Annotated in this window: 44 protein-coding genes and 1 tRNA gene (2 of these 45 running past the window's edge); 14 read left to right on the forward strand and 31 right to left on the reverse strand. The window is 46.3% G+C overall.

What is annotated here, in order from left to right:
• A protein-coding gene (ileS, locus tag AZI87_RS09955) for an isoleucine--tRNA ligase (protein ID WP_063206385.1) crosses the window boundary here: on the reverse strand, positions 1–2,072 show its 5' portion. Its footprint begins 1,105 nt before the window's first position; the window shows 2,072 of its 3,177 coding nt (coding positions 1–2,072); it begins with the start codon at positions 2,070–2,072; its stop codon lies off the left edge, out of view.
• A gap of 361 nt (positions 2,073–2,433) precedes the next feature.
• Here ileS and AZI87_RS09960 point away from each other — a divergent pair, with 361 nt between their 5' ends.
• A complete protein-coding gene (locus AZI87_RS09960) occupies positions 2,434–3,966 on the forward strand; it encodes a methyl-accepting chemotaxis protein (RefSeq protein ID WP_063206386.1) in 1,533 nt (510 codons plus the stop codon).
• Positions 3,967–4,019: 53 nt separating this feature from the next.
• On the opposite strand, the gene AZI87_RS09965 is transcribed toward AZI87_RS09960, so the two are convergent.
• The 4 genes from AZI87_RS09965 to AZI87_RS18285 all read right to left on the reverse strand — a co-directional run bounded on the left by AZI87_RS09965 (position 4,020) and on the right by AZI87_RS18285 (position 8,399).
• Complete coding sequence (locus AZI87_RS09965) at positions 4,020–4,616, reverse strand: redoxin domain-containing protein (RefSeq protein ID WP_063206387.1); 597 nt, start codon at positions 4,614–4,616, stop codon at positions 4,020–4,022.
• The gene (locus AZI87_RS09970) at positions 4,616–6,622 is read right to left on the reverse strand and encodes a protein-disulfide reductase DsbD family protein (RefSeq protein ID WP_063206388.1); all 2,007 of its coding nucleotides are present in this window, start codon (positions 6,620–6,622) and stop codon (positions 4,616–4,618) included. Before AZI87_RS09970 ends, AZI87_RS09965 begins: the two co-directional genes overlap by 1 nt.
• A gap of 146 nt (positions 6,623–6,768) precedes the next feature.
• Positions 6,769–8,040, reverse strand: a complete 1,272-nt coding sequence (locus tag AZI87_RS09975) for a hypothetical protein (protein WP_063206389.1) — start codon at positions 8,038–8,040, stop codon at positions 6,769–6,771.
• 14 nt (positions 8,041–8,054) lie between these two features.
• Entirely contained in the window at positions 8,055–8,399 is a 345-nt protein-coding gene (locus tag AZI87_RS18285) for a KH domain-containing protein (protein WP_063206390.1), read from the reverse strand.
• A gap of 264 nt (positions 8,400–8,663) precedes the next feature.
• On the opposite strand from AZI87_RS18285, the gene AZI87_RS09985 reads away from it, so the two are divergent.
• Positions 8,664–9,731 carry a lactonase family protein gene (locus AZI87_RS09985; protein ID WP_063206391.1) on the forward strand — a complete coding sequence of 356 codons (1,068 nt, stop codon included), beginning with the start codon at positions 8,664–8,666 and terminating at the stop codon, positions 9,729–9,731.
• A 541-nt stretch (positions 9,732–10,272) separates the two neighbouring features.
• Complete coding sequence (locus AZI87_RS09990) at positions 10,273–15,624, forward strand: hypothetical protein (protein WP_172795511.1); 5,352 nt, start codon at positions 10,273–10,275, stop codon at positions 15,622–15,624.
• Between the two features lie 42 nt (positions 15,625–15,666).
• On the opposite strand, the gene AZI87_RS09995 is transcribed toward AZI87_RS09990, so the two are convergent.
• The 4 genes from AZI87_RS09995 to gcvT all read right to left on the reverse strand — a co-directional run bounded on the left by AZI87_RS09995 (position 15,667) and on the right by gcvT (position 17,918).
• Positions 15,667–15,969: a hypothetical protein gene (locus AZI87_RS09995; protein WP_063206393.1), complete on the reverse strand. Its 303-nt coding sequence runs from the start codon at positions 15,967–15,969 to the stop codon at positions 15,667–15,669.
• A 329-nt stretch (positions 15,970–16,298) separates the two neighbouring features.
• Positions 16,299–16,381: transfer RNA gene (locus AZI87_RS10000), tRNA-Leu, on the reverse strand.
• A gap of 54 nt (positions 16,382–16,435) precedes the next feature.
• Entirely contained in the window at positions 16,436–16,825 is a 390-nt protein-coding gene (gene gcvH, locus AZI87_RS10005) for a glycine cleavage system protein GcvH (RefSeq protein ID WP_063206394.1), read from the reverse strand.
• Between the two features lie 10 nt (positions 16,826–16,835).
• The gene (gene gcvT / locus AZI87_RS10010; RefSeq protein WP_063206395.1) at positions 16,836–17,918 is read right to left on the reverse strand and encodes a glycine cleavage system aminomethyltransferase GcvT; all 1,083 of its coding nucleotides are present in this window, start codon (positions 17,916–17,918) and stop codon (positions 16,836–16,838) included.
• A 75-nt stretch (positions 17,919–17,993) separates the two neighbouring features.
• Between gcvT and AZI87_RS10015 the strand changes: the two genes are divergently transcribed.
• From AZI87_RS10015 to AZI87_RS10025, 3 genes are all read left to right on the forward strand, one after another.
• Positions 17,994–18,494, forward strand: a complete 501-nt coding sequence (locus tag AZI87_RS10015; protein WP_063206655.1) for a tRNA (adenine(22)-N(1))-methyltransferase TrmK — start codon at positions 17,994–17,996, stop codon at positions 18,492–18,494.
• Positions 18,495–18,583: 89 nt separating this feature from the next.
• Positions 18,584–19,060: a DUF4423 domain-containing protein gene (locus AZI87_RS10020; protein ID WP_063206396.1), complete on the forward strand. Its 477-nt coding sequence runs from the start codon at positions 18,584–18,586 to the stop codon at positions 19,058–19,060.
• Positions 19,061–19,193: 133 nt separating this feature from the next.
• A complete protein-coding gene (locus AZI87_RS10025) occupies positions 19,194–20,135 on the forward strand; it encodes a M12 family metallopeptidase (RefSeq protein ID WP_063206397.1) in 942 nt (313 codons plus the stop codon).
• Here the strand turns inward: AZI87_RS10025 and AZI87_RS10030 are convergent.
• The 12 genes from AZI87_RS10030 to AZI87_RS10085 form a co-directional block, all read right to left on the reverse strand.
• The gene (locus AZI87_RS10030; RefSeq protein ID WP_063206398.1) at positions 20,132–20,395 is read right to left on the reverse strand and encodes a YheU family protein; all 264 of its coding nucleotides are present in this window, start codon (positions 20,393–20,395) and stop codon (positions 20,132–20,134) included. The two genes, AZI87_RS10025 and AZI87_RS10030, sit on opposite strands and share 4 nt — an antisense overlap.
• A gap of 7 nt (positions 20,396–20,402) precedes the next feature.
• A complete protein-coding gene (locus AZI87_RS10035; RefSeq protein ID WP_063206399.1) occupies positions 20,403–23,594 on the reverse strand; it encodes a hemagglutinin in 3,192 nt (1,063 codons plus the stop codon).
• 133 nt (positions 23,595–23,727) lie between these two features.
• Positions 23,728–24,747, reverse strand: a complete 1,020-nt coding sequence (locus AZI87_RS10040) for a small ribosomal subunit Rsm22 family protein (protein WP_063206400.1) — start codon at positions 24,745–24,747, stop codon at positions 23,728–23,730.
• Positions 24,748–24,756: 9 nt separating this feature from the next.
• On the reverse strand, positions 24,757–25,743 hold the full coding sequence (locus AZI87_RS10045) for a glycosyltransferase family 9 protein (protein WP_063206401.1): 987 nt from the start codon (positions 25,741–25,743) through the stop codon (positions 24,757–24,759).
• A 3-nt stretch (positions 25,744–25,746) separates the two neighbouring features.
• On the reverse strand, positions 25,747–28,620 hold the full coding sequence (gene gcvP, locus AZI87_RS10050; protein ID WP_063206402.1) for an aminomethyl-transferring glycine dehydrogenase: 2,874 nt from the start codon (positions 28,618–28,620) through the stop codon (positions 25,747–25,749).
• Between the two features lie 101 nt (positions 28,621–28,721).
• Positions 28,722–29,906: an MFS transporter gene (locus tag AZI87_RS10055; RefSeq protein ID WP_063206403.1), complete on the reverse strand. Its 1,185-nt coding sequence runs from the start codon at positions 29,904–29,906 to the stop codon at positions 28,722–28,724.
• A 36-nt stretch (positions 29,907–29,942) separates the two neighbouring features.
• Complete coding sequence (locus AZI87_RS10060; protein WP_063206404.1) at positions 29,943–30,689, reverse strand: hypothetical protein; 747 nt, start codon at positions 30,687–30,689, stop codon at positions 29,943–29,945.
• A 66-nt stretch (positions 30,690–30,755) separates the two neighbouring features.
• A complete protein-coding gene (locus AZI87_RS10065) occupies positions 30,756–31,535 on the reverse strand; it encodes a hypothetical protein (RefSeq protein ID WP_063206405.1) in 780 nt (259 codons plus the stop codon).
• A 204-nt stretch (positions 31,536–31,739) separates the two neighbouring features.
• The gene (locus AZI87_RS10070; RefSeq protein WP_253696639.1) at positions 31,740–32,207 is read right to left on the reverse strand and encodes an actin-binding protein; all 468 of its coding nucleotides are present in this window, start codon (positions 32,205–32,207) and stop codon (positions 31,740–31,742) included.
• Between the two features lie 63 nt (positions 32,208–32,270).
• A complete protein-coding gene (locus AZI87_RS10075; protein ID WP_063206407.1) occupies positions 32,271–32,594 on the reverse strand; it encodes a DUF4286 family protein in 324 nt (107 codons plus the stop codon).
• A 10-nt stretch (positions 32,595–32,604) separates the two neighbouring features.
• The gene (locus AZI87_RS10080) at positions 32,605–33,942 is read right to left on the reverse strand and encodes a TldD/PmbA family protein (protein ID WP_063206408.1); all 1,338 of its coding nucleotides are present in this window, start codon (positions 33,940–33,942) and stop codon (positions 32,605–32,607) included.
• A gap of 11 nt (positions 33,943–33,953) precedes the next feature.
• Positions 33,954–35,378: a TldD/PmbA family protein gene (locus AZI87_RS10085; RefSeq protein WP_063206409.1), complete on the reverse strand. Its 1,425-nt coding sequence runs from the start codon at positions 35,376–35,378 to the stop codon at positions 33,954–33,956.
• A gap of 218 nt (positions 35,379–35,596) precedes the next feature.
• Here AZI87_RS10085 and AZI87_RS10090 point away from each other — a divergent pair, with 218 nt between their 5' ends.
• The 4 genes from AZI87_RS10090 to AZI87_RS10105 all read left to right on the forward strand — a co-directional run bounded on the left by AZI87_RS10090 (position 35,597) and on the right by AZI87_RS10105 (position 41,279).
• Positions 35,597–35,836: a hypothetical protein gene (locus AZI87_RS10090; protein WP_155722528.1), complete on the forward strand. Its 240-nt coding sequence runs from the start codon at positions 35,597–35,599 to the stop codon at positions 35,834–35,836.
• Positions 35,837–35,848: 12 nt separating this feature from the next.
• Positions 35,849–37,063, forward strand: a complete 1,215-nt coding sequence (gene epmA, locus AZI87_RS10095; protein ID WP_253696641.1) for an EF-P lysine aminoacylase EpmA — start codon at positions 35,849–35,851, stop codon at positions 37,061–37,063.
• Positions 37,064–37,200: 137 nt separating this feature from the next.
• Positions 37,201–40,794 carry a tail fiber domain-containing protein gene (locus AZI87_RS10100; protein WP_063206411.1) on the forward strand — a complete coding sequence of 1,198 codons (3,594 nt, stop codon included), beginning with the start codon at positions 37,201–37,203 and terminating at the stop codon, positions 40,792–40,794.
• A gap of 179 nt (positions 40,795–40,973) precedes the next feature.
• A complete protein-coding gene (locus AZI87_RS10105; protein WP_063206412.1) occupies positions 40,974–41,279 on the forward strand; it encodes a hypothetical protein in 306 nt (101 codons plus the stop codon).
• 37 nt (positions 41,280–41,316) lie between these two features.
• Here AZI87_RS10105 and AZI87_RS10110 read toward each other — a convergent pair whose 3' ends face one another.
• The 6 genes from AZI87_RS10110 to AZI87_RS10135 all read right to left on the reverse strand — a co-directional run bounded on the left by AZI87_RS10110 (position 41,317) and on the right by AZI87_RS10135 (position 46,828).
• The gene (locus tag AZI87_RS10110; protein WP_063206413.1) at positions 41,317–41,607 is read right to left on the reverse strand and encodes an HU family DNA-binding protein; all 291 of its coding nucleotides are present in this window, start codon (positions 41,605–41,607) and stop codon (positions 41,317–41,319) included.
• A gap of 95 nt (positions 41,608–41,702) precedes the next feature.
• Complete coding sequence (locus tag AZI87_RS10115; protein WP_063206414.1) at positions 41,703–42,962, reverse strand: glycosyltransferase family 4 protein; 1,260 nt, start codon at positions 42,960–42,962, stop codon at positions 41,703–41,705.
• A gap of 4 nt (positions 42,963–42,966) precedes the next feature.
• Positions 42,967–44,082, reverse strand: coding sequence for a hypothetical protein (locus tag AZI87_RS10120; RefSeq protein ID WP_063206415.1), 1,116 nt, complete (start codon positions 44,080–44,082; stop codon positions 42,967–42,969).
• Positions 44,070–44,531, reverse strand: coding sequence for an 8-oxo-dGTP diphosphatase MutT (gene mutT / locus AZI87_RS10125; protein WP_063206416.1), 462 nt, complete (start codon positions 44,529–44,531; stop codon positions 44,070–44,072). Before mutT ends, AZI87_RS10120 begins: the two co-directional genes overlap by 13 nt.
• Positions 44,518–45,501 carry a quinone-dependent dihydroorotate dehydrogenase gene (locus AZI87_RS10130; RefSeq protein WP_063206417.1) on the reverse strand — a complete coding sequence of 328 codons (984 nt, stop codon included), beginning with the start codon at positions 45,499–45,501 and terminating at the stop codon, positions 44,518–44,520. The genes mutT and AZI87_RS10130 overlap by 14 nt, the downstream gene beginning before the upstream one ends.
• Before the next feature lie 52 nt (positions 45,502–45,553).
• On the reverse strand, positions 45,554–46,828 hold the full coding sequence (locus AZI87_RS10135) for a Glu/Leu/Phe/Val family dehydrogenase (protein WP_063206418.1): 1,275 nt from the start codon (positions 46,826–46,828) through the stop codon (positions 45,554–45,556).
• A gap of 111 nt (positions 46,829–46,939) precedes the next feature.
• Here AZI87_RS10135 and AZI87_RS10140 point away from each other — a divergent pair, with 111 nt between their 5' ends.
• Positions 46,940–48,643 carry an alpha/beta hydrolase gene (locus AZI87_RS10140; protein ID WP_253696643.1) on the forward strand — a complete coding sequence of 568 codons (1,704 nt, stop codon included), beginning with the start codon at positions 46,940–46,942 and terminating at the stop codon, positions 48,641–48,643.
• A 60-nt stretch (positions 48,644–48,703) separates the two neighbouring features.
• Here AZI87_RS10140 and AZI87_RS10145 read toward each other — a convergent pair whose 3' ends face one another.
• On the reverse strand, positions 48,704–49,948 hold the full coding sequence (locus AZI87_RS10145; RefSeq protein WP_063206419.1) for an NAD(P)/FAD-dependent oxidoreductase: 1,245 nt from the start codon (positions 49,946–49,948) through the stop codon (positions 48,704–48,706).
• A gap of 86 nt (positions 49,949–50,034) precedes the next feature.
• Positions 50,035–50,958, reverse strand: coding sequence for an alpha-ketoglutarate-dependent dioxygenase AlkB (locus tag AZI87_RS10150; protein WP_063206420.1), 924 nt, complete (start codon positions 50,956–50,958; stop codon positions 50,035–50,037).
• Positions 50,959–51,062: 104 nt separating this feature from the next.
• On the opposite strand from AZI87_RS10150, the gene rfaE1 reads away from it, so the two are divergent.
• Genes rfaE1 through AZI87_RS10165 form a run of 3 tightly spaced genes read left to right on the forward strand, consistent with a single transcriptional unit; the run spans position 51,063 to position 54,100 of the window.
• Entirely contained in the window at positions 51,063–52,091 is a 1,029-nt protein-coding gene (rfaE1, locus tag AZI87_RS10155) for a D-glycero-beta-D-manno-heptose-7-phosphate kinase (RefSeq protein WP_063206421.1), read from the forward strand.
• Between the two features lie 55 nt (positions 52,092–52,146).
• Positions 52,147–53,673, forward strand: coding sequence for a phospholipase D family protein (locus AZI87_RS10160; RefSeq protein ID WP_172795512.1), 1,527 nt, complete (start codon positions 52,147–52,149; stop codon positions 53,671–53,673).
• A gap of 49 nt (positions 53,674–53,722) precedes the next feature.
• Complete coding sequence (locus tag AZI87_RS10165) at positions 53,723–54,100, forward strand: DOPA 4,5-dioxygenase family protein (RefSeq protein WP_063206423.1); 378 nt, start codon at positions 53,723–53,725, stop codon at positions 54,098–54,100.
• Here the strand turns inward: AZI87_RS10165 and AZI87_RS10170 are convergent.
• Positions 54,093–55,667 carry an exonuclease domain-containing protein gene (locus tag AZI87_RS10170; RefSeq protein WP_063206424.1) on the reverse strand — a complete coding sequence of 525 codons (1,575 nt, stop codon included), beginning with the start codon at positions 55,665–55,667 and terminating at the stop codon, positions 54,093–54,095. The two genes, AZI87_RS10165 and AZI87_RS10170, sit on opposite strands and share 8 nt — an antisense overlap.
• A protein-coding gene (locus AZI87_RS10175) for an ATP-dependent DNA helicase (RefSeq protein WP_063206425.1) crosses the window boundary here: on the reverse strand, positions 55,664–57,671 show its 3' portion. The gene runs 359 nt beyond the window's last position; only the last 2,008 of its 2,367 coding nucleotides appear in the window; its start codon lies off the right edge, out of view; the stop codon is at positions 55,664–55,666. The genes AZI87_RS10170 and AZI87_RS10175 overlap by 4 nt, the downstream gene beginning before the upstream one ends.

Consider the following 57,671-nt stretch of genomic DNA (forward strand, 5'->3'; position numbering starts at 1 on the left):
TGATCCAGAATGTTCGGAGATTTTTTCGCGTCACCTTTGGGTACGAAACCGTCGATGTTTGCGTAGTTCGCAAAGAACGAATACGAGTTCCACCATCTCAAAAGGATTTTACGAACGACATCGTAAACACCTTTTTCAGAGAACTTAAGCTCTTGGGCTTTCACTACCGGAGAATCGATCAAATACAAGCGAAGTGCGTCGGCACCATGCTGATTCAATACTTCCATTGGATCAGGATAGTTACGAAGGCTCTTCGACATTTTGCGACCGTCTTCAGCCAAAACAAGCCCGTTCACCACGACATTTTGGAACGGAGCTTGGTTGAACAATGCAGTTCCGATGACGGACAATGTGTAGAACCAACCACGAGTTTGATCCAAACCTTCCGCGATGAATTGCGCCGGGAAGGCTTTTTTGAACTCTTCCACATTCGCGTTCGGGAAACCCCACTGAGCGTAAGGCATAGAACCAGATTCAAACCAGCAATCCAAAACACCATCCACACGCTTCAACGGAGATTTTCCTGTTGGAGAAGGGATTTCGATTTCGTCCACGAATTCGATGTGAAGATCGTTTACTTTTTTGCCGGATAATTTTTCAAGTTGTTCACGAGAACCGACACAGATCACTTCACCTTCTTTGTTTCTCCAAAGAGGCAGTGGAGTTCCCCAGAAACGGTTGCGTGAAATCGCCCAGTCACGAGCATTTTCTAACCAGTTTCCGAAGCGACCATCACGAAGGTGGTCTGGAACCCACGACGTGTTTTTATTGTTCGCAACAAGGTTCTCTTTGATTTTCTCTACAGCCACAAACCAAGAGGACACCGCACGGTAGATCAGTGGAGTGTCGGAACGATAGCAGTAAGGGTAACTATGTTGAATCGTGTCTTGTTTGAAAAGGTTCCCGCGTTTTTTAAGATCGGCGATGATGTCTTTATCAGCCTCTTTCACGCGTTTACCCGCGTAGTCGGGCACTTCGCTAGTGAACATACCGTCGTCATCGACAGGATTCACTAAAGGGATGCCTGCTTTAGAGCATGCATAGTAGTCCTCTTCACCGAATGCCGGAGCCATGTGAACCACACCAGTACCGCTGTCCGTTGTTACGTGGTCTGAAGAGATAATACGGAAAGCCCCTTTATCTGCGCGATCGCCGAAGTAAGGGAATAAAGGTTCGTAAGTTAAATCGACAAGGTCTTTACCCTTCATCATTTGCAAAACTTCAACTTCTTCATCCGGTTTTTTGAAAACAGAAGGTAGAAGGGCCTGCGCCAAGATCAATTTGCGACCCGAAGACTTTTCTTGAACTTTGACGTAGTCGATATCCAGACCCACGGCCAATGCCAGGTTCGAAGGCAAGGTCCAAGGAGTCGTCGTCCAAGCCATGACGGCTGTATCCGGTTGATTGATAAGTTTAAACATCACCGTGATCGCAGGGTCTTGAACCATTTTATAGTTCTGATTGGCTTCGAAGTTTGAAAGCGAAGTCGAGATTCCTACAGAGTAAGGAACGACTTTGTAGCCTTCATAGATCAAACCTTTTTCGAAAAGCTGTTGGAACACCCACCAAACGCTCTCCATGAAGGAAACATCCATCGTGAAGTAAGGATTTTCCATATCCACCCAACGACCCACACGGCGAACGGTGGTTTTCCATTCTTCAGAATATCTTTTCACGATACCGCGGCAGGCGTTGTTGTAATTGGCAACACCCATTTTGAAAACATCTTTGCGGCTTTCGATTTTGTGAGCTTTGTTGATTTCATACTCAACGGGAAGACCGTGACAGTCCCAACCAAAACGACGAGGAACAGTGTAGCCTTTCATCGTCCAGTAACGAGGAACCACGTCTTTCAAGACACCCGCAAGCAAGTGTCCGTAGTGAGGAAGACCCGTTGCAAACGGAGGACCGTCGTAAAAGCTGTAAGTCTTTTTTCCTTTTGGATCTAAAGACTTCGCGAAAATCTTTTCCTGATCCCAGAAATCTAAAATGGACTCTTCCTGCTTCGAAAGATTCACATCGGGTTTTACAGAATTATAAGGGGCTGTACGAGTGGTGTTTGCGTTTGTCATAGGTCCTCAATATCTATCAGGTTTCCGCTTTAGATGCATCTTTTTCGGGCCTTAGCGGGACTTCCATCCCAAGACAACAGCGCAACGCATTAAGACAATGCTTTCGCGGGCTTTTTCTTATTCTCGAGTTCTCGGAGGTCCGAGCGTTCAAGGAAGTCCGTCTGAGGTGAATGGATTCGCTTAAGCTCGTGCGAAATTGAGTCAGATAAAAAACGAGTTCTAGGGAATAATATGAGCACTCATTTTTGAGTGTCTCAAGCTGGTCCAAGTTCCACCGAAATTAGGGCAATCATGATGCTCGTCATCTTGTTCCATGGTCCATCCACATTACGCTGAAATAGTTGTGGTATCGGAGGAACGCATGAAACTCGCAACTAAAGTGGTCTGTATCGTGGGATTAGCGGCGACATTAGCCACGATCACATCCACGCGAATTGCATGGAAGGAAATCGAAGAACAAGGTCAGAGCGATCTGTTGTCGAGAAGTCAGGCCATTTTAAATCAACTCGAAGGAACTCGTGATTACGTCGCCCAACAGGGGGGCCTCGCTGAATTAATGGCACAAAATGCCTTACGGTATCCAGATGGGAACATCCCCAAAGACGTCAAAACTCAGATTCTAAAACGTGTACCGATTTTTGCGGCGATGAAGGTCGGACAAGATCAGGCTGTCAGAACAGGCTATCAATTCAGGGTTTTTTCTCCAGAGCCACGCAATGCCGAAAATAAAGCAAATGCAAAAGAGCAAGTTATCTTCGATCGCTTTCAGCACGATAAGGATCTTAAAGAGATCGTGACTTCTGATGACGACAAAATCGTCGTCTATCGTCCGGTTCGCTTGAGCGAGCAGCAAGGGTGTTTATTGTGCCACGGAAATCCCTCGCAAAGCCCATTTAAAAATGGAAAAGATGTTCTGGGGCTTCCCATGGAAAACTGGGAAGATGGACGCCTTCATGGTGTTTTCGCGATCACCTCCAGTATGGAAGCTACACACGCGGCAAGCCAGGCTTCCGTAAAAGACATCATTCGTATAGCTTTGATCGGTCTGTTCGCCAGTGTGGCTATTGCGTGGTGGATTTTAAGAAAACCGATGGGTACTTTGAGAAATGCTGTCAGTTCCATTAAAAACTCCAGCTCTCAACTGACATCGGCAAGTCATGAAATTTCCAACGCCTCTCAAAACCTAAGTGCTTCGACGACTCAGGCGGCCGCAGCGCTCGAGGAAACCTCAGCATCGATAGAGGAAATCACTAGCATGGTCAAACGCAATACCGACAATGCGAGTACGGCCAAAGAAATTTCTTTGCATGCCATGCACACCGCAAAACTAGGTGAAGGTCAAATTCAGACGCTGATTGAATCCATGAAACAAGTGGCCGACTCCGCAAAAAAAGTTAATGAAATCACCGCAGTGATTGACGATATTGCGTTTCAGACAAATCTTTTGGCTCTCAATGCCGCAGTCGAAGCCGCTCGCGCCGGTGAGCATGGACGAGGATTTGCGGTTGTCGCGGATGCCGTGCGAGCGTTAGCACAAAAATCAGCGGTCTCTGCCAAAGAGATTTCTGATTTAATTCGTCTGAGCACAGAACAAATCGATAATAGCTATAACTTTGCGGTTCAAAGCGGCGATACATTACATGCCATTGTTCAAGAAGCGGAGAAAGTATCAACGTTGAATAACGAAATCGCGCAAGCCAGTACAGAGCAGAATGCGGGAATCGAGCAGATCAGTAAAGCAGTGCATGAACTGGATAAGGTGACTCAAAGTAATGCGGCATCCTCGGAAGAGGCCGCGGCGGCTTCTGTCGAACTTTCCCAACAGTCAGACTATTTGGATGAAATGGTTGCCAGTGTGGAAACGGTGGTCGATGGGAATAAAAAAGCCAGTTAATTGAAGACGAAAAAAAGCGGCTGTTCTTTTTTCAAAGACAGCCGCATTTTAAATTAATATTTCACGCTGCAACCGTAAGGTTTGCTTGTCTCTTTCGCGATCTTTTCGCCTTTTTCAGCGCTCGCCACGGCACGAACGATGTAGTTTTCCGACGAAGCAATCGTTTTAGGATCTGCGGAATCATTGCTGTCGATCGCGCCATTATAGCGAAGAACACCTTGAGGATCGATCAGGTACATGTGCGGAGTTGTTTTTGCTCCGTAAGCTTTTCCCATAACTCCTTTTTCATCAAGAAGAATAGCCGAAGCTTTGGAGCCCTCCTTCTGAGCATTCTTCACCGCATCTGTCGCAGCCAAGTGACCTTGTTTGCCTGGAGCTGAAGAAATCACGGACAACCACACGATGTTTTTAGCTGTCATGTCACCTTGGATTTTTTGCATGTTCTTGCTGTCATAGTGTTTACGCACGTAAGGGCAGTCTTTGTTATACCACTCAAGAACAACATACTTCCCTTTGTAATCAGCAAGCTTGTGAGTTTTTCCTGTGGCATCGACAACAGAAAAATCAGGAGCGGGACTACCGATTTTGGCTTCGGCCATAGCCAAAGAACTTGCACATGTAACCAGTAACATTGCGAACAGTTTTTTCATTACTTTGTCTCCTTGTTAAAAAGTTCTAAGATAATTCCTTTGGTTAAAATCTCGGGTAAAAGCAGAGGTCTGTTGGAGCCCGCCGCGTAGTACACATAAAGCGGCAGAGAGTTGCGACCGTATCCGGCTAAGGCCTCAGTGATAGCCGGGTTCTTGTCGGTCCAGTCCGCTTGGTAAAGTTGTACAGAGTTCGCCGTAAAAGCGCTTTGAACTTCCGAGGTGTGCAGAACCAGTTTCTTATTCACCTGGCAGGTGATGCACCAAGCAGCCGTGAAGTCGATAAAGACGGCTTTTCCTGCGGCGATATCTTGCGCGACAGATTCCTTGCTAAAAGTTTTCCAGGAGTCGCTTTGAGAAACCTTGGAAACAGTGATCGATTCGTGTGGCATCAAAGCCAAAACTAGGAATGAAAGCAAAAAGCCAAGCAATAAAAGAACTTGCTTCCATCTTTCATTATGAACTTGGCGGGAACCCCAGATCCACAGAGCGATGATTAAATAAATTCCTAATAAAAAGAGTAAGCTGGCAATAGTCACTTGATGTGACAAGACCCAAAGCAACCACAGCACTGTCGCAAAAAGTGGAAAAGCTAAAAACTCTTTGAGTTTTTCCATCCACGCGCCCGGCTTTGGCAGATATTGAACGGTCTTCGGGAAATAAGCCAAAACCAAGAATGGAAAAGCCATTCCCAAACCTAAGCCAGCAAAGACAAGCAAAGTATTTATGGCGGGCATGGCCAGTGAAGCTCCCAGAGCTGCGCCCATGAAAGGGGCCGTGCATGGAGTTGCAACCAATGTCGCTAGCACTCCAGTTAAGAAAGACCCCGCACGATCCGAAGATGTCTTCTTTGCACCTAGATATGTTAGCGACTGACCGATTTCAAAAGTCCCCAAAAAATTAAGTCCCAGCCAGAAGAACAAAATAGAGATTCCAGCGGCGACAGTGGGGGATTGTAACTGGAAACCCCAGCCGATTTGTTCTCCACCGGCGCGCAATAGCATCAATATTCCGCCCAGTGCTAAGAAGGACATCATGACGCCCAAAGTGTAATAAAGACCTGAGGTTCGCAGGCTTTGCGCATTTTTCTCTGGACCTAAGAAGCTCAACACTTTGATGGAAAGTACGGGAAACACACAGGGCATGAAGTTTAAAATGAACCCACCCACCAGGGCCCAAAGCAGAACAAAAACCAAAGAAGTCGGCGCGGTTTTCTGCAAAGAAATTTCGTATCCTTGCTTTTGACCTTCGGTATTTTCAGTCACTAGAAGAAAACGAGCTCCTTCGAAATCCGTTTTTGAAGTATCTTGCAAAGCGAGATCAATTTCAAAGTTATGATCCTCAGGTGTGAGCACAGGAACGGTCGCTTTAAAACTTTCCCCGTCTTCTGGAAAGACCTCGAGGTTTTTCAGAGCAGTTTGCGCGGGAAGGTTAAGGACGGTTTTTAAAGTTGCGCCCTCTATTTTTCGAGGGACCCAGGAAAAGGACGAAGGAGCCGGTGTAGGAAAAGAGAATTTTGAGAAGGTCTCCGCCGGAGGACCTCGTTGAGAAGAATAAGGAATTTCTGTTTTCAGCTCAGTAAAGTAAGGGACGCACTCGATTCTACAGATAAGAAATTCTAAGCGGAGCGACGCCTGAACAGGGTTTGGCTTTGTCTCCGGCTCAAGATCGAAAGCAAAAAGAGCTTCCTCGGAATAACCGAAGTTTATCAAACCTTCCACGGGAATACGTTCTGGCAGAGGCCAATGCTCTTTTGTAATCCTGGCATTCGTAAAGTTCCAAGTCCATTTTGGCGCGGCACCTGAATCACCCGAATTTTTCCAGTAAATATGCCAATGGTCTTGGATTTTAAAATGAATCCCCAAAGAGGGCTTTTGGTCTTCATTCCAAGATGTATGGGACGAAATAAGTTTAACTTCTCCTTGAGGAAACGAAAAAGAATCCACTGCAAAAGAAGCACACGAAAACGCCGTAACGAAGACTGTAAGAAGCCGTGAAAGAAAATGCATCCTTTAGTTATAGGAAAAATTCTATGCAACGCCAACATTACTGCGTTTAGCTGGCCGTATTAAATGCGATGCGGGAAGGAACTGTTTAAAATCAAATAAGAAGCCGACGGACGCATCCCTCAGTATCTTGTCAACAACAGGACCTCTTAGAAGTACAGTCGTAAGAAATCCAGTTCTTGGATAGTCTCTTGGGCTGAAATTAATTTTAAAGTATCCAATAGATCGAACAGATCATTCTTGTTCAAAAAATCTTCTGTATCCCGCAAATGTATTGCGGGTTTAAATCTCCCGCTGGAAACTCGATTAAGAAGGGCCGTTTCCAAATTTATTTGTGCCGTTAATAGGGGACTGAACTTTGCCTGTTCTTTACGATATTTCAGCAGTTGATCGGCAATGTCATATTTTCCTTCTAGAACGTGTTGTGCAAGCTGGGCTTTTTCGAAAAGTGAATGCATGCGGCTGGCCGGTAGATATCGCCTCTGACTTTTAAAAGTTGAAATGTCATTGGAATGAAAATTTTTTGAAAGCTTCAGCAGCATTTGGGCAGTGCAGATCCCGCGGCGCCATTCGATTTTCTGCGAAACTGTTCCCATTTTTATAAAGGAAGAAAAGGACTTCGTTAAAGAACCTGCTCTAAAATAAAGGAGCCCCAACGCCTGATAAAGCTGAGCGACTTCGATCAGACACGATTTATTATAAGTGAAGCAGTAAAGAAGAGCCCCGCGAAAGAGTTCTTCGGCGTCTTTATATTTCGCTTGGTGATAGTGAAGATGTCCCTGAAGAAGTTGGTATCGAACTTTGGATAAACTAAAAACTGGCACGGATAGAAAAGATGAAGAAATCTTTCGAAGATGTTGCTGCGTTTTTTCGATGTCGCCTTGAAAATATTCAGTCAAAGCCATCTCGATTTTCAGCTCGAAGCTGAGGTTTTCACCAAGAAAGTGATCCTTATTGAGTTGCAACTGATCCCAAGCGGCTTTGAGATAGGCTTTGCCGGCGCGCAAACTTCCGAGGTTTAAAAAACTCCTTCCAACAGCTTTGTGAAGCAAAAGCGCCTGATGTGTCGGCAGGTCCACATTTTTAAAGTGTTTGAGAATCTTAAGATAATTTCGCCAGTCTTCATCACAGTGATTTTTTTGCATATAAGGATCTGACAATAATACTTCTAAAGCTTTGTTCGCGGGACTGATCCGCAAGCGGTTCTTGTTTTGAATTAGCTGTGTAGTATCCGTCTGCAGCAGTTCAGCCAAATCCTTAAGCTGTTCTTTTTTTATTTTTTTAGAAGACTTGTTAACCCAGCGCTGAACCGTTTTTGTCGAGATCTTCAAATGCTTTGCAATAGCCGCATGGGAAAGCTTTTGCTCCCTTATCAGCTGAAGAAAGATGTCGTGATGAAGTATGTAGGACTCCGTGCTCATAGAACCCGGCTCTTTTATTTACTGTCGAAGGGATAATAAGGCACTTCCACGATGCTTCTAAAACCATTCCTGCCGGAAAGCGATGCTACCAGAGTTCTTAAAGCTCCGATATTTTTCCCTTGAGCTCCGATGATTTTTCCGATGGATTTTTGTGAACAGTTAACTTTGAATATCGTCGTTTTTTCGCCGTGAGTGATTTCAACGGACACATCGTTTTCGCCCGACATAAAGACCAATATTGTCGTCAGAATGTCCCGAATGCGCACGCTGACTTCAGCGCGAGACAAAGTCGCTTCACCAGCGTTTTCCACAACAATATTTACATCCATGGGGTCATACTTCTTTTTAATAACCTGCATTGTAATCCCTTTTTGACAAAGTCGGCTCACAGTATCGAGTGTCAGAAGGCACGGCTCAACTGGACACTTTGGACATTCCTGAAATTCTGTTTTGGCTTTCGGCGAAAAAAAGAAACAGCGGTGTAAATTCGGCAGCAGCCGAAACTGCGGCAGAACGTGCCGCCGATTTTTCGGCAGTTCTTTCCTCATCTCGATGAGTTTCGACTTAAGACCTAGTTTCGGTGGACCCCTGCTTGCATTCTTTGAAGACCATAGGGAGAACACATGAAACACCTACTTTCAAAAACATTGATATTGATATTCACGATTCTTATTTTTGCCGGTTGCAGCGGTGGCGGAAGCGGACAGAAAATTGTCGGACGCGATCAGTTTGTATACGTATTGAGCCGCGGCGATAGCAAGATTTATCAGTATCATCTTTCCAAGGACGGTGAGCTTTCACCATTGTCAGCTCCCACAATCAACACTGGAACTATGCCTTCTTTCATGATCATGGACAGTTCACAGCAGTATTTATATGTCGCAGATGAATACGATAATACTATTTCCCAATTTAAAATTGGTACGGATGGTGTGTTGACGGAGATCGCATCAGCCATCGCAACCGAGGATACTCCTGTTCATCTTGCATTAAGTCCCGACGCGAAATTTCTGTATGCTTCAAGTATGACCGAACCGAACATCACGCGCTTTTCGATCAGCGATGATGGGACTTTGAGTTTGAGCGGTTTCATTCCATACGCAGATTCATCTTTAGGAATTCATGTTTCTCCGTCAGGGGAATATGTATACGTCATCAGTCACTACAACGATTCTATTGCCCAGTTTCGTTGGCAGGCTGATGGAAGTTTTCAACCCTTGAGTCCGGCTTCGGTTCAAGCAGAAAGCTGCCCATCGGGTCCCGTCGGCGTAACTGCCTTGAAGCAAGGATCTTTTTTGTATGCAGCAAGTTGCTGGACGGATTTAGTGGAATCTTTTGCAATAGAGGCTGATGGCACCCTGACTAAGAAAGCCACCGTCTCCACGGGAGTCGCTCCTCAGGGACTGCTGATTTCAGGAAGTCAGATGTTCGTTGCAAATTCAGGAAGCAGCGATATTTCGTTGTATTCCATTCAGCAGGATGGATCCTTGATTCACCAATCACCCACGTCGGTCGCCGCCGGAATAGCTCCCGTCGGTATGACAGTGGATGCTGCGAATACTTTTGCCTATGTTCTTGATTCCGCTACCGATCAGATCATGCGCTACAAACTTTCTATCTATGGGTTGGTCAAGGACGACGCATTTTCAATAGCGACGGGCGGGTATCCTGTACAAATTTTGATGAAGTGACTCGATATTGATCATTCATGGAACGGTAAGGAACACTCTATTGCCAAGTCGAGTTTGTTGCTCGCGGTGACCGAATTTCTTTCGTTCAGATGAAATAGAAATATGAGTGGGAACTCACTCTTTAAAAAAGCTAGATCCTTGGTTTTCCGAGGGAAAATTTTAAGTTTATAATACTCTTACATGAGTGTTTGTTTACGGACCTCGCGAAATCAAACGAATGGCCTTGAGAGGATTTTCTCACATTGTCGCTGTCTCAGGATAAGAACTGAGCGATATTCGCAGAACATAATACCCCTAACGGGACTTTAACACTTCGTGAGGAATTCCCGATAAATAAAGAGTCATGTTCTGGGTTTACACGCAGGAAGTCCTGCTTTCATCTATTCTTGAACGTTGCCGCTGGGTCGGGAATTTGTTTGTCGCAGTCATTGCTGCGACAATTTTGTCGTCTTGTACGCTTGATACTCAATTGATAAGTGGCAAATCTCTCGAATTTTTCTCGGTAACTAGTGAAAGTGAAGGCCGTATAAATGGAAGCAACATGGCGGCAACTCCATTCAAAGGAAGCTGCGTTCCTGGTTCTAAAGTTACGATTACAGAAGCCACGGCAATACTAAATCATGAATTCACATGTGATAACACCGGTTCTTGGTCGCGATCTTTGGACCTTTCGGTGTTACCTGCAAACTATATTGGGGAACTTGTTTTTACGATGATTGCGCCCACGGGGCAGTCCTTTGAACAGAAGTATCCAGTAGAAAAAGATGTCGTGCCTCCAACCGTCACGATAGATGCGCCAGTTGCCGTGACGCCAATGAATGAAGGTTCTTATCCGATCACGGGAAATTGTTCTGAAAATGGAAAAACAGTGACGCTGATCGCGGGAACAATTTCCACAACAACGGTCTGTACTGCGGGAGCCTACTCTGCGAATTTAGATGTATCATCGGTCTTGAGTTCACCTATTTCAATTTCAGCGTCGCTAGTCGATGCGGCGGGTAATGTTGGAAATGCTTCGGCTTCAGCATCTCGCACCGGTGCTCCTCCTGTTATCACGTCTTTTGCGCTAAATAATGGGAATACAGTAACAACCAATAACGTTGTGACTGTCGATATGTCCGTCACTGATGTGACAGAAATGTATCTTACCGAAGTCGCTGGCTGTGCATCGGGTGGAAGTTGGGTTTCATATTCCGCAACTGCGTCTTGGACTTTGCCGGCTCTGAATGCGACGAACACATTGTATGCGAAATTTAGAAATGCTTCGGGCGAAACCCTATGTGTTTCTGACAGCATTGTTCACGATTCTACGTCCCCAACGATTACGATTGATTCTCCGGCAGCAAATAGCTATGTGAATATCGCCAATGTTTCGGCCTTCACCATCAGCGGAAGTTGTTCTGAATTAAATCGTTCCATCACAATTACAGGCCCAAGCGGATACACCGCGACCACGACTTGTTTGGGAACTTCGTATTCTGCGATTTTAGATTTAACGGCGCTTCCTCAGGGGAACTTCATTCTTTCAGCTTCTTTGTCAGATGAAGCGGGAAATTCGGGTTCTGCGAATTCTGCCAACTATATTAAAGATACGGCTGCACCGGCGGCGGGAACAATCACAATCAATAGCGGTCAAGCGGGTACAACGAATCTCAATGTGACGTTAACTGTCTCGAATGTCGCTGGCACATCGGAATATTACATCACGAATGCTGCTGACTGTAGTTCTGGAGGAGTCTGGGAAAGTTATGTGGCATCAAAGGCCTGGGTCTTACCAACAGCCAATGCCACGAACACTGTTCGCATGAAACGCCGGGATACGGCTGGAAATGAGTCGAGCTGTACGTCCGACTCTATCGTTCATACGAGCTCGGTGCCTAGCTTGTCCTTAGCGTCACCGACGGCGGGTTCATATATCGGCTTGATGAACGCGGCCTCGTTCACGGTCTCTGGAGCCTGTTCAGAAGAAGGTATCGCAGTGACATTGACAGCGAATGGAGTCACGCAAACATCACCTCCGCTTTGTACAGGAGGCTCTTGGACAAAAACTTTAAATCTTTCTTCAGGAACTTATGGGCAGGGCAATGTGACTGTCGTCGCCAACCACGCTCGTATGACGGGTGTCGCGGCTCCCTCGGTAACAGTTGTTTTTGTTAAAGACACGGTAGCACCGACGGCAACGATGGCCATCAATAACGGTGATGCCTACACAAATAACTTAGCTGCGACGCTGAACCTTTCAATGGCGGGTGGTGCGACAGAAATGTACATTACCAACAACGCGCTTTGCCTGACTGGAGGCACTTGGGAGCCGTTTGCTGTTACGAAATCTTGGACGCTTCCTACAGCGAACGACAACAACTGGATTTACTATAAAGCTCGCGATGCGGCTGGTAACGAGACGAATTGTTTGTCGGATACGATTATCCACGACACCGTCATTCCTTCTCTCGCAGTTACCATGGCAGTTGGTACGTATATTAATGGTGTCAACCAAACGGCTTTCGAAATTACTGGGACTTGTTCTGAATACGGTCGACCGATCACTCTTTCTTTGGCAGGAGAACCAAGTATCACCGGAACAACAACATGTGCCGGCGGCTTTTGGTCAATGACAGTAAATGCTAGCGGTATTGCAGATAATACTTCGTCGACCTATTCATTCAGTTTCGTTCATACTCGCCCGAGCGGAAATATGATAACGGCCTTTGGCCATTTCTATAAGGATACGGTTCCTCCTGGCAATGCGACACTGACGAATGCTCCTTCCGGAACGAATGCAAATAGTGCCCTGAACGTGACGGTGGGTGGAGCGGGCGTGAATCTATTTAAATATTTCCTGATCCGTCCAGGAGAAACAAATTCGTGTTCGGCACCTACGAGCTACTTGGGAAGCGATAACTTCCTGTCTTCGACGATTTCAGACCGAATCCTGGTGAATGGTGATTACAAACTTTGTGTTTGGGGTCGCGATACAGCGGGTAATTGGTCTCCGGCACATACGGAAGCTTCATGGACTCGGGATGCTTTGACCGCCGTGATTACAGGAGCGCCCACAGGAGTTTCATCAGCAACTTCTGTCAATATCACGGTTTCAGGAACAAGCGTTACGCAGTATAAGAAGGCATTTATCACATCAGGCACTTGTGCGACGGCGACTTACAGTGGGCAAGTTCCAGTGGGAACTGCGATCACTGACAATATCAGTGCGATTCCGAATGGTCCTGTCACTTTATGTGTGATTGGTTCAGATACTTTCGGTACTTGGCAGTCAGAAACGGCGGCGACAGAAGTTACTTGGATTAAAGATGCTATTTCAACAGTGCAGATTACTTCTGCCTCGCAGAATAGAGTGAACGAAGGTGACAGCGGCCAAAATATCACCTTCACCATCAATCCTGTTAAAAACTATGACGTCATCGTTTACTACAAAGTTACTGGAGATGCGTTAAATTCAACTCATCATAATTTGAGTTCGGGTTCCGTGACGATTCCTGCGAATACGGCTTCAGCTACAATCACGGCGAACTTTCCAGACAATGCACTCGTAGAAGGCGAAAAAGTTCTGAACGTGCACATCACTCGTACTTCGACGATTGCGGCAATCCTTGGTATTAACTATCAAGCACAGTACTTCATTGCGGATGATGAAAAGAATTTGAAAGTGACGGCGGTTGCACTGAACCAAAGACACTCTTGCGCGATTTTATCGGATGGATTTATTCGTTGTTGGGGATACAACTCCTCTCAGGCCCTAGGGACGGGAGACGGCAATTTCCGAGACAGAGCCGCCCTTGTCACTGTTGCTGGGAATCCTACATTCGCTAGTATCTCTACAGGACACGAACATACTTGCGCTATAACGACGTCGGGTGTGCTGTATTGCTGGGGAACTAACACGGTCAAACAGCTTGGCGACGGCACTAGTACGAATCGTTCAAGTCCTGTAATAGCAGACTCTCCCAATCTGTATTTGATGATAAGCACAGGCAATCGACATACGTGTGGTATTACTATCAACAACAAACTTCGTTGCTGGGGCTCAAATAGCTACGGCGAAATCGGAAAAGGCACGACGAGCCCTATACCTTCAGACCCTGTCGAAGTTGATGGAGCTACAGACTATAAATATGTATCCGTGGGTGCCGATGGTTCCTGCGCAGTGACTTCCACTCATAAATTGCGTTGCTGGGGAAATAACGGAAATGGCGCATTACCAACGGGTGGCAGCTTCAATACCCCGCAAGATGTCGACTCCACCACGGATTATTCCATGGTGGCGGTCGGATCGTCACACTCGTGCGCAGTGACTATGACGGGCCAATTGAAATGTTGGGGTGGCGCTAATTCATGGGGGCAGATTGGCGACGGTACAAATATAGCAAAATCTAGTCCTACCAACGTGGATTCTTCTGAAACTTTCGTCTCTGTTGCTGTGAATACGGATACAAATGCGACTTCGCGTGGAACAACGTGTGCGCTCACCACAGGAAAAGTCCTATATTGCTTCGGATTTAATGATGCTGGTCAGGTCGCTGATGGAACTTCAGGGAATTCTCGCAGGTCACCGACTCTTAGTGACGGCGGAATGTTGTATGATAAAATTGCTTTGGGCGCGGGGCGTGTCTGCGGAATTCCAACGTCAGGCTATTTACGCTGCTGGGGAAATTTTGGTTTCGATTCCGGTGCCAGTCAGCAGTACAACTCCTTCGGTGCGGGTCACAACATCGGCTTCTTCTCTCGTTGGGGAGAATTTTTCAAAGACTTTAACTTTGATACCGTGTCCTTCGGAGGAGGCGGGCATCATGATACGGTTGCCTGCGGTATCAGCAATAAAAAACTTTATTGTTGGGGTACTACCGAGGTGATGGGTGATGGAACAACAGCCACGGTACGTCGACCGGCGCCAGTTTTAATTGATGCAGATACAAATTACGTTCAGGTGGCTTCTCGTCATAGCTCTGACCATTGTGCCATTACGGAAAGTGGCGATTTGAAATGTTGGGGTCGAAATCATTATGGTGAACTTGGTTCCTCTTCGGTGCCATCAACTGGCTCCGCTCCGCGAGTGAACGTCCCAACACTGGTAGATCCTGGCTACAAATATGTTCATGTCAGTATGGAAAACCATGGAACTTGCGGAGTCACGACAACCGGAGATTTACGTTGCGCCGGTTTTAACGGCTCGGGACAACTAGGTGATGGAACGATTACCGCTGTAGCGGCGTTCAAAACTATCGATGCGCCTACGAAATATAAAACAGTGGAACGCGGCTTTAATCATACTTGCGGCATCACTACGACGGGCATGTTGAAATGCTGGGGTACTAACACCAACGGACACTTAGGAATTGGCAATACAACAAACAATCCTAATCCGACAGAAGTGGATCCGGGAGTCACTTATAAATCAATCTCATTGGGTTCTACCTACACTTGCGGTGTAACGACGGCTGGCAAGCTGAAGTGTTGGGGCGGCAGTGGAGACGTCGGGAACGGAAGTTCTGGAAACGTAGTGAATCCTTATCTGATTGATGGAGCTAATGACTATTTATCCGTCTATTCAGGCGCGGATTTTGCGTGCGGAATCTTAACTAGCAACGCGGTTAAATGCTGGTCTGTGCATATGCCCACCGTCGGTTTGGCACAACCTCCCTTTGGTAATACCGTGCTCAACCAACTTAATGCTACGCTCATTGATTCTGGGATGGGCTATTCTAAAATTCTCACAGCCGGTGATATGTTCTGTGGACTAACTCTTGGAAAACAGTACCGCTGTCATGGTTTCGTCGAAGGCGCTGTGGGCGGTGATGTTGATACATCTGTCTCAGTATCCAACGTAAATTCAAACTTCGTTTATCAGCCTATCTATTTGCACAAAATGTTCTACTAAAAGAAAAGAGCGACCTCTCAGCCGCTCTTTTATCAATGCTACTTAATTACATTTATTAACGTCAGCAGTTCCTGAACACTCTTCTTTGCAGCGGTAAAGAGTTTCATTGCGATTTTGATCGCACTTAATATTTCCAATAGCAACTGCACATGAGGCTGCATCCATTCCCGATCCGGGAGGACAAACATCAGTCGCGATACTTCGGCAATCCGGAGTCGAAGCCATATAGCGAAGAACAAAATCACAGCGTTCACGTGACGTCTTGAAAAAATCAGGCACTTTCACTTGAGCCAACGCAGAACCAGCAACAACCATCAATCCCACAAACAAAACAGAAATTTTCATAGAAGCTCCTTAAGTCACTTCTTAAAAAGTAACGAATCAAAGGGAACAAAACAAATCATCTTTAGTCGATTAAAAATAAGAAAATCGATTGGACCCCAAAAACCAGGAGCACAAAAAAAACAAGCGACCCCGAAGGGGAGCGAAAAGAATCCCTCTTAGATCGGAGGATGGCCCCGCGAGGTTGTGCCCGCGGTAAAACGATCCCGTGGATCGTTTTATTGCGGAGCATGGAGGAAGGTGAGCCGCGAAGGCGGTTCACCGCCCGAGAGGCCCGAAGCGGTGGCCCCGAAAATAAAAAAACCAACCCTCTGGGTTGGTTTTCTTATTTTTGGTGCCCCGCGAGGGACTTGAACCCCCACGCTTGCGCACTAGATCCTAAGTCTAGCGTGTCTGCCAATTTCACCAGCGGGGCAACACCGTAATTTGAAACAAAGAGATAGCGCATTTCCGCGCTATCTTGCAAGAACTATTTCTCGCTGATCAATTTTTTGTAGTCAGGAGCTCTCATAAGGTTTGCTAGTTCTTTTTCAGTATCCATTTCGATACGAACCAACCAGCCTTCGTTCACTGGATCGTCATTCAAAACTGACGGATCATCAGATAAAGCCGTGTTAACTTCGATTACAGTGCCTGAAACAGGGGCATAAAGGTCGCTGACAGCCTTAACGGACTCGATAACGCCGAAAGTTTGACCTTGAGTGATTTTTTGACCTTCTTCTGGAAGCTCAACGTAAACCACTTCACCCAATTGGTCTTGAGCGAATTCAGTGATACCGACAGTCACGATGTTCTCGTCAACTTGAGCCCACTCGTGTTCTTTTGTGTAATAGTAGTCTTCAGGGATGTGAAATGCCATTTTCGGCTCCTTATTTCTGAACAAAAGGTGTCTTACAAACCACCGCTTTAGTTTTACGGCCGCGAATATCTAGAAGAAACTCAGTTCCTTCTTTTGCAAAAGCTACGTCGATGTAGGCGATACCGATAGGTTCATCCAAAGTCGGAGAATGTGTACCACTAGTTACCTTGCCGATTTCTTTGTTGTCAAAAGAAAATAGGCTGTAACCCTGACGAGGGATGCCCTTCTCAAGCATCTTAAATCCCACAAGATTTCTTTGTAGGCCGGCCTCTTTTTTACCCACGATAATCGCTTTGCCGATAAAGTCTTTTTTAGCTGGCTTAATAACCCAGCCTAAACCCGCCTCGTATGGATTCGTCGTGTCATCAATCTCATGACCATACAAAGAGTACTTCATTTCAGTACGAAGAGTGTCACGAGCACCCAAACCAATAGGTTGAGCTCCCAAGTCTTTACCTTCATTCAAAAGATGATTCCAAAGGGCGCCTGTGCCTGCCGCTTCAACAAAAACCTCGCAGCCTTTTTCACCCGTGTAGCCCGTTGTTGCGACCATGATTTTGAAATTTTGGAATTGGCCGGATTTCAAAGTGAAAGGCTTCATTTCACTGACTTTAAATCCGAAAACGCGATCGCAAAGCTCCAAAGCTTTTGGACCTTGAATCGCGATCTGACCCCACATATCGCTTTCATCAGTGATGTCAGCGCCTTTATTATTCTTCGTCATCCAAGCGAAGTCTTTGTCTTTGTTGGAGGCATTTACACAGACCAAGTAATCTTCGTTTTTCTTCAAGCAATAAACGATAATGTCATCAACCAAGCCGCCTTGATCATTCGGAAGAAGAGAATATTGCGCTTCTCCGTCATTCAATTTTGCGACATCATTCGTTGTCAGCCACTCGAGAGTTTCTAAAGCTTTCGGTCCCTTCACGCGAACTTCGCCCATGTGAGACACATCGAAAAGACCTACGTTCTTACGAACATTGTCGTGCTCTTCACGAAGGCCAGAATATTGAACAGGCATATACCAGCCTGCGAAGTCGACCATACGGCCGCCCGAATTTACGTGGATATCTGCTAATGGAGTCTTTTTCATAGCCCGGGAGTTTCCTTTTCCCTTGGCAGACAGTCAATGATATCTAGAGCGTCGATGTACAAATTGCCTCTCCGCATGCAGCTTATTTTTGATCAGCTTCTTCCTGGACAACCTGTCTGGGACTTTTGCTGCGATCACGGCATTTTGGGAATCAGCGCCTATCGCAGCGGATTGTTTCCGGAAGTCTATTTCGTTGATCAAGTCGCACATATCATGGATCAATTGCGCGCTCGCTTCAGTGAAAAGCATTTTGACGAGCTGTCTACGAGCCGGGCTGAGTTCTTTACTTCCGCAGGTGAGGACTTAGACACGGTGCTTAAAGGCAATGTGGTCATAGCTGGCGTCGGCACGCACACTATTTTTAAAATCTTGAACTCACTTCATCAGAAAGATCTTTTGCAAGCGCAGCGAGTGATTCTGTGTCCGCAAAATTACGAAGATAAATTGATTGGTTTTCTCTCCGAAATCCCGAATTTTCAGTACGAATTCTGTAATGAACATTACGAATTTGTCGAACGCGGACGCGCCCGTAAACTGTTGATTTTACATAAAAAATCCGTAATGGAGTCCGTGTAATTGACGCAGCCGGAATGGCTTTATTAAATGTCTGTAAGGCTGTGAACAACTTATTGATTATTAGGAGTCCTGCACATAATTGTGTCCTCATGCAGGACGTAAATAAAAACTCGGATTTCCGACAATTCTTAGAAGATGAACTGGCTCGCCGTAGCCAAAACTATCCTCGTTACTCTCTCCGCGCGTTCGCGCGCCATTTGGAAGTGGACTCGTCATTCTTGTCCAAAATTCTAAATGGAAAAAGAACAGTAACTATCAGAACAATTCGCATGTTCGGGGAGCGTTTAAACCTTACTCCAGACGAGCTTCAACGTTTTGGTGAAGTTTCTCGTGAAAAGAAGATGAAGCGCAAGCTTGAGCGTCTTCTGGAGAAAATGCCTACTGAAGAGCGTGAGCAATCAACAATCTCTATCACTGTTGATGAAAACCGCTTGCCAGAAGCAAAAGAGAAAATCAAAAACTTCCGCAAAGAACTTGCTCAGTTTCTTGATGCGGGCGTAGCGCAAGGAAAGACATATCAAATTTCCGTATCGCTATTTCCTGTTTCAGGATTCAGCAACGACTAATTGCTTTCATCTTCAACCCTTAACAATTTAAAACACGACTTTAAAAAACACCGGCTCACGACACCGGTGTTTTTTTATTTTGACCTCTATACAAAAATTCTCAAGGCTTAGATATACTTTAAGGTGGTCGGCATTGAGCAATCGCTTCTTAATCTCTCTTCTAATTTTTATTCTTGTTCTAGGCGCCTATTTATTTTCAAGGCGCGACGATGCCATTCGCGAACAAAATGCACCGCCTTCGGAACAGCAAGTTTTGAACAAAGAAGAAAATCTTCAGTCTTTAGTGAATGACTCGTCGGCTCCTGCAGTTTCGACACAAAATCCGAATGAAAATATTCCTGGAAGTGAAAGACAAGTCGAAGCTTTGCCAGTAACTCCGTCGCAAAAAACTCCGGCCGAACTGGGTGCAGTTCGCTATCGTCTTGAAGAGGGTATGGCTGTCGCGGACGGTGATATCATTTTAGGTCAGGTAGAGGCGGGGGCCCCAACGACGGGATTGACAAAGCCACTAGAGTTGCAACTTTGGGATTCGGCGGAAATTCCTATTTACATTCAGCCTGATTTAGAAAATCCACAGCGTGTGCGCGAAGCTTTACTGTTTTTTGCAAACACACCCATTCGATTTGTGGACTACACAGATCAAGAAGATGTTTTGGTTTTCCAAACGGGGACGAAAGATTGCAAAAGCTATTTGGGAAAAATCGGTGGAAAACAACCCGTATGGTTAGCTCCGAATTGCGCTCCCGCAGAAATAGCCCACGAGATTATGCATGCTCTGGGATTCATTCATGAACAGAACCGCACAGACCGCGAGTCTTTTGTGCAAGTTCTTAAAGAAAATGTCGAAGATGGGTATCTGATAAACTTTGAAATTTTTCCTTCAAGCCTTATGAAGGTGTCAGGCCTAGCGGCGTTTGATTACAACTCGTTGATGCTTTATCCGAGCGACACTTTTGCAAAGCCAGGGACGTCGCAGACGCTAGTATCGAAAGATCCGGGACGCCAGATTGCGCCTTTAAGAAATCTTTCTCAGTCAGATATTCAAAGACTTTATCAGGCTTACGGAAATCGTTAGGACTTTTGCAGTTTTTGCCAATCGCGAGTGTTCATCAGCCCTACAGATTCGGTGTTGGGATCAAAAACAATTTTCACGTCGCCTTTGTCGATCTGTTTTCTAATTTGATTGAATTTGGTTTCGAACGCGACTTCTTCACGGCCGTAATCAGTGCCTTCACGCTGAATGAAGTTTTCAATAATTCCGCGCAAAGCCTCATCGCTGATAGCTTCTTTAGGAACTTCGAGAGGCGGACGTGATTCGTTTTCTTCGTAGGACATGCAAACACTATTGCACATCAAAGATCGGATTTGGAACCATTAATTTTGGATAAGGCACGACGTTGTTAAGACGAGTGTCATATCTAAACACCAGATTTCCCACCGCAAATAAAGCATAAGGAGAGATTACCGAACCGCGGAATTCTCCATAGTAACGGCTGTGCACATTGTGGGCGTTCACACGCAGATGATCAAAGACAGTAGATACACGGAAAGAATTGATTGTCGAGGCTCCCAATTTTGAAGGTTGTTCCCCCCAATAACCGGCCCACGTCCAACTGTAATTTGAATAATTAGTCATTTGGTAGGCGCCATTCACGCGGCACATACTTTCATAAGCGCGAACCATGTCCACTAACGTATTGGTTGCAGGACGATAAACGTTTCTAACATTAGGAACATAATCGTAGTTTGAAACCGTGCCGGTCCAATTGTTGAAAATTTCCTTGGCCATCGCACACTTCCATGGATCTACGGAAGCGTCGCAAGCTGTGTAATTTCCGTTCGATACATAGTGAGTGTCTAGATAGATGGCATGTTCGGGACGAAGAGGGCACGTCATATATTCCCAAGCGCCCGCATCTTCATTGCTTTTCACTGAAGCCACGGTGCCACCGGCATCGCGCAGGCCTGAAGGGTTCACGTCGTTCACAATTTTTCGGGCGTCGTTTGCGGCGTTATTGGAATTCCTAATATGGGCGAGGTCGTAAAGTCCAATCCCCATGTGTAAGTTGCGAGAAGAAGTAATTTGTAAAGTCGGAGAAGCCGCTCCGCCGACATAATTGATTGCGGTGCCACGATTTGTTTCGATAAAGACATTGCCTGCGACATAGATTGAACAGCCCACATCGTCAGTTTGAATGTCCGGATTTTTTAAGTACAAGGTTCCACTGATGATAATACTGCCGTAGCAAACAATTGTTCCATTGTTTCTAACGAATTCGCCATAGCCATAGTCGTGTATTTCTAAACCACTTAATCCCGGTTTCGAGTTAGGACCTTTATAGACAAATTCCGTGTCACTTGCAGACAGGGAAGCATCCAACGCTAATATCTCTGCGTCGGATGGAGCGCGGATTTTCACGGCACTTTTCAAGGTGATGCCGCCATTTACCGGAGGCATGGCCGCCATCACCGTCGGAGCAGCGGCTACCTTTACAAAACCATCTGTGTCCGTTAGCAACGTGCCTTGCGCATCGGCCTCGGGCTCATAGTAGTTCCAAGGATTTAAGAGGAAGCTGCGAAGATTCACGGCAGGCCCGTTCGGATTTCCTGAAGTTTGTTTGATGAAGTTTTTATCTGTGACAGTGATGTCAGGCATGTACAGTGAGCCTGTCACCGTGAAGCCGATAACATTGTTGTCTGCGTGATACATGTGGGAAGAGTTGATTCTTGCAAATCCCAAAATGTTATTCGCATTACTGTAATTGGCTTGGGAAATTCCAAAATCCATCACGATATCCGCCTGAATATTCGCATGACACAAAATACAAGAAAGAGGTCTTGAGACCGCGAGTGCCGGATACATGCTCATCACGTAGTTATCAACATGCACTCCGAAAGATTTTGATACTGTCGTGATACCATCACCAACAGTTAAAGTGATTAACGTCGTATCGGTCGAAGAAGCGTGAGCCGATCCCATTTGTAATGACAGAGTTCCGCTCGTACCGCTCACCGAACAGCTTGCTACGGAAACGTAATATCCATCGGCAGTGGTTGCAGAACATGTCAGAGATTGCGGATCAGGAAAACCCGCCCCGCCCGGGTTGGCCGTGAAATTTAGATCAAAAATCGCGTTGGCAAAACATTTGTTCCCGCATTTTTCAGCGACAGTGCCATTTGTGCCCGGCCAAGCTGTGATTTGGGGAAGTTCGTCGACAAAGTTCACGGTGACAGCGACATCGGCCTCAATAACGTGTCCCGTTGGAAGAACCTGATCGGTGAATTGCACTTTGATGTTGCAAGGACCACCATTGTGATCGGTGGATCCATTTTTATTAAAATAGTGAGCCGTAGGCGCATACGTTAACGCTCCGGTGGCGGAATCAATGGAAACACTGCCATAGTCAGCGCATTTTGGTGCTGCGGCTGTCCCTAAGGAATAAACACCTGCGCCTTCTTCGTCAGAACTCACGCTTGAATCATCAAACAATTCCGTCGCAGAACTATTTCTATCCAACGCAACCGTGGCCGGGACAGTCAGGCTTGGCGTCGTCGTATCCAATGTGAAGCTGACGGTGTTGCTTTGATTTATATTTCCCGCTTCATCGCGAACCCACATCGTCAAAGTGTGAGCTCCCTCGGCACCAGTGACTGGAACATAATTATTCCCAGCCGTGCAATTTATCCAAAGTGCATCGGAAAAATCGGGAACGCTCGCACCATCTTGAGTGAAAGCCACTTGAAAATAGACGTCGGGAACTTGGTTCGTATCATCGCAAGAAGCGACGTCTACGATGGCGGGGCTGTCTTGGATCGCGTAGGGTAAACTGATCGTTGGCGTTGAGGGTTCCGTTTCATCAAAGACGTAAGGTAAAGGATAGGGATAGCAGTAAGTGTTACCGGCAGCATCTTCTGCAAGAACACTCCAAGAATAAGGCCCTTCGACGGTGAGTGCGTTTCCTAATGGAAAATGAAAGGCACCGGTGACGCTGTCGGCTTGGGTGTCGGCAAGCTTATCGCCAGAGCACGTGATAGAATTATAAAGAGTCACGATCGCTTTAGGCTCTGTTTGACCGTCAATAATAGGGCGAGGATTGGGACTGACATTGGCGGGAAGAATATTGACGGTTCCAGTTACGGGGATGGAGTTGTCATAATAAACTTCAAAGTCGTCGGAGCTGAAAGACTTTTTACCTCTTTCGTCCAGAGCGGCACCTTCAGGAAGATTTAAAACTACACGTCCTTCAGCGGTCGGGGTCATTTCAACTAAATACGAAAACATGTCTAGCTGAGTGATGCTAACAATGGTGGCATTTTCAGTTTTAAATTCAGTATCGACGATCTTTGTCGGCGGACGGTTGAATTGCACCTTCACCTTTATCGACGAGTTATTAGTATAGTAAGAAGGGCTTGTAGATTTTAAAGTAGGTACTAAATCAGGATGATTGATATCGGCCTTGATGCACCCTGAAAGGATCGCACAAAGTGATAGGCATAGAGTTATGAATGTTACCTCAACGTTCCGAATATTCATAAGTTTCCTGATATGAATACTTATCGGTCTTTTGAGAGCAGTTTTTAATTAAAATCCGGTGAAGAAAGGGCTAGGTGTTTCACTCTGATATATGTTCCGCGAAGGCCCACTTCAGAGTGAAAATAGGCATCTTTCAGTCGAGAACTTCAACTTCTTTTGAAACGCGCAGTTCGTTTGAGACCTTCTGCGCCTCTGTGGGATTTTTAATAAGGACCCCGCGAGGGATTTCTTGCTGAATTTTAAGCTTGTGCATCCACGCTAGAAACTCACGCTCAGGACCTCGGCAAATCATCTGACGATCTTTGCCTTTTTCTTCTAAACGGTCGCCAACAACGCGAGCGGCCGCCAACACTTCGGGGCGTGTTTTTCTGATTAATAAATAGCTCATGGTCAACGTGCGGTTTTTCATTGGAAGCTGTTCTTCCATTTTTAAAAACCACTCAGGAGCTTGAAAATGAACGCGGTCGTGACACCAGTCATGTTTTGATTGAGTCAAGAGCGGACAAGGTCCTTCATGCGTGCAAGGCGCCCAGACATGATAGCCGTTTTCTAAAAGCTTCTGACGAAGTTGTAATAGCTTTCGACCATCTTGTTGCGTTGAAGGTTCTACCAACATCAAGGCTTCGCACTGATAAGCCCAATCCGGAATATCTGAAAGCTCAGTCAAAGAATAAGAAAAGACCGCCAAAGTTTTTTTAGGATCTTTTAATCGGGGAGCACTGAAGGTGCGCTGCCATTCTTCGGCTTTGAATTGAGGGAAGTAAGTCTCGATAAGTTTCTGAGGTTCACTCGCGCGCTCAACAAGTTGAAATTGCAGAGCATGTTTTTGTGAAATACTTAAAGAGGCCGTCGCAAGTCCCGCGCCGAAATCAACAACACGCTCTAGACCGGCAAAGAAATTTCTTCTATCCGCCTCTTCGATAATACCGGCAAGACGAGTCGAGTTCAGAGGCAAGTAATAACAAAGATAAGCCACTTGCGCCCAGGATTCATGCCAAGGAGTGACATCATCAGGTTTATGAATGAAATAGTCGGATAAAGCCAGAACGCATTTTGCGAGGGCTTTAGAGTCCTGCAAAGACAATTTATAGCTCGCTAAAGCTTTGGAAATAGATTCTTCAAATGAAGCGGGAAATGTAAACTGTCTTTGCATGCAGATATTTTAAAGCGAAGACAAAGCTTTTAGCAAATCTTCGACAGAAATCTCGTCCATGCAGCGAGGATTGACGTTATCCTGATCCTGACTGTGAGGCATAAAGATGCGAACATGAGGGCCTCTAGCAGCCCAACGGCGAGGATGTTGAACGCGAACTGGACTGTAAATACCTAAAACGTTGGCCCCTAAAGAGGCTGCCATGTGCGCAACGCCCGTACTGGGAACTACAACGGCTTTTGAATTTTTTAAAACTGTAAAAAGCTCTGTCGCTTTCAGTTGATTCTGTAAGGATAAAACTTGTGTGTCGCCGGCGAAGCGTTCTTTAATTTCTTTCAGCCAAGGCTCATCGGCCGCGGTACCCGTCAGAACGATTTGATAGTTCTTCTTTGCTTCGACAATGAACTCGATGTACTTCGCAATCGGCCAATTTAAAGCCGAACCTGCCATGCCCGGATGAACGACAACGTATTTCCCAGAGATCAATCCATGTTTGGCTAACAGCTCTGGATTCATGGGTGCCACAAGCTTTAATTCGGGAGTTTTCTCTTGCGTGATTTCTTCATTCACGCGAAAGGCGTGCAGAAGCAGGTCCAAGTTGTAATCTGATTCGTGCTGCACAGCTTGGCTGCGGCGTTGGCGCAGACCACGATTTAAAAATAAGAAACTATGCCACTGCGATTTAACACCGGCACGCACCGGAACATTTTCAGCCCAAAGCGCATAGCTGACCCACCACGGGGCCTGAAAGCTGACGGCGACGTCGGGCTTAAAATCTTTTAGAAATGAACGTAAGGACTGGAGGGACGTCTTCCAATCATCTTTGGAAAGCTCAAGGTACTTTCTTTTGGGATCTGCATTGTCAGGTACAAAACCTAGGCCTTTTGAAATCACCCATTGAACATCGCGGTCTTTTAAAAAAGAAACCTGATCAACACACATGGTGCAGATCAGGTCGCCAATTTTATCAAGTCGGATAAGAAGAACCTTTTTCACTTCTTAAGTGTATTCTTCCACAGAAGGGCAAGAGCAAATTAAGTTTCTGTCACCGTACGCATTATCCACGCGTCCAACAACAGGCCAGAACTTGTTCGTGCGCAACCACTCAACAGGGTATACGGCTTCTTCGCGAGTATAAGGATGATTCCATTCAGGCTTCATCAACATCTGCGCTGTGTGCGGAGCATTTTTAAGAGCATTGTTTTCTTTGTCCATCTTGCCTGTTTCAATCGCCGTGATCTCCTTGCGGATAGTCACCATGGATTCAATGAAACGATCTAATTCTTTTTTAGATTCAGATTCTGTCGGCTCGATCATCAAAGTTCCCGCAACCGGGAAGCTCATTGTCGGAGCATGGAAACCAAAGTCCATCAAACGTTTTGCAACGTCTGTCACGTCAACGCCCGAAGTTTTCTTAATCTCGCGCACGTCCACGATACATTCGTGAGCCACAAGACCGTTTTTACCTTTGTAAAGAACAGGGAAGTGAGCTTCCAATTTCTTCGCGATGTAGTTTGCACTCAAGATACTTACTAAAGTGGCTTTGCGAAGACCTTCGGCTCCCATCATTGTGATGTAAGCCCAAGAAATCGGAAGAATGCTGGCGCTGCCCCAAGGAGCGGACGTCGTTGCACTGATGCCAGTTTTAGGACCCGCTTCAGGAACCAAAGAGTGTGTCGGCAAGAAATCTTTCAAGTGAGCCGCAACACCGATAGGACCTACACCCGGACCGCCACCACCGTGAGGGATCGAGAATGTTTTATGCAAGTTCATGTGAGAAACGTCAGGACCAAACACACCGGGACGGCACATGCCCACAAGAGCATTCATGTTGGCACCATCCATGTAAACCTGTCCGCCGTTGTCGTGAACGATTTTGCAAATCTCAACAATACCTTCTTCAAACACTCCGTGAGTCGAAGGGTATGTGATCATAAGAGCGGCCAAGTTGTCGCGGTGTTGTTCCGCTTTCGCTTTTAGATCGCTGACATCAACGTTCCCTTGATCGTCACACGCCACCACCACGACTTGCATATTCACAAGAGCCGCAGACGCTGGATTTGTTCCGTGCGCAGAAGAAGGAATCAAGCAGATGTTACGGTGACCTTGACCACGAGACTGGTGGTACTTGCGAATCACCAAAAGACCTGCGTATTCACCTTGAGAACCCGCGTTCGGTTGCAAGCTCACGGCTGCAAAACCGGTGATGTCGCAAAGTTTTTTCTCGAGGTCATGAATCATCTCGATCAAGCCCGCTGCTTGCGCTGTGGGCGCAAACGGGTGAAGTTTGCTGATTTCAGGCCATGAAACCGGCACAAGCTCTGTCGTCGCATTCAACTTCATCGTGCAAGATCCCAATGGAATCATCGAGTGAGTCAATGTGATGTCTTTGTTTTGCAAGTGATGGATGTAACGAAGCATCTCTGTTTCACTGTGATGAGAGTGGAACACAGGATGGGTCATGTAAGTTGAAGTGCGCGTAAGTTTCGCTGGCACTTCCACATCTTTCATCGCTTCATCGATAGATAGAGCCGAGAAAGGAGCGGTATTGCCACCATTGAAAGCGGCCCAGATCATCTCAACATCTTCTAAAGAAGTTGTTTCGTTCAAAGAAATACCAAGCTTGCCGTTACCGAAGTTACGGAAGTTCATCTGCATTTTTTCAGCTTGAGCAATAATCGCAGCTGCTTTGTCTGTCGTCACCGTCACGGTGTCGAAGAACGCATTTTTAGAAACGTTCAAACCCAATTTGTTCAAACCTTCAGCCAAGATGCCAGTCAGGCGCTGAACACGAAGAGCGATTTTTTTAAGACCTTCTGGTCCGTGGTAAACCGCATACATGGAAGCCATGTTCGCAAGCAACACTTGCGCTGTACAAATATTCGAAGTCGCTTTTTCACGACGGATGTGCTGTTCACGAGTTTGCAAAGCCAAACGCAAAGCCATTTTACCTTGAGAGTCTACGCTGACACCCACAAGACGACCTGGCATCAAACGCTTGTAAGCATCTTTTGTCGCCAAGAACCCTGCGTGAGGTCCACCGAATCCAAGTGGTACACCAAAGCGTTGTGAGTTACCTACAACCATGTCAGCGCCCCACTCACCCGGAGGAGTTAACAAAGTCATCGCCAATAAATCAACCGATGCTGTGACGAGAGCGCCATGGTCTTTGTACTTTTTAGCAAGATCTGTGTAGTCTTCAACCACACCGCTTGTATTTGGATACTGGAAGAACACGCCGAAAACAGGTTTTGCGAAATCATATTTCGCTGGATCCATCACGATCATCTCAAAGCCCAGAGGCTCTGCGCGTGTGCCCATAACTTCGATCACATGAGGGTGCATCTCAGGTGATACGATGAAAGCATTTGCTTTGTTTTTGCAAAGAGAGTGCGCCATGAACATCGCTTCGGCCGCGGCTGTTCCTTCATCAAGCAAAGAGGCGTTTGAAATTTCCATGCCGGAAAGATCGCTGATCATAGTTTGGAAATTCAAAAGAGCTTCCAAGCGACCTTGAGAGATTTCTGGTTGATAAGGAGTGTACGCCGTATACCACACTGGGTTTTCAAAGATGTTTCTTTGAATCACTGTCGGTGTGATTGTGTCGTGATAGCCCATGCCGATGTAATTTTTGAAAACTTTGTTTTTTGAAACCATTTGTTTCAAATGATTCAAAAGACCGTATTCAGAAATTCCCGGACCCACATCAGCGTAATTGTGCTGAGTGCGAATCTGTTGAGGAATAACTTTGTCAGCCATTTGATCCAAAGAATTAAAACCTAAAGTTTTAAGCATCTCGTGGATGTCTGAATCAGTGGGACCAATGTGACGGGGAATAAATTCGTTCTTAGAAGAAAGATCGGCAATTTTCATGTGCACCTCTATAACGCCGTCGAGACTAGCACAGCCCCCCTTAGGAATGAACGATTTGTAAGGGGAGCACTGGGGCTAATGCAAGGCGAAATGGGTGTATTTTACGCTAGTTTTGCCGAAGCCGCTCGTCTTTTCTGACCTCTCTGGAAAAGCAGGGTCGCACCTAAGCAAAAACCCAGACCGCCCAAGGAAACGGCAGGCCATCGGCCTAAGCTCCACAGCAGAGAACCAATATACGAGCCTAGAGCTCCGCCGACGAAATAGCTAAAGATGTAAATGGAGCTTAAACGTGAGCGAGCTTCAGCCGAGACTTCGAACATGCGAGTTTGGTTTGAAATATGGGCGACTTGAATACCCAAATCCAGAATAAGAACGCCTAGGATAACACCGACAACGGCCGTGGATGAAACAGCTAAAATCGCAAATGCCGCCATCGCGCAGTAAAGACCCAGGCGGATGGTTGCCGCGGGGCCTTTTTTATCGGCATAGCGTCCTGCTAAAGGCGCAGCAAAGGCGCCGATCATTCCCAAAGCACCAAAAAGACCGATGGTTTGCGGCGTGTATCTGAAAGGCTCGCCTTCAAGCAAGAATGTCAAAGTGGTCCAAAAAGCTGAAAACGATCCAAAAAGAATCGCACCCATCAAGGCCGCTTCGCGAACTGTCGCATGCGTTTTTACTAAATCCCAAGTGGAAGAAAGCAGTGCTTTGTAAGTGCCGTGGAAGTGAGACTCTGCCGCAGGTAAAGCCCATTGAGTGATGATGGCTAAGATCAGGTTCACCGAGCCTGCGAAAATGAAAACCATCTTCCAACCAAAGTTTTCTGCAACAAAGCCCGCTAAAGTTCGCGCCATCAGCGAGCCAATTAAAATTCCTGATAGCACAATGCCGACGATACGTCCGCGCTCTTCAGGTTTTGCTAGATTTGCTGAAAACGAGATTAACACTGTCGCCGAGACATTGAAAAATCCCATGATGAAACTAAGAATACCCAAAGTTAAAATATTGGGGCTGACGGCTAAAGAGATCGCAAAAAGTCCCGCCACCATCATACTTGCTTGCATCAGACGACGACGTTCGACCATGTCGCCTAAAGGAACAAGAAACAAAATTCCCAAAGCGTACCCGATCAGGGTGAAGGCTGGAACCATTGAGACAGATTTCTCACTGACCGCGAATTCACGCGCTAACATTCCTAGTAAAGGTTGATTGTAGTAGAGGTTGCTGACGACAAGAGCGCAAGCAACGAACATGAATGATACTTGAAATCGAGAAAGACCTTGGCCCATCTCTTGGTGTTAATCCATATTCAGAAGAAGAACAAGCTAGATTCCCAATTCAGAATGACATTCGGAAATGACTTGCTTACGAGATTTTAAACCTCGTTCGCAGGAGCGCGTAAGTTCACGCAGAATTTTCAACTTTTCGTTATCCTGTTTCGCTGTTTCAATGCGATCTGAAAACGAAGTCGCCTCTTTAAGGACGGCAGTTTGAAGCTGCACTGCCAACGCGAGTTTTTGTGTAGCCGTCTCTGCATTGGCCGCTTCAATTTGCGAAAGAACATTACGGAAAGAAACGGGAAAAAGAGCCGAAAGCAAGCCGACTTCTTCTAGCTTCACTCGGAAAATAGGATCGGTAAAGGCGCGGGCGCCTTCGTTTTTATAGTAATGTACTAAGTACTGTGTGCGTTCATTCGTCAAACGCTCGCGATCCATGTAAGAAGGATTGCAAAGCACAGAACAAATCTCGGGCATATTTTTTTGCGCGACCGAAGAAGCTAATTCGTCAAAAAGATTTAACTCTGTCACATAGTTATGACCAATGTGAGTGAGTTCTCGTAGGTTGGGATTCACATCGGTATTTTTGCCTTCGCCCTCTAAGGGCAATGCCGGCATCATGGTCGCTTTGGCGACAGGCATTTTTTTAGACGACTTCAACGGCTCGGGGCGTGTGGCTTTACTCAGTTGATCAATGGCTAAGTAAGACAAAGCCGTAACGCTAAGAAGGGCGCAGGTGATCGCACCTAATACAAAGAACAAAACATATTTTAAAAGCCGTTTTACAAAGCGCATGGCATCTTGAACCTAACAGAACGGACGGGAGCTGTCAGCACAGACCACGACCTGCGTAGAGACTTTTTAGCTGGCAAAGACTTTCGAACAGCGCGGAAAGAATTTCTCCTCCGGCGAAAGGCGGTTCTTTTTAAAGTATTCAAACATGTCCTTGAAATAATCGTTGTAAAAAGGGTCCATCAAGCCGCCCGGCTTTGTGTTGTACTCCCAAGCGCTAGGGCCGATCTTATTGGCTTCAGTCACAAACATACGAAGCTTACCGTCTGTTGAGTAACCTTGAAACTTTTTAAACCATTCTTCAAGAGGCACGGGTCTGCCAATGAAGTTATCGACGGCATACCATCCCGCATGATCGCTGGCTTTCGCTATTGTGGTGACATGAAATTGCCAGTCAATCGTTCCCGTACGCATAGGCCCGACAACAAAAACTTTTTTGATAGAGTCTTTCGCAACACCATGACGAAGCAGTTCTAAGTGCGCATAGAGCGCGCGACCAAAACAAAATCCCACGATGCCGTTTGGATCATATTTTTTGCCTGCGCTGAAACCAGTGACTTCATTGCGATTAATTTTTTGAATGATACTTTGCGCTTGTTCTGAACTAATCCCATTCACACGATGTTTGGTGGTGGGCTTAAAGTTATTGATTTCTTCGATAAGGCGTCGGTTGTTTTCGGCAATATCCTGACCACTATAAAGCTCTTGACCGCGCATGGAATAAAGGTTGGCACGGACATCCATTTCATTCCAGCTAGCCGCCTGAGCACGGGTCGCATATGCCAAAGCAAACGCAATAGCGCAAAGATATAAGCCCTGTTTTTTAAGTCCCAAAGCCGCTTGTTTCATATGAATTCCCTAATACCCCAAATCAAAGCAATTCCTTTGCCGCAGGGAAGGGAGAAGAGCTGAAATTTAGGGGATTTAGAGGGGAAAGGGAGGCTAAGCTTTAAGCACAGGGACCATCTTCGGCGCCATTAAAAGGGTTTGGACCAATAAAAAAAGGAAGGCTTTCGGCCTTCCTTTTTCATCTTAGAATTCGCTAAAAAACGATTAAGCTTTTTTAGTCGTTTTCTTTGTTGTCTTGCGAGCAGCTGGTTTAGAAGCGGCTTTTTTAGTAGTCGCTTTTGCGGCTTTCTTCGTTGTTTTTTTCGAAGAAGATTTTTTCATCGTTTTGTTGAAAAGAGATTTTTCAAGCTTTGCTTTTTGAGCAACGGCTTTCTTTTTGTAAGCCGCGATGTTTTTTTCCAAATCATCGGCAGACTTTTTCAATTTCGCGATTGTTGTGTTCACTTCTTTTTCGATTTTCGCTTCTGAAGTGCTCAATACTTTCACGATCTCTTGATACTTCTTCCAAGCAAGTTCGATTTGCTCTTCTTTCTTTTGATCGAAAGTTTTTTTAAGCTCAGACTCTTTCTTTTTGATTTCGTCGTTCAGCTTTTGGAAGTTTTCTAGAAGGTTTTGAACGCCTTTGTTAGCAGAGATATTTTCCAAAATTTTTTGAAATGAAGCTGTAGCCACCAGAGTCTCCTTTGTTAAGACCTAACATACACCTCGAAGGGGCGAATTAAAAGCCCCTTGGGACTATTTTGACGTAAAATTAATAGTTTCTAACCAAACTTCGCGTTGAGCAGAAAACTGCCCTGGGAATTTCTCAAGACCCTTTTCGCGGGCTTTCATGGCGTATTCAGTCATGTAAACCTTCATCGCTTCTTCGTCTTTCATCGAATAGATGATCTTGATGTCTTTGCTGGAAGCTTCCAAATTTCCGCCCTTGCGTAGACATAGTTCGGCCCCCACAAAGCCTGGTAGCGCCAACATCTCTGGAATGTGTTCGTTTTTAAGCCAGTCTACGTACTCAGAATACACTTCGTGACGAACCATCACGTGAACAAGGTATTTAACCATCGAATAACCCCTACAAGGTGAATTTGAAGTCCTTGATTAGCATACCGGGAACCTTTTTTCCACCGAAAGCACGGCTTTCATAGGTCGAAACCATCGGATCGACAGCCTGGAAGTCGGTCACGGCCAAAAGATTTTCCCCTAAACAATCATAAAGGCTTTCATCAAAACGCAAATCCGCGATCGGAGCCACGATTTCGCCGTTTTCCACCCAGAAACACGCATAACGAGTCATGCCCGTAATTCGAGCATTCATTCTATCTGACCAGTTTAAGTAGTGAAGGTTGGAAAGGTAAAGGCCCGTGCCTAGTTCTTTTAAGATGTCTTGCTCTTTTAAAGAGCCCGGCAAAATCTCCATCGCACGTGGATATTCCCCGCCATCAGCTCCATTGGCTTCTACCGAATATTCTTTCGCCGAACGCGTGCTGGTCATAAAGCTTTGCAACTGACCTTGATGAATCACGTTCAAAGTTTCCGGAGCCAACTCTCCCAAGCCGTTAAATCGGTGAGTCAACCCCATGCCGAAGTTTTCACGTACGGAAAAGAGCGAAGATAAAGACTTCTCTTTATCCGCTAGTTTTTGCAAGGCGCTGTTACCTTGTTTGTAAGCCGAGAAGCTCAAAGCCCCCCAAGAAAACATCGAAGCCATTTCAGCCACGGCGCCTGGAGCAAGGTAAGTACGATAAGCCCCCGGAGCCAAAGTTTTCTTCGGACGATCCATCAGGCTGAGCTGATTTTTACTTTGCGCTAGATTTGCTTCAAATTCCTTCTGATTCCAATGAGTGCCAGCGTAGACTGACTTCACGGCTTTTTCGCCCAGGTAAAGCGAATAATCCATAAAGAAGTTTTCGGTCGCAAACCAATGACTTTGGCCTTTTGAGTTTTTGTTGGCAGAAATCAAAGGACCCGCACAGTAAAGACCCGCAAGGTCCACACCCGCAGCTGGTGCCGTGATAGCAGCAACAACAGCTTCTTCAGCCAGCAAGGCGCCTTTGAAAGTACTGTCGCTGACTCCATTATTCTTCAAAGGCACTTGATAAGGATCTTCGGGAAGAAGCGCGCACTCTTTGCGAGCTTCCGCCAACCATTGATCCGCGCGTTTTTTATCCTCGGTTTCATCACCGGTGATCGAGAAACTAAAAGAAGCCGTCTTGCCATCTTTTTGCAGAAGCAGACTTAAAGTTCTTTGTTCAACTGTCGTGTTTTGGCGAACCTTGCTTCCGTTAAAGCGAATGAAAACGGATTCCTCGGCGTGAAGATTTACGTTCGCTTCTTCTCCGGCTTGCAGGTTTCCAAGAATATAATCCGCGACGGTGTTGAAGGATTTTTTTGTGATTTCAGTAAAATTCATAAACAACCTTCCTAAGCGCCAAACACTTCAACGTTAGAGAACAAGCAATACGGAGTCGTGTGACCCACGCGAATCACTTGATTTGGTTCACCCTTACCGCAGAACGGAGATCCGTAAGTTTCCCGGTTTTCACTGACGGCTTTTAAACCATTCCAGAACTTCACGGTCGTGCCGCGATAATTTGGATTTTTCAACGTCTTCGTGATCTTTCCGTTTTCAATTAATTTGGCGTACTCGCAACCGAATTGGAATTTGTTGCGATAGTCATCAATCGACCAAGACTTATTGGCCATCATGAAAACGCCGCGTTCGATGGACGCAATCATATCTTGAAACTTGGTCGTTCCAGGTTCTAAGTTGATATTCGCCATACGATCAATCGGCGCACGATTCCAAGAAGAAGAGCGGAAGTTCGCAACCCCTGGAAGATTCAAACGTGCTTGAGATTCCAAACCACCCAATCCACGAACAAGCACGCCGTCTTTGATCAAGAATTCTTTCGTTGCTTTCAAACCAGAATCGTCGAAGGCATAGGAAGCCATCGCATCCGCAATCGTCGGATCGAAAGTCACGTTCATTAGTTTTGAACCGTACTGAAGGTTTCCGAAGTCTTCAGGCTTTACGAAGCTCCAACCAGCATAGTTGCGCTCATCACCCAAGATGCGATCGTATTCAAGTGGATGACCAATAGACTCATGCACTTGCAAAGTCATTTGATCCGGAGCCAAAAGCAAATCCATCGCTTCATCAGGACAGTTGTCAGCAGAAAGAAGTTCTAAAGACTCTTCCGCAATACGTTTGCTGCGAGCCAAGATGTCGGCGCGATTGAAAACTTCTGCTCCCACTTGGAAACAACGGGCCAGACCGCCGTTATCAGAACGAGTTTGTGTTTCTCCAGGCCCGCCTGATGTCGCAGAAAAGTCCGTGCTGACGATAGAAAAGTTTTGCTGGACCTCAGAGCCGGAAGAGTTCACGACGTGGAAAGAAGTTTCCACAATCATCGTCCCTGCAGAACGGCTGATGATTTTGTCAGACACTTTCATCGCCTTAGTCGCGTCCACGAAAATATCGGTAATTTCTTTTGCCGACAAAGAGTCAATCGGGCGAATCACCGGAGAAGAATAAATACCTTTAGCTTGAGGACGTTGAGCCGTCGTGAAGTTATGAACTTTCTGTGAGGATCCCGATTTTGCCATTGCGATGGCTTTGCCTAGAGCTCTTTTGATACCAGACTCCGTAAGATCACTTGTACCAGCAAAACCGAAATGACCATTTACCAAAACTTCGACCATCACACCTTGATCAAAGTAGACAGAATTGCCGTCGATTTTTTCATCGCGGACACGACGGTGTGTGGTTTTTTCAGTGACGTGACGTAAACTGACCCAGTCCGCATCGGACTTCACCTGGTTGAGGGTTCTTTGCAAATCGAGCATTATGAGCTCCTTTCCTCAATGTAATTCAACAGTTGAAATAATTGATGCTACTTGAAAAAACAATCCTGAAACGTCCGATTGTTAAAAGTCGCACTGAGTAATACCGAGGGAAAGCCTCGCAGGACTTGGTAGCAAAAAATCCTGGCAAGCGCTTTGCTTTATACATCTGGCAGGAGGGAGCTGGTGTCATTAAGACCCAGCAAAAAAAGGCGAAGTTTATGAGAATCGTTCTAGCACTTCTATCCACAATGATGATCGCGATGTTTACTTACCTTGTACCGGCTCATGCGGCAGTTTCTGCCGTTCCATCTTGCACGATGGCGAGCGAAGGGATTTTTCAAGGGACTTGGGTGAAACACCGAATTTACGTGAATGAAGATGTAGTTTACGGTGCAAACGATATGAATTCGATCCTATCCCAACTTGAAAACTTGCGCAGCGAGGGCCTTTGCCGCTAAAGTGGCAGGGCTTTGACAAGAAAAGACTATCTCAACCTTATTTGGAAATCTTATCCCGCGATGCCGTCTGAAGCTCAGGCGGCCGGGCGAATCTACAAGATCGAAAAAGACGGGGAGTCGCTCAAGCTGACTCTGTCCCGCGATAATAAATTCCATAAAATTGAATTTGCCAAAGCCCCCGAACATTCAGAATTTTTGCTCGAAGGGGATTTGGTCGCCGTCGTATCGGCCACGCAAATCGTGCTTTTAGCTCCGCAAAAATCACCTCTACCGAAGCGAACTTTCAATAAGAACCTGCTGGCAAGTTGGTCTGAATACCTGCAAGGTATTAAGGACTTTTTCACTCAGGAAGAGTTTTTGGAACTAAAAACTCCCTCTCTAGTAACCTGTCCCGGTACCGAACCCAGCCTGGATGTTTTTTCGACTGTTTTGCAAGTCGGATCCCGTAAAGAGAAACTGTACCTTCCTACCAGTCCTGAGCTTCATTTGAAAAAAGCTTTAGCCTTAGGGGCTGAAAAGGTTTTCGAAATCGCGCCTTGTTATCGCAATGGTGAAATCACCGAAAGACACCAGCCCGAATTTTTAATGCTGGAGTGGTATCGTGCTTATGACAATCTTTCCACGATTAAAAAAGACGTGGAAAAGCTGGTGGTTTTTCTAGCAAAAAAATTAAAAGTCGAAGCGCCAAAAAAAGTGCGCAGCGTGAGCATCGCGGAGCTTTTTAAGCACTATTGTGACTTTGATTTAAAGCCAGACACGACGAAAGAAGAACTTAAATCTCTCGCGGCAAAGCTTGGCGTTGATGTGCGAAGTGCCGAAAGTATCGACGACTATTTCTTCCTTATCTTTATGGAAAAAATTGAGTCGGTGTTGCCACCGGATGAGCTTATCTTCGTCGAAAAATATCCTCCTTATCAGGCCGCTTTAGCCCGTCTCACGGAAGACGGCTGGGGGGATCGCTTTGAGGTGTATTGGAAGGGATTAGAACTTGCCAATGCCTTTCATGAACTTAACGACCCAGGCATTCAGCGCCTGCGCTCGAACGAGGATCTTGAAAAAAAGAAGAACATGGGGAAAGAAGTCGTGACTCTGGATGAAGAGTTCTTTCAGTGCTTAGAAGCAGGGATGCCGCCTTCGGGGGGAATCGCCTTAGGTCTAGAAAGACTTTTCATGGCATTGATCGGCCTCTCTGACATCACAAATGTTAGGGTCTTTTCAAAATCGTAAGATTCAAATCGGCTTTACGAGCTGCTTAACAAAGTCCGTTTCATCATGAGATTCACGCGGAACTTTGTGGAGTATTATCATATTATAGTTAAGAAAAAATCGTAAGGGGTGCTGAGGACTGTTCCGAAAAGTGTATCATGGAACAGCAAACGGTACGTAAAGGATTGTTTTTCTTTGCGCTTTTGTTTTTATCAAAAGCGGTCGCGACGCCCACGACTTTGAATTATCAAGGTCGCATTCTTAAGTCTGACGGAACGCCGTTAGAATATAACAACGTGAGCTTTGCATTTGAAATCACGAATGTCTCTGGAACTTGTGTCTATTATCGTGAACAGCGTAATGCCGTGAATATGCAAGGTTCGAAGGGTGTCTTCGATATTCCTATCGGTGAAGGTACAAAACTTTTTCCAACAACAGCCAGTTATTCTTTAAGGGACGCTTTCAACAATTCCGTCACACATGATTGTGATGGCGGTACGACTTATACGCCTTCTTTAGATGAAGTGCGTGTCTTGCGCGTACAATTTCATGATGGCGCTGGCTGGAAGGCGATTACTCCCAACAACACGATTCGCTCCGTGCCTTTTGCGAACTATTCTTATTCCGCAGCGAAGCTCGGCGACAAGCTTCCTTCGGACTTCGTTTTAAAAACCAGTGTGACCTCGTGTCTGCCGGGACAGTACCTGACCTTTGATGGCGCCAGCTTCGCCTGTCAGAATGATGCCGGGGGAGCAGGCATGGTTTCTGACGTCAACGTCACCGCTCCGCTCACCAAAGGCGGAACGGCTTCGATTCCTGTGCTTGGTATTTCCGTGGGTACGACGGCAGGAACCGTCGCCGCCGGGAATGATGCGCGCTTCACAGATGCACGTCCTCCGACGGGGTCCGCAGGTGGAGATCTTGGTGGCGCTTATCCAAATCCTTCTGTCGTAAAACTTCAAGGCGTGACTGTTTCTTCTGCTGCGCCAACGTCAGGACATTTTTTAAAGTATGACGGCTCCCAGTGGTTGAGTTCCGCAGTGGCGATTTCAGATGTGACGAATTTGTCTTCGACGTTGAGCACGTATATGACGACGGCGGCCTTCAACACCGCCGTGGGAAGCGGGAACTGTGCGGCTTATCAAACGCCGTATTGGAATTCTGTTTCAGGATCTTTTCAATGTCAGTCGATCAATGTTTCGGTCGCCGGTGACGTGAGCGGAAGCATTGGAGCTGTCAGCGTGAATAAGATCAAAGGCGTGGATGTTGATACAACGGGTTTAACTGCGGGCCAGGTGTTGAAGTATGACGGAACGAAGTGGGCCCCCGCGAGTGATTCGAATGCAGGCGGGACCGTTACGAATATTGCGACAGGCACAGGTTTGAATGGTGGCCCGATTACTTCGACGGGTACTATTTCTCTTGCGAACACGGCAGTGTCTGCCGGATCTTATACGCGTGCGAATATCACCGTCGATGCTCAAGGTCGTTTGACAGCCGCCGCTAACGGAGCCGCAGTGAATCTTGCAACGGATGTCACGGGGACTTTGCCGATTGCAAATGGCGGCACGGGACAAACAACAGCGGTGGCGGCGTTTAATGCGCTTTCTCCTTTGACGGCAAAAGGGGATGTTGTTGTTAACGACGGAACGAATGATATTCGTCTTGCCGTAGGTACGAATGGCCAAGTTCTTTCTGCGAATTCAGCGCAGCCTTCGGGACTTCAATGGGTGACACCGACAAATGGAACTGTGACGAATGTCACGGGAACGGCTCCGATCGTTGTTGCAACAGGATCGTCGACACCTGCGATTTCAATTACTGATGCATCGACCTCTGCAAAAGGAGCGGTGCAAGTCGGAGCTGGTATCGCGGTTTCATCTGGAACTATCAGCGCGGATCCTGCGAACTTTCCTTCCGCTGTTCCTGTGAGTAAAGGCGGTACGGGCGTAACATCGCTGACCGCAAATCGTCTTATCGCTTCGAACGGGACGGGCGCGGCTTTGACAACATTTAGCTGCGCGGTCGGACAGCTTGTCAGTTTCGATGCGACGGGATTGATGACCTGTTCGTCATTCACGACCGGCTCGGTTTTCCTGAATGGAGGAAACAGTTTCGGAGCCGCAGCGACATTGGGAACGAACGATGCTTACAATCTCGCTTTTGAAACGGGCAATACCGAACGCATGACAATCAAGAGCGATGGGAACGTCGGTATCGGTGTGACAAATCCCACGGCGAATTTACATGTTTCAGGGGCGAGCGCGGTGGCGCGTGTTTCGGCCAGTGGTTTAAACGAAGACGCAACTCTACAAATCAATAATGGCGCTGAAAATACGGGCTTTGCGCTGACTCGTTCAGACACGAACAATGCTTTGCAAATCAACTATGAGTCACCGATTGGCACCGTTTCGAAACAAGCGATGTCCATTGCGAGTACGGGATATGTGGGTATTGGAACTTCGACGCCAACTTCGGGTCTGACCTTGGTGAACAATGCTGTGGGCGACGCGAATGATGATATCAATATTCAGACCTATTCCGACACGAATACGCCATCATTGATCTTAACAAGATACCGTGGCAACGCGACGACACCGACGCCCCTGGCTTTAGGAAATATCGGAAGTCTTTTGGTTCGCGGTTACAATGGTTCGGCTCTTATGGAAGCGGGAAGTATTCGTTTCGCGGCAGAGGAAGCCTGGAACGCCACGACGACAACCAACAATGCCGCTTTGACTTTCCATAGTGCTACGGATGGAAGTTCGACGGAAAAAATGCGAATCGCTTCTAGTGGAAACGTCGGTATTGGTCTCACCGCGCCTTTAGCCACTTTGCATGTCGGCGGCAATATAAAGCTGGGCCCTGTTAATCCCGCAAATACCGGGACACTGCCAAACTACGGAAACTTTCTGTATTTCCACGGCGGACCCGCGCCCGCAACTTCAGACAGTGATGTCACCGATCCTCTTTGGATGGCTCGTTATAATATTGCGGCCGATCAATCCGAGCTGCGTGTGAATTTCTCGGATAACAATCAAGTTCAGGATGCTTTCTCTGTTGGTTACACGAGTGCTGGCGTTTTCAATCAATTGCTGCGTGTGCAAGGTGATGGTAAGGTGGGAATTGGTGATGCGACTCCCTCATTCAAACTCGATGTTGCCGGGGAAATCGCCGCTCGTAATGGTCCGGGCACTGTGATTTACATGGGCGGTGACGCAAGTGCGGATCTTGAAATCGGAACGACAAGCACGGCGCAGAACTCGCTTGTATTTTACAATCGTGGTGGTGGTTACGCGATGGACATTCAAGCACGTAATATTACGTATGCGGGATCACTCAATCCTTCGGATCGCCGTTTGAAGAAAGACATTCAGCCTTTGCATTTTTCCCTCGAAAAAATCTTGAAAGTCGAAGGGGTGAGTTACTACTGGAAAGAGCCGCTCCAGTATTCCGAAGGCTTGCAACGCGGAGTGATCGCTCAACAAGTGGAAGAGATTTATCCTGATCTTGTAAAGACGGATAAAAAGGGTCTGAAAAAAGTGAACTACTTGGGCTTTATTTCGCCGATGATTGAAGCGCTCAAAGAATTTTATGCTCTTTGGTACAACGACAGCCAAGAGTTGCACAAAGAACTGGACGAACAAAAAAGAAAAATGGCTTCACTTGAAGAGACGAATAAAAAATTAGAAGAGCAGAATAAAGCCTTGGAAAAACGCCTGCAAATAATTGAATCCAAGCTCGGAAAGTAAAAAAGGTACTGATTTCGCTCTCCATTCGCGAGGTCCCCGAGACTTTTTCACAGTCGTTCTTGGAAATTCCACGGTTTAAACCGGTAAAAATAACAAACAACGAAAACCTGACTTTGAAAGCCGGGTTTTCTTCTATAAAACCTCAGCATCCTTAATAAAAACGCTAAGAGGTTCATTTGATGAAAAAGCTGATCGTCGCTTTATTAGTTCTATCTGCAACTCCTGCTTTCGCTGGAAAAATGAAAGCTATCTGGGAAATGACGAATGAAAGCGTCTTGTCTGAGTTGGGCTTTGATGAAGGTATCGTGGCTATCGAAGGTCACAAGTTCTTGCAAATTCCGAATGCGGATTTAGCAGTGCAAACTCAAGTGCGTGGTTACTACCGCACTCGTGGCGAAGTGCCTCTTTTTTCATGTGTTACTTATTTTGCAAAGTTTGAAAGCTTCTATGAAGTGACTCACACCGAGTGTGAAAAAGCGAAGTAATCAGGAATAAAAAAAGGGGCTTTAAAGCCCCTTTTATTTAGCCTTTTTTAGGCCCGTTATTGATATCTTCTTTGAGTTCTTTTCCGACTTTAAAGAACGGAAGTTTCTTTTCTTCCACGTTGATGATTTCACCTGTGCGCGGATTGCGTCCTTTATAGGCCCCATATTGGCGATTCACAAATGAACCAAAACCACGGATTTCAATACGGTCATCACGCATCAATGCTTCAACCATAGAGTCAAAAATGGTGTTCACAACCGTCTCGGCTTTAACACGGGTGATACCCGCTTTTTCAGAAATCAAATTAATCAAATCCGCTTTTGTCATCGTCGGCTTTCCTAAAGGGCTCAGCTTAAAGTATTGATAACACTCTCGATTATACAGATCTGAAGTGCTGTGACATCAAAATTCAAGCATTTAACTCAATGCTTCTTATACAGACCCGTATTGATCAGGATTTTACGATAGGCATCAAGCGTCGCCTGGACCATTTTAGGCGTGTCAAAAAGGTCGACTACTTTTTGGCGTGCTCGATCGCCGATCTCGTCAGCAGGCATGGTTCCAGAGAAAATTTCGACCAAAAGATTACTCATGGAGTCCACATCAGCAGGGCGAAGTAAAAATCCATCGCGACCATCTTCAATAATGTTGGCAATCGGGGACACTTCTGAACCCAAAACCACCTTTTTTTGCGCCATGGCCTCTAAAGTCGTCGGTTCAAAGCCTGTCGTTCTAGACCCCATGTTGATGAAAACGTCACCTAAAACAATGTAGTCTTCGATCTCAGCGGCAGGAACGGCCCCCGGCATGACCACGCGATTTCCTAAAGCGTGATTCAAAACCTGGTACTCGATGTCTTTAAATTTGGGACCATTGCCGATGACGATTAAATAGCTGTTGGGCTTTTTAATCGCGACCTTTTCGAAGGCCTTTAAAAGAGGTGTTAATTCTTGGGCTTGCGTCATGTCTGACAAAGTCACCGCGACATGGGCATTTTCAGGAATTCCCAATTTTTTACGAAGCTCGTAAGACTTTTCTTTCGGCGTCAGGTCACCCAGTTCGATTCCATAGGGAACGGTGTAGGTGTGGAAATCCGGATAGAGATAATATCTTTCCAGAATAATTCTTTGCTCGGGATTCGTGACGAAAATTCCATCGGCCGTAGAAAGTAAACGGCGATCGCCGCCATAGTACGTCGTAAGGAATTTATAAGTCGTCGCGATAGCTGTTGAAAGCATGCTTCCCAACGTGTCCTGTTTCATCGCTCGGATCGCAAAAAGCTGAGACATCTGAGTCGCTTCAACGTCATAGGCCACGGCGACTTTCAAATCGTCTTTGCGGCTGCCAATGCGGTAACCTGATTTATCAATGCTATGAACCAAATGAAACGGATCTTCTTTATGAAGCTGCATGAAGCGTTGGCGAACCGCCATTTGAAAGCTCATGTGCGAAAGGTTTTTAGCGCCTTCATGCAAGAAGAACACGCGAACACCATCGCGCACCACTTCGGGTTTTTTAAGAGGAGAACTTGCCGCTAAAACAGTGACCTTATGGCCTTCTTTAGCGAGACCTCGGGCGATAGGCCATAAAAAACCATGATCTGTCGCTCGACTTAAAATCGGAAAACGATGCGAAGTCAGACAGATATTTAAGGTTTCAGGCAAACGAGGTTTGTTGAGCATAAGCTCATCTTAAATGATTTAAAGCCCTATTGTACAGACGATTGAGTTCATTCAATGATGAATCAATCAAGTGACGGTCTTCAGCTAGCTGTTCAGACAGACTTTCAGGGACACGCAGGTGCGGTTTCGATAACAGCTTCACAAGATCCGCATGGATATGGTCGTGGTTTAAGATCCAGCAATTCACCGTGTTCTTCCAAAGATCTGAATGCACGCTGGACTGTTTAGAGTCCAGAATCAAAACCGCGCGGGAATGAATGGCTTTCATATAGAAATCCGTCATTTCAATCGGTGTAAAACCTTGGCCAGCAAGCATAACGGCCGTACTTTTTTCTAGAAGTTGACGGCCCGCCTGAGGACTCAGGCTTCCTGTCACTGTCCAGTTGTGCCCGCATTGGAATTCATCCATCCAAGCGGCAAACTTTTTGCGATCTCGAAGGCTCCAGTGAGAATAACTTCCCCAAAGAACGACTTTGTACTTTTGAGCCAAGGTGCGAATGCGCACAAAGTTTTCCGCTTCCGGATCAAAGTGAGTTTCGCGAAAAGGAATCACCACGTAGGGTCTGGCTTCAAGCGCGTGGAAAAACTGCTCTTCAATGTCCTCTTGAAATGCGGTGACAGCGAAGTCTGATTTTAAATCAAGAACGGGAGGTAAAATTCCTCGTCCTTGACGTGGGGAGCGCACATTCAATCCGCGCAATTGCCCCAAAGCTTCAACCGTGGGACATGTGATGATGTCGCTTTCTTCAACCAAGTAGCGAACGGGATTGCGGCGACTTAAACCGCGACGAATGTTTAATAAAGAGGTCGTAAGAACACAGGACGGATGAGATTTCGCAAATGTCGATAGAATCATCTGCGCCGGGTTCATTTGATCTTCGTCTAAAAGGACATGCAGGATTTGCGGGTGCAGCCCAAAAAGGCCGGGAATAATGCGAAACCCTTCCAGCACACTCCAGCTTTTGAAATATCCCATGAATTCGATGCCGGTTGTATCTTCCGGGGGAACTTCACCATGACTCGTAAGCAGAACCACTTCATGTTGCTGACTTTTTAAAGCTTGCGCCAGCTGCCACGAAGTTGCGTTCACATGTTTGCTTACGAGGATTATTTTCGCCATTCAAGTCCTAAAGCTTTGTAGATCTTGTGCAGGATCTTGCGGTTGGCCTCGGGAATGTTGCGATGTTTGAGCTCTTCGGGGTGAATCCACTCTAACATCATATGGTGCTTAGCCCGAGGTTCGCCCTTCCAGTATAGGATTTCATAAAATAATATGAGAATCCCTACATCTCCATAAGAGTGTGTACAAGCAAGTTTCAGTTCGCCCACTTCGGCTTCAATGCCCAATTCTTCATTGAGCTCGCGCGAAAGAGCGTCTTCCGGTGTCTCACCATTTTCGATTTTGCCACCAGGGAATTCCCACTGACCAGCCAAGGAGTTATTTTCGGGACGTTGACCGACCAAGATTTTGCCATCTTTACGCAAAAAACCCGCGACTACAGGAATCCAATGACCTTTGCGGATCTTGGATTTTTTGGGTTTAGTTTCGATAGCGCTATCGTCCGTCATTATACCTTCTAGCTACATCATGGAAAAAGTTCGGTCCATGAAACACAAGTGCACTATAAATTTGAACAAGATCTGCGCCCATTTGCAATCTTTCAAAGACATCTTCCGGAGTTAAAATGCCCCCAACGCTGACCAAAAGCAGACCTTCGCGCTTTTTGCCTAAACTTTCAACAGCCACTTTCAAAGCGCGTTGAGACAGATCTTTTAAAGGTGCGCCTGAAAGGCCCCCTTCTTCAGGGAAGTGACAGCCGGCAGGACGGGAAAGAGTCGTGTTTGTTAGCACAAAGCCATCGACACCCAAATCCTGACAATTCAAAACTGTTTCGGCCAAAGCCTCATCCCCCATATCCGGTGACAGTTTCACTAGCACGGGAGTAGGTTCAAAATGGGAAACACGGTCGACGATAGGCCCGATTAAAGAGCGCAGATTTTCTTTATTCTGAAGTTCTCGAAGACCCTTTGTATTGGGGCTCGAGATATTCACAACAAAAGCATCTGCAAATGGACGAAATTTATCTACTAAAAACAGATAATCCAAAACCGCTTGGTTGTTGGGAGTGTAACGGTTCTTCCCGATGTTCACAAAGATCGGCGTGCGATAGTTTGGAGCATAATAAGTCAGGTTATAGAAAGTCTCTTCCGCACCTTCGCTTGGAAAACCCATCTTATTCCACATCGCCTGAAGCTTCACATCGCGGTCTAAAATTTTACCGGGATTCGGTGTTTGGGGAAGAGGAGTCACTGTCCCCACCTCGACGAAACCACAGCCCAACGACCACCATTCTTTCAGGTGTTCTGCGTTTTTATCTACGCCGCCAGCAATGCCCAGAGGATTTTTAAAATGAAGATCACGCCAGGTGAAGCTTTTCCATTCGGGCGTTTTTCTTCCGTGAATCAAAGAGTAGAGAGGTAAGCCCCAAGAGCTCAGGTCGTGAGCCCATTGGGGTGGTAAGAGCATCCAAGGCTTCATCGAGAGCCTCGCGCAGAAGGTGGAGCGGCCGGAGCCGCGCAACCGAACTTAATCATCTAGGATATAGGCCTCTTAGAAGCATCGCTTTTTCAAGACGTTGAACAGAAACCGCCATGGCAGCAGATCTCATATCAATGTTTTTCTCTTTAGAAAGAGCGTAACCTTTGTCGAAAGCTTTTGTGATGATACCTTTCAAACGGCCATTCACTTCTTCTTCGTCCCAGAAGAACGACATGATGTCTTGAACCCATTCGAAGTAAGAAACGATCACACCGCCACCGTTCGCGATCACGTCTGGAGCGATGAAGACACCGCGCTTATGAAGGATTTTTGTCGCTGCATTTGTTACAGGACCGTTGGCACCTTCACAGATGATTTTCGCTTGGATTTTTTCTGCATTGTGAGTGTCGATTTGGTTTTCAAGAGCGCAAGGGAAGAGAGCATCACACTTCACCTCAAGCAATTCTTCATTGCTGATAGGTTGAGCTTTTGGATAGCCCTTCAAGAACTTGTGAGCTTTTACGTATTCCATCACTTCAGGGATATCAAGGCCATCGCCGTTGTAGATACCACCAGAAACGTCAGATACAGCCACGATGCGAGCGCCACGTTCGTGAGCGAACTTCGCCGCGAAAGAACCTACGTTACCGAAGCCTTGAATTGCGATAGAGGCACCATTCATTTTCATGCCGCACACTTCGAAAGCTTTTTCAGCGACATAAACCACACCCAAACCTGTTGCGTGGTTGCGACCCAAAGATCCACCGATCTCAACAGGTTTACCCGTCACAACGCCAGGTTGTGCGAAGCCACCTTGCTCTTGAGAGTAAGTGTCCATGAACCAAGCCATTGTTTGGGGATCAGTTCCCACGTCTGGAGCAGGGATGTCTTTAGTGGGTCCTACGAAAGGCCCAATTTCAGAAGCATAACGACGAGTCAGATTTTGTTTTTCAGTGCGAGAAAGTTTTGTTGGATCAACAGTGATACCACCTTTTGCACCACCCAAAGGAAGACCTAATACCGAGTTTTTGAAAGTCATCAAAGCCGCAAGGCCGACAACTTCAGAAAGGTCTACGTTTTGATGATAGCGGATACCACCCTTGTAAGGGCCCAAAGTCGGAGAGTACTGAACGCGGTACCCAGTGAAAACTTTTACGCTGTAGTCGTCCATGCGAACGGGAACGGAAACTGTGATCGCGCGACGAGGACGTTTCAAGCGCTCTAGTACGTTAGGGTCACAGTTGATAATTTTTGCCGCTTCTTCGAGAGTTTGAATGGCGTTTCTGAAAAGAGGCCCATCATAAAGGGGCTCTATCTTGTGTTCCATGATTTGTGTCTCCTTAAAAATACACTCGCCAGAGTCTAATGAAGCAAATACTCAAAGTCACTCCGGAAAAAGGAGATGACTCAGTGGTTCTTTTTGGCCACAATCAGGCCTATGCTTCGGTCTTGTTTTAGTCTTCTTGGTGTCGCTATTTTCGCCCTTCCGGTCTTTGCCAATAGTCCGCAACGCGCTTTCATGGAGCAGTTCAATAGCTCACGCATTGAATTCCCCTCCGAAACCGCGCCGATTCTGACTGACGCATCTGGGCAGTATCCTGAACCTCTGAATTTTGTCTTTAACAACATTGTGAGTTGGATCCCTCGCGGGGAACCAAAGCTCTTTAGTGCCATGTGCAATCCGGATGTTTGGGGGCAGCGTCTGAAGGATCCACGCCTGAAAAACTCCTTGCAGCTGCAAGGAGCGTTGATTCAGAAGTACTTTCAAGATTGCCGCGCCGAGCTTGAGACGGGTGACAATAGTTATTTCGCAAACATGAGCATGCTAACGATGAAGTACGATCCGTTCGGGCATCCGTTTCTTCGCCGTGTGGTTTTAAATCTGCCGGGCAATGTGAAGCTCAAAGGTCTTTTGGGTTTAAAAGGGGATTTTAAAAGACGTCCGTTGGTGGTTATTCGTTTAGGGATTTTTGCTAACAGTGAGGATTTCAAGGCGGAGCGTGCTTGGATGATGATGCTTTTTGAACAGTCTCCATTCAATGTTCTTCTGCTGGAAAACATGTCCAGTGGTCAGTTTGTCGCCAATAACAATCAGTTCTCGTTCGGTGGTTACGACGAAGGCATTCAGAATATTTTGCTCGCGAAACTTTTGAACGACAATAACGAGCCTTTGTCCCAACTTGTAGATTCAGTTCATTTCTTTGGTATCAGCTTGGGTGGGCACGGCGTTTTGTTCGCATCGCTTTTGAATAAGTTCAATTCGTCATCACGTCCATTGATTCAAAGTTTTACGGCACTGTGCCCGGTTGTTGATTTGAATGCGACAATGCTCAGTCTAACAAACAGTGGGGTGAAATCGGCGTTTGTAGACCTGTGGGGACGCCAGCGTTTGAGCGCTTTGGGTACGAAGATGCCGGCTCTGGTCAGCTACGAAAGCTTTTCCTTTTTATCCACCGCGATCACTGAGGTGGCGCGCACTTACAAAGGCGGGTTGTCTTATATTTCGAGTGTGAAGCTTCCGCCAGGAATGAAGGATGGACCGGATTTTTGGGAACTCAATAACTTCTGGAAATTTTATAAAAATGTCGAGCAGCCCGTATTGATCTATGCCACCGAACAGGACCCAGCAGTGCCGTTCAATATCAATTCTCAACGTCTTCAAAATAAAGACATTAAAGTCGACAGTAAAAATATTCGTGTGGTGGATTTGCCTCAAGGGATTCATTGCTCGTTGCCAATCACCTATGACTGGGTGGCTTTAACGACACTTCTTCAGTCGCAGATTCTTTCGCATTCGCCGAACTTTAAGATGGTGGAAAAATCTCTTTCTATCGAATTGACGGATGATGAATGGAAGGGCTTTTTCGACAAGGGTTCTTCCGTGAAATTCACGGTGGAAGAACCCGGTAAAAAATCGGGATTTGCAACTGTCGAGCTTGAGCTTGAAAATGCCGCTGGCAAAGAAAAGACGATGAATTTAAGTCTGCCGCTTTCTCAATTTGATTTCCGCTTTCTGAATAAAGAATTGAGTGCGTCAGAACAGGAAATGATTGTGCGTTGGTTGAATCAAAATCTGCGCTTTACTTTGGATACGACAACGGGAAAAGCAATTCTTAAAGCTTCTTGGCCGGTGGCTCAATAGCTGTTTGAAAATGATTTTTGAAAAAAGGCTTTGCCGTGAACAGCAAAGCCTTTTTATTTCTTAGAAACGATTGGCGTCTAGAACTTTCATATCCACAAAAGGTGTTTTGCCTTCGATAAGATCAGAAACCAGAAGACCTGTGCCGGTGCCACTTTGAAGTCCTAACATTTGGTGACCTAAAGCCAGCATCAGGTTTGATATCCTGTCGTGATAGCCAACTAAAGGAACTCCATCAGGTGTGCAAGGGCGAAGCCCCGCCCACAACTCTTGAACTTGAAGCTCTTCGGGCAAATGCAAGAATTCACGCGCCCCTTTTTTAATATTATCGACACGTTTGGGAGTAATAGAAAAATCTTGATCCACAAGTTCTAAAGTTCCAGCAATGCGCAGTGAATTCTGACGGGGAGTGATCGCGATTTTTTTCTCGACCAACATCATCGGATATTGTGGTTGAGTTTCCAAAGGTGGAACAATCATTGCGTAGCCTTTGCCACCTAAAACCGGAACCCGTAGACGCATCATGCGGGCCATCGATTTAGACCAGCTGCCTGTCGCCATAACGACTTGTTTGGCTTTGATTTCACCTAGCGAAGTAACGACTTTTTCAATCTTATTTCCGCTGACGGGAAGATCTTGAAGCGTACAGTTTTCTAAAATTTCTCCACCGTGCGCGCGAATCTCTTTCGCCAAAGCTTGGACCACTTGATAGGGCTCTGCCATCGCTTCTTTTTCGAAATAGACGCCACCTAAAAGTGGTGACTTTAAAGCTGGCTCCATCTGACGAATGTCATCTGAGTTTAAAACCTTTCCGGGAACCCCTAAGTTCTTCACGTAGTTTAATTCTTCGACCGCGGCGGAAACGCCGGCTTCCGTCTTAGAAACCATCAAAAGACCTTTTTGTTGGAAAAAGATCTCGGGATATTTCTGTCCTAGTTTTTCATATTCCGTCAGACTTTTTTGCGACAATACGACCAAGGCATCCACCGCGCGGCGAGCTTGCGTTTCGTTCATCGCTTTCATGAATTGGAAAAGCCAAGAGGCCAAATCCAAAGACAAAGAAGGTTTGATGTACAAGGGGCTTGCGGGATCCAGCAACCACTTCATCGATTTTAAAAGCATTCCCGGCATCGGAAGTGGCATTGCAAAACACGGTGTCATCCAACCCGCGTTTCCGTAAGAACACCCGCGTCCTACCGTGCCTTTATCAATCACACCGACTTTGGCGCCACGACGAGAAAGCTCTGCGCCGATAGACGTCCCAATAATCCCTGCCCCAACAATCAATACATCGAACTCTTTTTGCATGGATCTAATTCAAAGATTTTTCTGAGACAAAAGCAAGACCGGCCACACAAAATGAAGCCGGTGACTAGGGAAGCATTAAGTTTGGTCTAGGTCTGAGGTTTTGCGAGTTGCTCTTTAAAGAATTCTGAGCGCTCAGAAAGCTTTTCCACGTAACCCTGCACATCTTCTTTCACAGTCTCTGGCAGACGTTGAAAAGGAACGACGTGTTCGTCAGGAACATAGCGGAAAGTAAAGTTGATTCGACGAGTTTCAAAATTTGAAATCTCATTCAAGGGGAAGAAGTGACCTTCTTTAGTATCCACACGTTGTACACGGTGGAAGAGGTGTTTTTTAAATTTATCTCCTCCAAAAATCTGTAACGAGCGGTCTTCCAACCACTGCTGCAAGATCACGTTGGATTTTGACTCGGTCCCTTTGCTTGAAACAAATTGAAAGAGGGCGCGTTCTCCGAAAGAAATAGAAGCAACGGGTCCGGGCTCGAAGTCTTTGTGCTCGCCGACGCGAGCGCAGTCAATGCGTTTGCCTTCTTCTGTGATCTGATTGCCATAGTAATTGATAAGGCACGTATTTAGGTGCCAGCCTCGCGGAATGTCGCGCGGTTCAAAGCTTTCGTGAACCAAGGCTTCAATTTTTTGCACCAAATATTCCAAAACTGGCGGGTAAGCTTCGGCTTGAACGCAGCGGTTATAAATTCCTTTTGGGGGGTGATAGTAGTTCAGGCAAGCAAACTGCCAGTTTCCTAGCCAGTAAACGGGACGCAGCAAAGGGCGCTGCTTCTGGTTTTCCGGGGGAGGATTGTTCTTAGAATAGCGCATCTCCCAAATCGGATAAAGAGTGGCTAAATACTTAAGGATTTCTTCTTTTTCACGGGGGCTGATGTAGCCAGTTTTATACACCAGACCTCGCGCCGGAGCCTTCTTCTCGGAAGAAGGTCGCGTTGCAGAAAAGGCACCCTTTTGCGGAGGTCGCGAAGGTCCTTTACCGAAGAATTTTCCTTTGGATTTTGTCATGGGATGTCCATACCATAGCTAAGGGCTCATGGCCAACGAGTGAGTGATAAGAAGGTGACAGGGCCCCTGGCTTCCGTTAAAACCAAGGCCTGAAGGATGAAAAAATGACAACACCTGTAAAGGCGACCGTAGGTCCGCAAGAAAAAGAACTTCTGATCAATCAACTGCCTCTGATGAGAGGTAAAAGAATCCTCATTATCGGCGACGTCTGCGTTGATGAATATGTCCTGGGTGAAGTTCGTCGTATCAGCCCTGAAGCTCCGGTTCCGGTTTTGGAAGTAGAGCAAGAAGACGTGCGCCTGGGAATGGCGGCGAACGTCGCTCAAAACGTCTGCAGCTTGGGTGGACAAGCGATGTTGGTTTCGGTGGTCGGCAATGACACCGGCGCAAATCTTCTTCGCGATCTTTGCGCTAAAAGCGGAGTGAGCTCTGAATTTCTTGTTACGGATACATCTCGTCCAACGACACGCAAAACCCGTGTGATGGCAAAGCACCATCACTTGGTGCGTGTGGATTACGAAGTTCGTTCCAGTCTTTCTGCGGAAGTCGAAGCCCAAATGATCCACATGGTGGAAAAGAATGTTGAAGACGCAGATTGTGTGGTTATTGAAGATTATAAAAAAGGCGTGATCTCTCGCAACGTCATCGAAAAGGTTGTCGCGATTTGCAAACAAAAAGGCAAACGCGTTCTCGTCGATCCACACAAAACTTCGTCGGGTCCTTTCTATCAAGGTGTGGATTTGATCAAGCCAAACTTTGATGAAGCGGTGACTCTTGCCGGAATGGATTTTGACGATCTTCGCAACAATCCAAATAAAGTTGTTGAGGTGGGTCGCGCTCTTCAAAAAATCACGGGTGCAAAAGAAGTTGTTCTGACTCGAGGAAAAGATGGAATGACGATCTTCTCTGGCGATCACATCACGGAAGTGCCAACGTATGCGCGCAAAGTTTTTGACGTGACTGGAGCAGGGGACACGGTGATTGCGGCTCTCTCTTTAGGTTTGGTGTCTGGTCTTTCGTTGGTTCAATCATGCATGCTCGCGAATTTCGCTGCCGGTGTGGTTGTCGGCAAAGTCGGCTGCGTGCCTTGCGAGATCCCAGAGCTTAAAGAATACATACAAACGGCTCACTGAGCGGTTTCAAATGACATATGGCTCTGAACTCTGCAAGTGGCATAAACTGATGAATATGAAACTTGTAGTTTTTGGGGCCTTTCTGTTTTTGGGCGTTTTAACAAGCTGTCAAAGCATACCCAAAGATTTCAAGGCGCCTGAATCCCATTATATAAAAAACACGGAACAGACTTGGTGGGCAAAAACTCTGGCTGCCGAGATTAAAAAGCACCCGGATCAATCGGGTTTTATTCCTTTGGCGTCAGGGCCTGATGCTTTTGTCGCGCGCCTGGCCTCTGTTCGTAAGGCTGAAAGAAGTTTAGATATTCAGTATTATATCTGGCATGACGATCTGGTGGGGCGCATGCTTATGCACGATGTTTTGCAGGCCGCAGATCGCGGTGTTCGGGTGCGCTTATTGTTGGATGATCTGAATATTGGTCAGTATCAAGATACCTTATTGGTGTTGGATTCCCATCCTCTTATTGAAGTGAGGATGTTCAACCCTTTCGCGAATCGTAAACTTCGGTTTTTAGATGCTTTTCGCTTCAGTCAAGTCAACCGACGCATGCACAACAAAGTTATGATCGCCGATAACCAAACGGCCATCTTAGGTGGGCGCAATATCGGTAACGAGTATTTCACAGCCAGTGAAGAGGAAAACTTCGGTGATTTTGATGTATGGTGTTTCGGTCCCGTTGCGGAAGAAAGCTCTCAGTCCTTTGATCTTTATTGGAATAACAAACTGGCCGTGCCGATTCCTGTTTTAAACAAGCGCGAACTTAAAAACCCGGAACTCGCAGAGCTTCGTCAAAACTTGGCAAGCGCGAAAACTGAAGTGCAAAATTCTAAATATGGTCAGGACTTAGAAAACTCGCGCTTGATGAAGCAGGTCCATGAGCGCGATGTAAAAGCGTTTTGGGGACGCGCCAAGGTCTTTTACGATTCTCCTGAAAAAGTGGAAAATGGCAAAAGCAGTCTAATGCTGAATCAGATCACGGCCCTTCCCATCCGTTCGACGAAAGAAGTCTTTATTGTTTCCCCGTATTTCATTCCCGGAAAAAAAGGCGTCGATTATTTTGCGAAGAAAAGTAAAGAAGGAATCAAAGTCACTGTAGTAACGAATTCTTTAGCCTCTAACGATGTCAGTTTGGTCTTTGCTGGATATAAAAAGTATCGCAAAGGTTTGATTAAAGGTGGTGTCGATCTTTATGAGATCAAACCGAGAATCAATGTTAAAGCACGTAAATCCAAAGTGGCAGGATCATCTGGAGCACGTTTGGGTTTACATGGGAAAGTGTATGTCTTTGACCGTCATGTGATGTTTGTGGGGTCGATGAATTTAGATCCGCGATCGGTCGAGCTCAATTCTGAAATGGGAGTTCTTCTTGAAAACAAAAACTTCGCCAACCAGTTTGTGGACTTAATGACCACCGAACTTCCTGACATTGCCTACCAAGTAACCTTAGAGGGCGGGGACTTGCGTTGGACGACACGCGAAGAGGAAGGCACTGTCACCCTCAAAAAAGAACCTGAGGCTTCCTTCTGGAAAAGCTTCCAAGCCGGATTCTTGGGCCTCTTCGTTCCAGAAAGCCTGCTCTAAACCAAAAAATCTCTGGCACCTTTTAGTTTCTCGGTGTTAGAAGATCTGCATGGAAAGAACTTACAAAGTAAATTCTCAGTTGTTGCCTGAAGGTTTTCCGCGTGAATTCGATGCGCATATTTATTTTTCGAATGAGTCTTTGCAGTTTGCGGCTCAGTTGCGTGAAATGGCGATAAAAGAATTTGCGGGACGTCAGGTCTTTGTTGGGCAGATGATTCCTGAAGCTATCGGTCCCCATCCTGTTCCAATGTTTGAAATCAATTTTCCGTTGTCGCTTTTTACAGACGTCGTGCTTTGGTTGATGAAAGCGCGCGGGGACCTTTCGGTTCTCGTTCACGAACTGACAGGCGATGATCTTTACGATCACACTCAAGCAGCGCTTTGGTTGGGTAAAGAAGTGCCGCTTCTTTACGAACGCTTTAAATAAAATCTATTTTTCGATCTTGATTTCTGAGCTTGTTGAGCTCAGTGAATAGCACCGTCATTCGATCATAAGTATCAATTGAAAGATCTTTCCAAGAGCCTCGTTGTTTTGCAAACGGGGCTTCTGGTTCAACGACTTTTCCATTTTGAATTTTTAAAGTCATCGTCTCTTCAATTTGAATATGCACATTCAGAAGTTTTGTCAGGCGCTTCGTGCGAAGGTACGTGGCGGCCGACCGGATGAAGTGACGTTCGAATTTATCAGCGAGGTCTTCGGGTGTAAGTTCTATTTCTAATATATCCTCTTCGCTGTCTTCGGTCTTAGCTTCAACGGAGGCTTCGGTTTCAGAAACTTCGATTTCTTCCAGCTCTTCCGTTTCTTCTTCCTCTTCCAGTTGGCGATACCAATTTAAGCCCACGGCTAAAATGGAGCGGACTGAAACGAAAGTGTCTTTGGAAAAACCGTGGCGTTCGCAGAAAAGATCAAAGCCCTGTTCTAAAAGGCTTGCATCAATGGGCTCATAGAACATGTTTTCGTTAAAAGACTTGTCTTGCAAAGAAGCGCTTAGCTTTAAGATTGAGTCCAATGCCAAAGCATTTGAAAACGGTCCAATGCAATGATTTTCATCCGCCTCTGTTTGAAAGGAGGTAAAATCCCGACTGAAGAAAGCGAGTTCTCTTCGTCCGGTTTTTAAACTGATATTGTACGGCGGATCTAGACGCTTGATCTCATCGGTTTCTAAGAGTGCAGCCTCCAGGGGGCTTCCCACAGGAGTAACATGAAGGTCCCAGACTTGGGTTAGCATCTCTAGCTTACGAGTGTCGCGATTTTTTTGCCCACGGAAATAACTATTCACGCGATCATGCAAAGATGTCGCTTTCCCGACATAGAGCACCTCGCCCCAGCGACTCATCATGCGGTAGACGCCGGGCTGCTTAGGAAGACTCAAGCGCTTTTCTTTCGGCAAAGGGTATTCGTATTTTACCCGTGCGGCTTTCGGCGTGTCCTGAAGCCACTTCTGCAGCTCTTCAATCGAATGAATTCCTTTTTCGGCCAAAGCTGCGGTTAACCCCTGCCAGATCACTTGGGTGGCCTGGACATGATTAGAAGCGCGCTTTAATTCACCAGACGGGCAGCCAAAATATCCTGCAAGTCCCTTGATTCCGCGAGTGGGCAGGTTCGGGAACAGGCGTTTTGCGATTTCATGGGTACACAGAATTGAAAACGGCATTTCCTCTTGAAGCTTTTCATAGGCATCCAACAGGAAAGGTCGCTCAAATTGGGCAAAGTGAATCACGGCGATGGGATTAGCGCCCAGATTCTTATCAATAAAGCTTTTTAAGTCGGAAAAGACACTGGCAAACGGGCGAGCGGATTCCATATCGTTCTTGTAAATACCTGTGATGAATTGAATGCGACGAGGAACTTCCTCCGCTTGTTCAATCAAGGAGCTTTCAATATGTTCGCTCGCGAGGGAGGCCCAAGCCATTTCAAGAATACTTGCCGTGTCGGGTTTGGCTCCGGTCGTCTGCAGGTCTAAAAATAGCACGGGTGTTTTAAGAAGACTCATACGGGCGTCTCCCAAAACTCTTTAATGTCATTTAAGATTTGACGAGACACGAGTTCTTGCGGGGACTGTGTGAACCAACCCTCGGGCATAGTTTCATAGTAGCTTGTTTGTAAGAAGCGCGAGTCTAACATGACGATCACGCCGCGATCGGTTTCGGAACGAATCACGCGGCCTGCGGATTGAATGGCCTTAGCCATTGCTGGATACACGTAAGCATAGTTAAAGGCATGCTCTTTCCCATAGCGAAGCTCATAGTAAGAACGAATTTGTTCCCGTTCAAAATCAAAATTAGGCAGAGCGGGACCAATGACGAAAGCCCCAATCAACATATCACCCGGAAAGTCGACACCTTCAGAAAACACGCCGCCTTGCACACCCAAGAGTAATGTCGGTTTTTGCCCTGACTTTAATTCATCTAAGTATTCTTGAGTTTGTTTTTGCTTCATCTCGCGCTCTTGAACCAGAATTTGGAAATCTGGCAAAGAAAGTTTTGATTCCACCATGCGCATGAATTCAAAACTTGGGAACAAGGCGATGTAGTTCCCTTTCTTCAGAGCCGTGATGCGCTGAATAGTTTCAACAATCTTTCCCGTGCTGGCGTGACGATCAGAAAACTTCGTTGAAATCTGCGGGATGATCAGAAGTTTGCGGTTCTCTTTTTCAAACGGCGAAGAAAACTCCACCTGTTTTGTTGATTCCGTCGGAAAGCCCATCAGCTCTTGATAGTAAGTGAAGGGCTTTAAAGTCGCCGAGAAGGCCACGACGTTTTTGAATTCTTTGTAGGCCAGCGACAAATGCTCAGAGGCATCACAGCAAGTGATCTTCAGCATTTCAGTGAAAGTGCTTTTCTGATAGGTCTGAAAGAACTCTTCCCCACTTAAAGTCAAAGAGGCCACAAACTCCGACCACATATTCATCATACGCAAGATCGGGTCTTGAGGTAAAATTTCTGTTTCAGACTCTAAGTAAGAGGTCGTCATTTCGCGGACGTCTTGCTCAAGCTCTAAGAAAGGGTCGAGGTCAATAGTCACTTTTTTAGAAACGCCATCTTTGCCATACGAAGAAATCAAACGGCGCGCTCGCTGACACAAAGCCTGCGCTTGCATATAGAATGTCGGAGGCAGGCGAGAAAAATCCTTTTCTAAAAGTGCCAACTGTTGAGTCGAAATACTCGGGGAAAAATAGTCTTGAGCCCGCGATGGCAGATTGTGAGCTTCGTCGATCACGAGGTTTGCTTTTTCTTTCGGCTCTAAAAGTGGTTCGGCCAGTCGACCAATCAAACTTCGAGGTGCGAAGACATAGTTGTAATCACCAATGACGACATCGGCGCGCTCAATAGCTTCTACCGACAATTCAAATGGGCAGACCTGATATTCTTCACCCATCTTTTTTAGTTTTTCACTGTCCAGGCTGCGAAGTCGCGAAAGCTTATTCACGAGGTCGTGTTCAGCGACCTTCTTGTAATAGTCTTTCGCGAACTCACAGTATTGGGGATTGCATAAAGGCTCGGCCTTTAAACACATTTTGCTTTTCGCGGTGATCGTTAAGGAGCGAATTTTACAGCCCTGTTCTTGCAGGCGTTCCACGGCTTCTTCGGCGACCTGATGTTGCGAATTTTTTGGTGTTACGTAAACGACTCTTTGCCCTCGAGGCAAGGCCTCTTTCAAAGACGGGTAAAGGACACCAATAGTTTTTCCCAAACCAGTGGGCGCCTGCACCAATAAAGGGTTTTCGCTTTTCAGATTTTCCGAAATTGTATCAACAAGCTCCCTTTGTCCCTTACGTGGGGATGAAAAGGGAAATGTCATTTCTTCGCCGGCCTTCTGGCGCTTCTTAAACAACTTTTCTTTTTCTTTGGTTTCTTCAACCAATTCTTCAAGACGGATTTTTAACCACGCTTCATAGCCATCTAAATCCAGCTCAATATTTAAATCATGGGATTTGAAGTTGCGTAAAGAAACCAAATGAAGTTTCAAAGTAGGAAACTGGCCTGTTTGTTGAAAA

Source organism: Bdellovibrio bacteriovorus (assembly GCF_001592745.1).
Classification (GTDB): domain Bacteria; phylum Bdellovibrionota; class Bdellovibrionia; order Bdellovibrionales; family Bdellovibrionaceae; genus Bdellovibrio; species Bdellovibrio bacteriovorus_B.

Excerpts from the sequence above, each read along its gene's own strand:
- AZI87_RS09975 (WP_063206389.1), bottom strand. The coding sequence starts at position 8,040 with ATGAGCACGGAGTCCTACATACTTCATCACGACATCTTTCTTCAGCTG.
- AZI87_RS10105 (WP_063206412.1), top strand. The coding sequence starts at position 40,974 with ATGAAAAAGCTGATCGTCGCTTTATTAGTTCTATCTGCAACTCCTGCT.
- rfaE1 (WP_063206421.1), top strand. The coding sequence starts at position 51,063 with ATGACAACACCTGTAAAGGCGACCGTAGGTCCGCAAGAAAAAGAACTT.
- AZI87_RS10060 (WP_063206404.1), bottom strand. The coding sequence starts at position 30,689 with ATGCGCTTTGTAAAACGGCTTTTAAAATATGTTTTGTTCTTTGTATTA.
- gcvH (WP_063206394.1), bottom strand. The coding sequence starts at position 16,825 with ATGGCATTTCACATCCCTGAAGACTACTATTACACAAAAGAACACGAG.
- AZI87_RS10085 (WP_063206409.1), bottom strand. The coding sequence starts at position 35,378 with ATGCTCGATTTGCAAAGAACCCTCAACCAGGTGAAGTCCGATGCGGAC.
- AZI87_RS10145 (WP_063206419.1), bottom strand. The coding sequence starts at position 49,948 with ATGCAAAAAGAGTTCGATGTATTGATTGTTGGGGCAGGGATTATTGGG.
- AZI87_RS10080 (WP_063206408.1), bottom strand. The coding sequence starts at position 33,942 with ATGAATTTTACTGAAATCACAAAAAAATCCTTCAACACCGTCGCGGAT.
- AZI87_RS10135 (WP_063206418.1), bottom strand. The coding sequence starts at position 46,828 with ATGGAACACAAGATAGAGCCCCTTTATGATGGGCCTCTTTTCAGAAAC.
- AZI87_RS10120 (WP_063206415.1), bottom strand. The coding sequence starts at position 44,082 with ATGGCGAAAATAATCCTCGTAAGCAAACATGTGAACGCAACTTCGTGG.
- AZI87_RS10065 (WP_063206405.1), bottom strand. The coding sequence starts at position 31,535 with ATGAAACAAGCGGCTTTGGGACTTAAAAAACAGGGCTTATATCTTTGC.
- AZI87_RS10015 (WP_063206655.1), top strand. The coding sequence starts at position 17,994 with ATGCAGCTTATTTTTGATCAGCTTCTTCCTGGACAACCTGTCTGGGAC.
- AZI87_RS18285 (WP_063206390.1), bottom strand. The coding sequence starts at position 8,399 with ATGCAGGTTATTAAAAAGAAGTATGACCCCATGGATGTAAATATTGTT.
- AZI87_RS09970 (WP_063206388.1), bottom strand. The coding sequence starts at position 6,622 with ATGCATTTTCTTTCACGGCTTCTTACAGTCTTCGTTACGGCGTTTTCG.
- AZI87_RS10055 (WP_063206403.1), bottom strand. The coding sequence starts at position 29,906 with ATGGGCCAAGGTCTTTCTCGATTTCAAGTATCATTCATGTTCGTTGCT.
- AZI87_RS10110 (WP_063206413.1), bottom strand. The coding sequence starts at position 41,607 with ATGACAAAAGCGGATTTGATTAATTTGATTTCTGAAAAAGCGGGTATC.
- AZI87_RS10100 (WP_063206411.1), top strand. The coding sequence starts at position 37,201 with ATGGAACAGCAAACGGTACGTAAAGGATTGTTTTTCTTTGCGCTTTTG.
- AZI87_RS10020 (WP_063206396.1), top strand. The coding sequence starts at position 18,584 with ATGCAGGACGTAAATAAAAACTCGGATTTCCGACAATTCTTAGAAGAT.
- AZI87_RS10170 (WP_063206424.1), bottom strand. The coding sequence starts at position 55,667 with ATGAGTCTTCTTAAAACACCCGTGCTATTTTTAGACCTGCAGACGACC.
- AZI87_RS10165 (WP_063206423.1), top strand. The coding sequence starts at position 53,723 with ATGGAAAGAACTTACAAAGTAAATTCTCAGTTGTTGCCTGAAGGTTTT.
- AZI87_RS09995 (WP_063206393.1), bottom strand. The coding sequence starts at position 15,969 with ATGAAAATTTCTGTTTTGTTTGTGGGATTGATGGTTGTTGCTGGTTCT.
- AZI87_RS10150 (WP_063206420.1), bottom strand. The coding sequence starts at position 50,958 with ATGACAAAATCCAAAGGAAAATTCTTCGGTAAAGGACCTTCGCGACCT.
- gcvP (WP_063206402.1), bottom strand. The coding sequence starts at position 28,620 with ATGAAAATTGCCGATCTTTCTTCTAAGAACGAATTTATTCCCCGTCAC.
- AZI87_RS10090 (WP_155722528.1), top strand. The coding sequence starts at position 35,597 with ATGAGAATCGTTCTAGCACTTCTATCCACAATGATGATCGCGATGTTT.
- AZI87_RS10040 (WP_063206400.1), bottom strand. The coding sequence starts at position 24,747 with ATGCAAAGACAGTTTACATTTCCCGCTTCATTTGAAGAATCTATTTCC.
- mutT (WP_063206416.1), bottom strand. The coding sequence starts at position 44,531 with ATGACGGACGATAGCGCTATCGAAACTAAACCCAAAAAATCCAAGATC.
- AZI87_RS09965 (WP_063206387.1), bottom strand. The coding sequence starts at position 4,616 with ATGAAAAAACTGTTCGCAATGTTACTGGTTACATGTGCAAGTTCTTTG.
- AZI87_RS09960 (WP_063206386.1), top strand. The coding sequence starts at position 2,434 with ATGAAACTCGCAACTAAAGTGGTCTGTATCGTGGGATTAGCGGCGACA.
- AZI87_RS10115 (WP_063206414.1), bottom strand. The coding sequence starts at position 42,962 with ATGCTCAACAAACCTCGTTTGCCTGAAACCTTAAATATCTGTCTGACT.
- AZI87_RS09985 (WP_063206391.1), top strand. The coding sequence starts at position 8,664 with ATGAAACACCTACTTTCAAAAACATTGATATTGATATTCACGATTCTT.
- gcvT (WP_063206395.1), bottom strand. The coding sequence starts at position 17,918 with ATGAAAAAGACTCCATTAGCAGATATCCACGTAAATTCGGGCGGCCGT.
- AZI87_RS10030 (WP_063206398.1), bottom strand. The coding sequence starts at position 20,395 with ATGTCCTACGAAGAAAACGAATCACGTCCGCCTCTCGAAGTTCCTAAA.
- AZI87_RS10130 (WP_063206417.1), bottom strand. The coding sequence starts at position 45,501 with ATGAAGCCTTGGATGCTCTTACCACCCCAATGGGCTCACGACCTGAGC.
- AZI87_RS10075 (WP_063206407.1), bottom strand. The coding sequence starts at position 32,594 with ATGGTTAAATACCTTGTTCACGTGATGGTTCGTCACGAAGTGTATTCT.
- AZI87_RS09990 (WP_172795511.1), top strand. The coding sequence starts at position 10,273 with ATGGCGGCAACTCCATTCAAAGGAAGCTGCGTTCCTGGTTCTAAAGTT.
- AZI87_RS10140 (WP_253696643.1), top strand. The coding sequence starts at position 46,940 with ATGCTTCGGTCTTGTTTTAGTCTTCTTGGTGTCGCTATTTTCGCCCTT.
- AZI87_RS10160 (WP_172795512.1), top strand. The coding sequence starts at position 52,147 with ATGAAACTTGTAGTTTTTGGGGCCTTTCTGTTTTTGGGCGTTTTAACA.
- AZI87_RS10035 (WP_063206399.1), bottom strand. The coding sequence starts at position 23,594 with ATGAATATTCGGAACGTTGAGGTAACATTCATAACTCTATGCCTATCA.